Here is a 57671-nt window from a genome sequence, read left to right as displayed (position 1 = left end):
AGATTCAACTCAGTAATGGCGTGCCGCTTGGTACTATGGGCAGTCCGCACCTCAATCAGATTAGTCAACGCGCTGATGCCTGGCAGTGCCATGTGTGGGGCGCGGGTGGCAGGCTACGGCTGATGTTATCGGCTGAAGAATAAGCGATTGGATTTATATTTTTTGCGGGCTGGAGACAGGGCCAGGGGTAAGCTTTACACTTGGGTAATAGTCTTAAATTCCGCGGATTAGCTCCATCCAGGATAAATCCGTCTGATAGTAACTGATATACTCATTTCGTTTTTAAACCGACATATCAAGTATTAACTTGAACGGCCTATTAAGAGAGGTATTTAGATGTCTGCCTATAAGTCTAAAGTAAAAAAAGCGGTAATCCCGGTTGCAGGTCTGGGTACGCGTATGCTGCCTGCTACTAAAGCTATTCCAAAAGAGATGTTACCGCTGGTCGATAAGCCGCTGATCCAATATGTCGTGAATGAGTGTATTGCTGCGGGCATTAACGAAATCGTGTTGGTTACGCACTCTTCTAAAAACGCCATCGAAAACCATTTTGATACCAGTTTTGAGCTGGAATCCATGCTGGAAAAACGCGTTAAGCGTCAGTTGTTGGATGAAATCCAATCTATCTGTCCTCCACACGTGACCATCATGCAGGTGCGTCAGGGTATTGCGAAAGGCCTTGGCCACGCAGTGATGTGTGCACATCCGCTGGTCGGTGATGAGCCGGTTGCCGTGATTCTGCCAGATGTGATCATCGATGAGTACGAATCTGACCCAACCAAAGACAACCTGGCAGAAATGCTGGCGCGTTACGAAGAAAGCGGCCGCAGCCAGATCATGGTAGAGCCGGTTGCTGATGTGACCGCTTACGGTGTCGTTGACTGCAAAGGTGCTGACCTGGCGCCAGGCCAGAGCGCGCCAATGGTGGGTGTGGTTGAAAAGCCTAAAGCTTCTGAAGCGCCTTCTAACCTCGCAGTTGTGGGTCGTTACGTGCTGTCTGCTGATATCTGGCCACTGCTGGCGAAAACCCCTCCAGGTGCTGGCGGCGAAGTTCAGCTGACTGACTCCATCGCCATGCTGATGGAAAAAGAGACCGTTGAAGCCTATCACCTGACCGGTGTAAGCCATGACTGCGGTAACAAACTGGGTTATATGCAGGCTTTCGTTGAGTATGGCGTTCGTCATCCAGTACTGGGTAAAGACTTTACTCAATGGCTGGAAGGCGCTGTAGGCAACAAAAAGTAATTCATTAAACACAGGATAATTCAATGAAAGTCACTGTATTTGGTATCGGCTATGTCGGTCTGGTTCAGGCTGCGGTGTTAGCCGAAGTCGGACATGACGTTCTCTGTATTGATGTCGATGAAAAGAAAGTCGAAAACCTGAAAAAAGGCCATATTCCGATTTTCGAACCGGGTTTGACGCCGCTGGTGATGTCTAACTATGAAGCGGGTCGCCTGAAGTTCAGCACCAATGCAGAAGAGGGTGTTAACCACGGTGTCATGCAATTTATTGCTGTGGGTACGCCGCCGGATGAAGACGGTTCTGCCGATCTGAAATATGTGACTGCGGTTGCGCGGACAATTGCAGCGCACATGAACGATCATAAAGTGGTGATCGATAAATCTACCGTCCCTGTCGGAACGGCTGATCGTGTGCGTGCAGTAATGGCCGAGACGCTGCAAAAACGTGATGTGAACATCCCGTTTGATGTGGTTTCTAACCCTGAATTCCTCAAGGAAGGGGCTGCAGTAAACGACTGCATGCGTCCTGAGCGCATCGTGGTGGGCACTGATAACGACGACGTGGTTGAGTTGTTGCGTGAGCTTTATGAGCCATTCAACCGCAATCACGATCGCATGATTCTGATGGATATCCGCAGTGCAGAGCTGACCAAGTACGCAGCGAACTGCATGCTGGCGACCAAAATCAGCTTCATGAACGAAATCTCTAACCTGGCAGAACGTCTGGGAGCCGACGTTGAGAAAGTCCGTCAGGGGATTGGTTCAGATTCTCGCATTGGTTATCACTTCATCTACCCTGGCTGTGGCTACGGTGGTTCGTGCTTCCCGAAAGACGTGCAGGCGCTGATTCGTACTGCTGAATCGATTGGTTACACACCGCGTCTGTTGCAGGCGGTAGAAGATGTGAATGATTCACAGAAGAACAAATTGCCGAGCTTCATCAAGCGTCATTTTGGCGACGATCTGCGTGGCAAAACCTTTGCTCTCTGGGGCCTTGCGTTCAAACCTAACACCGACGATATGCGTGAAGCCTCCAGCCGTGTGCTGATGGAAACGCTATGGGAAGCGGGTGCGACCATTCAGGCATTTGACCCGGAAGCAATGGAAGAAGCGCAGCGTATTTATGGCCACCGCGACGACCTGAAGCTGACCGGTACCAAAGAAGCGGCGTTGCAAGGTGCTGATGGCCTGGTGATTTGTACTGAATGGCAGAACTTCCGTGCGCCAGATTTCGACGTTATCAAAACCGCGTTAAAACAACCCGTGATTTTTGATGGTCGTAACCTGTATGATCCGGAGCGTATCAGCAAACGCGGCTTTACGTATTACGCTATCGGCCGCGGAGCATCAATTCAAATTGTGTAATAAATGAGGGATGTATGAAGTTTTTGGTTACCGGTGCGGCAGGTTTTATTGGATTTCACGTGAGTCAGCGTTTGCTGGCCGCCGGTCACCAGGTCGTCGGTATCGATAACCTGAATGACTATTACGATGTCAGCCTGAAACAAGCGCGCTTAGACCAGATCCTCCAGCATCCCGAGTTTATTTTCCTGAAAATGGACCTGGCAGATCGCCAGGCCATTTCTTCATTATTCGAAGATCATGCATTTGATCGCGTGATCCATCTGGGTGCGCAAGCGGGCGTTCGTTATTCAATTGATAACCCACACGCTTACGCCGATGCCAATCTCATTGGCCACCTCAATATTCTCGAAGGGTGCCGCCATCATAAAGTTGGCCACCTGCTGTATGCGTCATCCAGCTCAGTATATGGGCTTAACCGCAAAATGCCTTTCTCAACGGATGACTCTGTTGATCATCCTATTTCTCTGTATGCGGCCACCAAAAAAGCCAACGAATTGATGTCGCATACTTATTCCCATTTGTACCAGTTGCCCACCACCGGTCTGCGCTTCTTTACTGTTTACGGTCCGTGGGGACGTCCGGATATGGCGTTATTCAAATTCACCCGCGCAATGCTGGCCGGTGAGCAAATCGACGTCTATAACCGTGGGCAAATGACCCGAGATTTTACTTACATTGATGATATTGCTGAAGCTATCGTGCGTATGCAGGATGTGATTCCGCAGGCTGATGAAAACTGGACCGTGGAAGCGGGATCGCCGGCCACCAGTTCTGCGCCATACCGGGTTTACAATATCGGCAACAGCCAGCCGACCAGCCTGATGACCTATATCGAGTCACTGGAAAAAGCGTTGGGCATTGAAGCGAAGAAAAATATGCTGCCGATGCAGCCGGGAGATGTGCTCAATACCAGTGCGGATACTCAGCCATTATATGATGCGATTCAGTTCCGTCCGCAAACCAGGGTTGAGCAGGGCGTGCAGAACTTTGTTGATTGGTATCGTCGCTTTTATCAGCAATAAAGACGCATTAAAAAAGGAAGCCAGCGGCTTCCTTTTTCTTACCCGGTGTAAAGTGAACTCACGTTAGCGCTATTCACAATTCGAAGCACTGGAAAATTACAGCAGGAAATCGTCCAGTTGTTTACCTTGTTCTTCAATCGCTTTTTTAATCACGGCTGGTGTACGACCCTGACCTGTCCAGGTACGGTTTTCACCATTTTCATCAACGTAAGAATACTTGGCAGGACGTGCAGCACGCTTGGTTTTTCCCGGTGCTTTAGTCTCAGAAAGTGCCTGTAACAATTCGTTTGGATCGATACCATCTGCAATCAGCATCTCACGGTATTGTTCAAGTTTGCGGTTACGTTCAGCATTTTCAGCCTGCGCGTGAGTTTCTTCTTCACGACGCTCATTGACGACAACCTCGAGTTTTTCCAGCATCTCTTCCAGTGTTTCCAGAGTGCATTCCCGAGCTTGCGCGCGCAATGTACGGATATTATTAAGAATTTTAAGTGCTTCGCTCATTGTCCTAATCTCAAAATATAATAAATGGGAGTTGTTCTGCCGACTCATAATAGTGGGGCTAAAAAATAACTGCAATAGTCAGATTAAAAAGTAAAACGTTAAGTAAAAACCAGAAATCACATTGTATTACGGTTTACAAATATATTTACCGTTAGCGCTTAGATCTGAAGCCTTGATTATCCGCGTTTGCCACAGTGACGTTGTGCTAATCCTTACACTTTGGCAGTAATAATGCTGAATAAATTCTCAGCATAGATTGTTCTTTGCCAAAAAGTGCTGTTTTAACGTCGATGATGAATCACGTACCTGCCATTGTCGTTAATTTGAGCAAATGATAAAAATAATGCATCGCTACAGGTTTACTTGTTTATGGTAGACTGCGCGCCATCAGATTTGTGCTGCGATGAGATTCTGCATATGGCCCAACTTTATTTTTATTACTCCGCGATGAACGCGGGTAAATCCACTGCTTTGCTTCAGTCCTCCTATAACTATCAGGAGCGCGGCATGCGCACTCTGGTGTATACCGCCGAGATTGATGACCGCTTTGGTGCGGGCAAGGTAAGCTCGCGGATTGGTCTTTCGTCTCCTGCTTTTTTATATAACGCTGCGACACAATTAAATCAGGAAATAGCCAGGGAGCATGCGAAGCAACCGGTTCATTGTGTGCTGGTGGATGAGAGTCAGTTCCTGACACGTGAGCAAGTCAGGGCGTTATCGGATGTGGTCGACAATATGGATATTCCCGTATTGTGTTATGGATTACGCACTGATTTTCGCGGCGAGCTCTTTACCGGTAGTCAATATTTACTGGCATGGGCAGATAAACTGGTTGAGCTTAAAACTATCTGCCATTGCGGTCGTAAAGCCAGCATGGTATTGCGCCTTGATGTCAACGGTAAACCGTTCAGCGAAGGAGAGCAGGTGGTGATTGGCGGCAATGAGCGATATATTTCTGTCTGCCGTAAACACTATAAACAGGCGATTGATGAAGGATCGTTAAAAGCTATCTATGGTGCGCAATCTCCGCACGCTTGATTATTTAGCGATAAAAAAAACCCGCCGCAGCGGGTTTTTTGTTTTTAGCCGGTTAGGCTTTTTTGGTTTTTTTCTCGATTTTCACCGTTTTATCATCGGCGGCTTCAGCCACTGGGCCTTCAGCTTCAGAGAATTCGCGGCCATAGAAGGTATCCAGCATGATTTGCTTCAATTCGGCAATCAGCGGATAACGCGGATTCGCACCGGTACACTGGTCATCAAACGCGTCGTCTGCCAGCTTATCGACTTTCGCCAGGAAATCGGCTTCCTGCACGCCAGCTTCTCGGATTGAGGTTGGGATACCGAGTTGAGTTTTCATCTCTTCCAGCCATGCCAGCAGTTTTTCAATTTTCTGGGCAGTGCGGTCACCCTGTGCACTCAATCCAAGATGGTCGGCAATTTCAGCGTAGCGACGACGTGCCTGTGGGCGATCGTACTGACTGAAAGCTGTCTGCTTGGTTGGGTTGTCATTCGCGTTGTAACGGATGACGTTGCAAATCAGCAGGGCGTTGGCCAAACCGTGCGGAATGTGGAACTCCGAGCCCAGCTTATGCGCCATGGAGTGACACACACCGAGGAAGGCGTTGGCGAACGCGATACCGGCGATTGTGGCCGCATTATGCACACGTTCACGCGCTACTGGATTCTTCGCCCCCTCACGATAGCTGGCCGGCAGGTTCTCTTTCAGCAGTTTCAGCGCCTGCAGCGCCTGGCCATCAGAGTACTCATTTGCAAGTACAGAGACATAGGCTTCCAGCGAGTGAGTTACCGCATCCAGACCACCAAACGCACAGAGTGAGCGAGGCATATCCATCACCAGGTTGGCATCCACAATCGCCATATCAGGCGTCAACGCATAGTCCGCTAACGGATATTTCTGGCCTGTCGCATCGTCAGTGACCACAGCAAACGGTGTAACTTCAGAACCGGTACCGGAAGTGGTGGTGATGGCCACCATGCGCGCTTTCACGCCCATTTTCGGGAACTTGTAGATACGTTTACGGATATCCATGAAACGCAGCGCCAGTTCTTCGAAGTGGGTTTCAGGATGTTCGTACATCACCCACATGATTTTCGCGGCATCCATCGGGGAACCGCCGCCCAGGGCGATAATCACATCGGGTTTGAAGCTGTTCATCTGCTCAGCACCTTTACGTACGATGCTGAGTGTTGGGTCCGCTTCTACCTCAAAGAACACTTCAGTTTCGATGCCGTGCGCTTTTAACACGCGAGTGACTTGATCGGCATAGCCATTGTTAAACAGGAAGCGGTCAGTGACGATAAAGGCGCGCTTAGCACCGTCGGTCGCGACTTCTTCCAGGGCAATCGGCAGTGAACCACGACGGAAGTAGATAGACTTCGGAAGTTTATGCCACAACATATTTTCAGCTCGCTTGGCCACGGTTTTCTTGTTGATCAGGTGTTTAGGTCCGACGTTCTCAGAAATTGAGTTACCGCCCCAGGAACCACAGCCCAGCGTCAACGATGGCGCAAGTTTGAAGTTATAGAGGTCGCCAATACCACCTTGCGAAGCTGGTGTGTTAATCAGAATACGGGCGGTCTTCATTTTGTCGCCAAAGAAGTGCACGCGCTCGTGTTGGTTATCCTGGTCAGTGTACAGGCAAGAGGTATGGCCGATACCGCCCATAGCCACCAGTTTTTCTGCTTTATCTACCGCGTCGTAATAATCTTTTGCGCGATACATCGCCAGGGTTGGCGACAATTTTTCGTGGGCAAACGGTTCAGACTCATCCACCAGCTTCACTTCACCAATGAGGATTTTAGTAGTCGCAGGGACGCTGATGCCGGCCAGTTCAGCAATTTTTGCCGCAGGTTGGCCGACGATAGCGGCATTCAGTGCACCATTTTTCAGAATGATATCCTGAATGGCTTTCAACTCTTTGCCCTGCAGCAGATAGCCGCCATGGCTGGCGAAACGCTCGCGAACCGCATCGTAGACCGAGTCCACCACGATGACAGACTGCTCTGACGCACAAATGACGCCGTTATCGAAGGTTTTCGACATCAGGATAGAAGCGACTGCGCGTTTGATATCGGCGGTTTCATCAATAACGACAGGCGTATTACCGGCACCGACACCAATCGCCGGTTTACCGGAACTGTATGCGGCTTTTACCATGCCTGGGCCACCGGTGGCCAGAATCAGGTTGATATCAGGGTGATGCATTAACTGGTTAGACAGTTCTACTGACGGGACATCGATCCAGCCAATAATGTCTTTCGGTGCACCGGCCGCAATGGCGGCTTGCAACACAATGTCGGCTGCTTTGTTGGTGGCATCTTTGGCGCGTGGATGTGGTGAGAAGATGATACCGTTACGGGTTTTAAGGCTGATCAAGGCTTTAAAGATGGCGGTTGAGGTCGGGTTAGTGGTCGGTACGATACCGCAAATCAGGCCAATTGGCTCAGCGATGGTGATAGTACCGAAGGTGTCATCTGTATCCAGCACACCACAGGTTTTCTCATCTTTATAGGCGTTGTAGATATATTCAGAAGCGAAGTGGTTTTTGATCACTTTATCTTCAACGATACCCATGCCCGATTCGGCGACGGCCATTTTGGCGAGGGGGATACGGGCATCAGCAGCGGCGAGTGCAGCAGCGCGGAAAATGGTATCAACTTGTTCCTGACTAAAGTTGGCGTATTCACGCTGTGCCTTTTTAACACGCTCTACCAGTGCATTAAGTTCGGCAACATTTGTAACGGCCATAGTGCTCTCCTGAAGGAAGTTAAACTCTTTTAGTAAGCAAGCCTGAGTCGGAAAGTATAGTCGCGCTATGCTTATACGTTGTTCAGAGTGGCGAGTAGATTGCCGTTGCTTACTAAAAGGGTTTCCAGGATAAAATGCTGACGCCTGTATCAATAGTTTCGATGGGTTAAGATTACCCCTGATGAGGTAGGCAAATTTTGATGTGGATCAATCTGGCGCCAAGCTGACACCTTTCAGCATCGACTTTAGCAACTAAAGTAACTCATTAAGCGGTTTTAGTTGATGGAGATGACATGAGGTGGGCGACGAGCCATTGTTCGCAGAGGAATAAACTGGAAGTAAGGGGAAATAGCAGCATATATTTCCGCTTAACCCACTGGTTTTCCCTCCGGCTTATGCACTACATTAAGCGCGATTTGAAACACTACCTTCGTGGAGCTCACCGTGAACCCCGTGCTACTTGATTTTTCCGGCTACGTTAAGTTTTTTGTCGGCTTATTTGCCCTGGTCAATCCCGTGGGGATCATCCCCGTGTTTATCAGCATGACCAGCTATCAGGCGGTCGCTGAGCGGAATAAAACCAACTTTACGGCAAATCTTGCTGTGGCGATCATACTCTGGACCTCATTGTTCCTGGGGGATGCCATTCTCCATTTGTTTGGTATCTCAATTGATTCATTCCGTATCGCCGGGGGGATTCTGGTGGTAACCATCGCGATGTCGATGATCAGCGGCAAGTTGGGCGAGGATAAGCAAAACAAGCAGGAAAAGTCAGAGACCGCGATTCGTGAAAGTATTGGTGTGGTGCCTCTGGCCTTGCCCTTGATGGCCGGCCCGGGTGCGATCAGTTCGACTATCGTCTGGAGCACGCGTTACCACAGCTGGATAAACCTGCTCGGTTTCACTATCGCCATTGCGATTTTCGCGCTCTGCTGTTGGTTATTGTTTAGAGCTGCCCCTTTAATGGTGCGCGTTTTAGGACAAACAGGCATTAACGTGATTACCCGAATCATGGGATTGCTTTTAATGGCACTGGGGATTGAGTTTGTTGTCACCGGGATGAAGGCGATATTTCCGGGTTTGCTGAATTAATTTGTCGGGGTTTTTTAGTTAAAAAATAACTTTCGTGATCCATATTGGTGCAATGGGCCATTATTTTGCACCAATAGGGTGAGGTTATTCGCCTGGCTTAATATGATCTGGCTATCATCACTTTTGCTACTACTTTTCCTTCCTGCGCCAGTTCATCAACAAATATATGTGATAATTATCACAGTATATTTCACTGCCATATTCATTTTAATCAGTAACTATTCGGAGGTTTTATCACCTCAAATAACGTTTCATATTGTTAGCTGAGAGTTTGGCAGCGTTAACAGTAAAATAGCGGATTGCAAGGGTTTATTGGCGATAAAATCAGCGGAATATTGACTTATTGCTTATAAAACATCTGGTTGAATAATATTTCAGGATGAAAATTAACACTTCTCCTGTCGCGGTCTACATGATAAAAGAGAATTAGCTAACATTTTTGCTGTTTAGCTTTGGCGTGCGGGCATCGGTTCTGATAATTTTCGGCTCATCACAAATTTTTTCCCTGTTCGCGACAAATGTGTACGCTTCTTGCTTACTCGCTATCAGGTTTTTATTTAAGGTTGATATTTGTTGATGAAGAGCATGGTAGCGAAAAAAGTTGCGCGCACGTCTCTGGTACTTTGTCTGGCAGGTTTTATCTCTCATAGTCAGGCGGCTGACATCCCGGCAGGGACGCAATTATCTGCAACACAGCGCATTGTCATCAATAACGGTAGTGAAGTGTCCTCGCTCGATCCGCAAAAAACGGAAGGGGTTCCCGAATCTAATGTCATCCGCAATTTGTTAGAGGGGCTGGTAGAGACCGATAACAATGGTCAGATTGTGCATGGCGTTGCAAAGCAGTGGAGCAACCAGCAGGGGCGTATCTGGACCTTCACCCTGCGAGAAGATGCGCGCTGGAGCAACGGTGAACCCGTCACCGCGCAAGATTTCGTTTACAGCTGGCAGCGTCTGGCCGATCCGAAAACAGCTTCACCCTATGCCAGTTATCTGCAAGCTGCCCATATCGCCAACATCGACGCCATTTTGGCGGGCAAAGCCTCGCCGGATTCACTGGGCGTGAAAGCGATTGATGCGCATCACCTCGAAGTGACACTCACTGAGCCTGTTCCCTATTTTGTCGACATGCTGGCCCATACCGCGATGAAGCCGGTGTATCGCGCGGCGATTGAAAAATTCGGCGAGCAGTGGACCCAACCGCAGAACTATGTGGGAAATGGTGCCTACACGCTGGCTGACTGGGTGGTGAATGAAAAGATTGTCCTGAAGCGTAACCCGCAATATTGGGATAACGCGCACAGTGTGATTGATGAGGGCGTTTTTCTGCCGCTCTCTTCCGAGAACAGTGACATCAATCGCTATCGCAGTGGTGGTACGGATATGACCAACAGCGTGGTGCCACCCGATTTGTTCAAAAAGTTGCAGCAGGATTTGGGCGATCAAGTCAAAGTCAGTCCTGTGCTCTGCACTTTCTACTATGAAATGAATAACAAGAAAGCACCGTTTGATGATGCAAGAGTTCGGACAGCGCTGAAGCTGACGCTCGATCGTGACATCATCGCCGACAAGATCATGGGGCAAGGTCAGATCCCCGCCTATGCGCTGACGCCGCCATTTACGCATGGCATCTCGCCTGAAGCCCCTGCCTGGTCGAAGCAAACTCAGGCCGAACGTAACGCCAGTGCCAAACAACTGCTGGCCGATGCCGGTTTTAATGCTCAGCATCCGCTGCGTTTCACGTTGTTGTATAACACCTCTGAGCAGAATAAACGGCAGGCTATCGCCGCCGCCTCGATGTGGCAAAAGAACCTCGGTGCCGAGGTGACGCTACAAAATCAGGAGTGGAAAACGCTGCTTGAGACGCGTCATCAGGCACAATACGATGTGGTGCGCGCTACCTGGTGCTCGGACTATAACGAGCCCTCAACTTTCCTCAATATGCTGCTGAGTGGTGCCTCGATCAACACCGCGTTCTATCACAGCGATGCCTTCGATAAATTGATGGCGCAAACCCTGACGGTTGCCGATAACACTCAGCGTGCCGCATTGTATCAGCAGGCCGAAGCGCAGCTGGATACGGACTCGCCCATCGTGCCGGTTTACTATCGCGTCAGCGTGCGTCTGGTGAAACCCTGGGTAGGCGGTTTTACCGGCAAGGATCCGCAAGATATGCTGGCATTGAAATACTATTACATAAAGAAACATTGAGTAATGTGTGGAACCGGCGCTACAGTCGGACGGCACATTAACGTGGTAAACCCTGAAGGGTGGTAGTGGTCTCTGTTCAGACAGGCAGAGATCTCCCGGAAACGGGGTACGCCGGGCAGTTCACTGACCCGGTGACGATAATAAAACTGGAGCTAAGTAATGAACAACATCACGAAAAAAAGCCTGATTGCCGCAGGCGTTCTTGCAGCAATCGGCGCACTGGCAGGGAATGCTGCTTTGGCCGCAGTGCCAGCAGGCGTTGAATTGGCAGCAAAACAGGAGCTGGTACGTGGTAATGGCGATGAAGTGCAATCGCTTGACCCGCATAAAATTGAAGGCGTGCCGGAAGATAACATCGCACGCGATCTGTACGAAGGTCTGATCATCAGCGACAGCGATGGCAAACCGATTCCGGGCGTGGCAGAAAGCTGGGAAAACAAAGATTTTAAAGTCTGGACTTTCCATCTGCGTAAAAACGCTAAATGGTCCAATGGCGAGCCAGTCACGGCACAAGATTTCGTCTATAGCTGGGAGCGTTTAGTCGATCCTAAAACCGCTTCTCCTTACGCCAGCTATCCGCAATACGGCCACATCCTGAATGTCGATGACATCATCGCCGGTAAAAAACCGATCACCGATCTGGGTGTGAAAGCCATTGATGACCATACGCTGGAAGTGACCCTCAGCGAGCCGGTTCCTTACTTCTACAAGCTGCTGATCAACTCCGTGATGTCACCGGTGTATAAGCCAGCTATCGATAAGTTTGGCGATCAGTGGACGCAGCCACAAAACTGGGTCGGCAACGGTGCGTTTAAACTGGAATCACACGTCATCAACGAACGTGTCACCATCGTACGTAACCCGGAATATTGGGATAACGCGCACACCGTACTGAACAAAGTGACCTTCCTGCCGATCAACTCAGAAGTCAGTGACGTGAACCGTTACTTCTCTGAGAACGGCAGTGACATCACTTATAACAACATGCCGATCGAGCTGTTCAAAAAACTGCAGCGTGATAACGGCAAAGAGTTGATGGTGAAGCCGTATCTCTGCACCTACTACTATGAAATCAACAACCAGAAAGCGCCATTCACCGATCCGCGCGTGCGTACTGCGCTGAAACTGGGTCTGGATCGCGACATCATGGTGAATAAGGTGCTGGCGCAGGGGCAGTTACCGGCGTACAGCTTTACCCCGCCAGCCACCGACGGCATGGAATTGCTGCCGCCAGACTGGTTCAAATGGGATCAGAACAAGCGTAACGAAGAAGCGAAAAAACTGCTGGCTGAAGCGGGTTACACGGCTGACAAGCCACTGACCTTCAACCTGCTGTACAACACCTCGGATCTGCATAAGAAACTGGCTATCGCCGCGTCTTCGATCTGGAAAAAGAACATTGGCGTGAACATCAAACTGGAGAACCAGGAGTGGAAAACCTTCCTGGATACCCGTCATCAGGGCAACTTTGATGTTTCTCGTGCGGCCTGGTGTGCAGACTATAACGAGCCAACCTCATTCCTGAACATCATGCTGTCTGACAGCAGCAGTAACACCTCGCACTATAAGAGCGCAGACTTCGATAAAGTGATCCACGATGCGGTGAAAGCGGTAGACGATAAAGCCCGTGTCGCGGATTACCAGAAAGCTGAGCAGATTCTGGATAAAGACAGCACCATTGTCCCGGTTTACTACTACGTCAACGCGCGTCTGGTGAAACCGTACGTGGGTGGTTACACCGGTAATGATCCGCTGGATAAAACTCTCGATAAAAACCTGTATATCATTAAACATTAATAGCACTCAGGCTATCGACAGTGGCGGCGCTGTAGCGCCGCCTTTTTGACTTTGTGAAGCAACAGCCTGGTAGGTACGGCAATGTTAAAATTCATCCTGCGTCGGCTTCTGGAAGCGATCCCGACGCTCTTCATCCTGATCACCATCTCCTTCTTTATGATGCGACTGGCACCCGGCAGTCCGTTTACCGGCGAGCGCACGCTCTCGCCTGAGGTGATGGCGAACATCGAAGCCAAATATCATTTGAACGATCCGATCGGCAAACAGTACGTCAGTTACTTAGTGCAGCTGGCGCACGGCGATTTTGGTCCATCGTTCAAGTACAAAGATTATTCCGTTAACTATCTGGTCGGCCATGCCTTCCCGGTTTCGGCCAAACTCGGCCTCGCCGCCTTCTTCCTTGCAGTGATCCTTGGCGTGACGGCAGGAGTCATTGCCGCGCTCAAACAGAACAGTTTGTGGGATTACGCGGTAATGGGGGTCGCCATGACGGGCGTCGTGATACCCAGCTTTGTCGTCGCACCGTTGCTGGTGCTGATTTTTGCGATTACCTTGCGCTGGCTGCCGGGCGGTGGCTGGAACGGTGGGCAGTGGAATTACATGCTGCTGCCGATGGTGGCGCTGTCTCTGGCGTATATCGCCAGCATCGCGCGTATTACGCGTGGTTCGATGATTGAAGTGATGCACTCCAACTTTATTCGCACCGCGCGCGCCAAAGGGTTGCCGCTGCGCCGTATCGTACTGCGTCATGCATTGAAACCTGCCATGTTACCCGTGCTCTCGTATATGGGGCCGGCATTCGTCGGCATCATCACCGGTTCAATGGTGATCGAATCGATTTACGGTCTGCCGGGTATTGGCCAGCTGTTTGTTAACGGTGCCCTGAACCGTGACTATTCTTTGGTGATGAGTCTGACCATTTTGGTCGGCGTGCTGACCATTCTGTTCAATGCGATCGTGGATGTGCTGTATGCCGTCATCGATCCGAAAATCCGTTACTGATGGTGGAGTTCGCCCATGATGTTAAGTAAGAAAAACAGCGAAGCTCTGGATGCCTTCAGTGAAAAACTGGAAGTCGAAGGGCGCAGCCTGTGGCAGGATGCGCGTCGCCGCTTCATCCATAACCGCGCTGCGCTGATCAGTTTGCTGGTGCTGTTAGCGATTACCCTGTTCGTGATATTAGCGCCGGTGTTGTCGCAGTTTAAATATGATGATACCGACTGGGCCATGATGTCAGCCGCTCCGGATACGGTTTCTGGCCACTGGTTTGGTACCGACTCATCCGGACGTGACCTACTGGTGCGTGTGGCGATTGGCGGTCGTATCTCGTTGATGGTCGGCATTGCCTCCGCGTTGATCGCGGTGCTGGTGGGTACGCTGTATGGTTCACTGGCGGGCTATCTCGGCGGTAAAATCGACTCCGTGATGATGCGTATTCTGGAAATCCTCAACTCCTTCCCGTTCATGTTCTTCGTGATCCTGCTGGTGACCTTCTTTGGTCGTAACATCCTGCTGATCTTTGTGGCGATCGGCATGGTGTCGTGGCTGGATATGGCGCGTATTGTGCGCGGTCAGACGCTGGGCCTGAAGCGCAAAGAGTTTATTGAAGCGGCGCAAGTGGGTGGTGTGTCGACCTTCAATATCGTGCTACGTCACATCGTACCGAACGTGCTGGGTGTGGTGGTGGTCTATGCCTCATTGCTGGTGCCCAGCATGATTCTGTTTGAATCCTTCCTCAGTTTCCTCGGGTTGGGTACGCAAGAGCCACTGAGCAGTTGGGGCGCACTCCTGAGTGACGGCGCCAACTCCATGGAAGTCTCGCCCTGGTTGTTGATGTTCCCGGCGGGTTTCCTCGTGGTCACGCTGTTCTGTTTCAACTTTATCGGCGATGGCCTGCGTGATGCCCTCGACCCGAAAGATCGTTAAGGAGTTTCCCGATGACCATACATGAATTTCAGCCAGCAATGGCTGCACGTGCGGGAAACAGTAGCCTGCTGCTGGACGTTAAAGACCTGCGCGTCACCTTTGGCACCCACGATGGTGATGTCACCGCAGTCAACGATCTTAACTTTTCACTTCGTGCCGGCGAAACCCTGGGTATCGTCGGCGAATCGGGATCGGGCAAGTCGCAAACCGCTTTCGCCCTGATGGGCCTGCTGGCAAAAAACGGTCGCATTGGCGGTTCGGCAAAATTCAACGGTGAAGAGATCCTTAACCTGCCGGAGAACAAACTGAACAAGCTGCGCGCAGAGCAGATTGCGATGATTTTCCAGGACCCGATGACCTCGCTCAATCCGTACATGCGCGTCGGCGAGCAGCTGATGGAAGTGCTGAAGCTGCACAAAGGGATGAGCAGCGCGCAGGCGTTTGAAGAATCCGTGCGTATGCTGGATGCGGTGAAAATGCCGGAAGCGCGCAAGCGCATGAAGATGTTCCCGCATGAATTCTCTGGCGGCATGCGTCAGCGTGTGATGATCGCCATGGCGCTGCTATGTCGTCCTAAATTGCTGATTGCTGATGAACCGACCACGGCACTGGATGTGACGGTGCAGGCGCAGATCATGACGCTGCTGAACGAGCTGAAACGCGAGTTCAATACCGCGATCATCATGATCACCCACGATCTCGGCGTGGTTGCCGGTATCTGCGACAAGGTGCTGGTGATGTACGCCGGTCGTACCATGGAATATGGCCGTGCACGCGATGTGTTTTATCAGCCTGCGCATCCTTACTCCATTGGCCTGCTGAGTGCGGTGCCGCGTCTGGATGCGGAAGAGGGTGAGTCACTCACCACCATTCCTGGCAACCCGCCTAACCTGTTGCGCTTGCCACAGGGCTGTCCGTTCCAGCCACGTTGCGCCTTTGCGATGGACGTTTGTGCCAAGTCACCGCCGCTGGAGCCTTTCGCGGAAGGGCGTCTGCGTGCCTGCTTCAAACCGGTGGAGGAATTAGCATGAGCACCGTCATCGAAGAGAAGAAAGTCTTACTGGAAATCGCCGATCTTAAGGTGCATTTCGATATTAAAGACGGCAAACAGTGGTTCTGGCAGCCGCCAAAAACACTGAAAGCAGTGGATGGCGTCAGCCTGCGCTTGTATGAGGGGGAAACCCTCGGCGTAGTGGGCGAATCGGGCTGTGGTAAATCAACCCTGGCACGCGCCATCATCGGCCTGGTGAAAGCCACCGACGGTCGTGTGGCCTGGCTGGGACGTGATTTATTGGGGCAGAGTCAGGATGAGTGGCGCCAGGCGCGCAGCGATATCCAGATGATTTTCCAGGATCCGCTGGCCTCGCTGAACCCGCGCATGACCATTGGCGACATCATTGCCGAGCCGCTGCGCACCTATTACCCGAAGATGCCAAAGCAGGAAGTTAAGGATAAGGTAAAAAACATGATGATGAAGGTTGGGTTGCTGCCAAACCTCATCAACCGTTATCCACACGAGTTTTCCGGTGGTCAGTGTCAGCGTATTGGCATTGCGCGTGCGCTTATCCTTGAACCCAAGCTGATTATCTGCGATGAGCCCGTTTCGGCGCTGGATGTGTCGATTCAGGCGCAGGTAGTGAATTTGCTACAGCAGCTGCAACGTGAAATGGGATTATCGCTCATTTTCATTGCGCATGACCTTGCGGTGGTGAAGCACATCTCTGATCGTGTACTGGTGATGTATCTCGGTCATGCGGTTGAGTTGGGCACTTATGACTCGGTGTACAACAATCCACAGCATCCTTACACCCGTGCACTGATGTCTGCAGTACCCATTCCGGATCCGGATCTGGAAAAAAACAAACAGATCCAGCTACTGGAGGGTGAACTGCCTTCACCGATCAATCCGCCTTCGGGCTGCGTATTCCGCACTCGCTGTCCGATTGCCGGACCTGAGTGTGCAAAAACGCGTCCGTTGCTGGAGGGCAGTTTCCGCCACGCAGTATCCTGTCTGAAGGTCGACCCCTTATAAGGTCGAAAAGAAAACGCCGGGCAATTGCCCGGCGTTGTTTTATGCGTCAGCGATTATTCACGCCAGAGAATGTGGCACAGCTTGTGGTCTTTCTCGCGGCACAGCAGCACGCGGGCAAACACATCGGTAATCGGCTCGCCGTCCGCTTCACCCAAACCAATCACCACTTCCGCAAAGAAGTCCGGGTTGAGATCGAAATCGACGTGCTCCTGCCAGTCTTCCGACGGGTCAAACAACTCCGCACCGCCGCGCTCTTCAAACTGCAGATTGAACAGAATGATGTCAGCCGGATCGAGGTTATCACCGGCCAGTTCTAGAAAAATGTCGTAGGCCTGTTCCAGCGTTTCATCTTCGGTAAGGCGATTATTTAAATCCATGGTCATTCCTGCTTACTCTGAGGCGGTAATCTTGTCGCTCGTTTTACAGTAAAGGGCTAAAGAAGTAAAACAGTCGTTCAACGATGCGTTGCCACCACGCACGTTTAGCCCAGCGCGCACCATCCAGTAAGCGTGAGCGGGCGATATAGTCATCCTGCACCGTGGCCAAATCGCTGCCAAATCCATCATCATCCACCACCAGCGTGATTTCAAAATTAAGCCACAAGCTGCGCATATCAAGGTTTACGGTACCGACCAGACTCAGCTGTCCATCGACCAGCACGCTTTTGGTATGCAGCAAACCGTCTTCAAATTGATAAATTTTTACGCCTGCTTCCAGCAACTCGGTAAAGAACGCGCGGCTGGCCCAGCCCACCAACAGCGAATCATTGTGGCGTGGCACCACAATGCTGACTTCCACACCGCGTTGCGCAGCGGTGCAGATGGCGTGCAGCAGGTCATCACTGGGGACGAAGTAGGGTGTGGTCATGATCAGTTGTTCGCGTGCGGAATAGACCGCCGTCAACAACGCCTGATGAATCATATCTTCCGGGAAGCCCGGCCCCGAAGCGATCACCTGGATGATATGACCGCTTTCCTGCTCAAAGGGCATGATGTTGGCATCCGGCGCGGGCGGCAGAATGCGTTTACCGGTTTCGATCTCCCAGTCGCAGGCATAAACGATGCCCATGGTGGTCGCGACCGGTCCTTCCATACGCGCCATCAGATCGATCCATTGGCCCACGCCAGCATCCTGCTTGAAGTAGCGGGGATCGACCAGATTCATGCTGCCAGTGTAGGCAATATAGTTATCGATGAGCACCACTTTGCGATGCTGTCGCAAATCCATACGGCGCAGGAACACACGCAGCAGGCTAACCTGTAGCGCCTCGACCACGTCGATGCCGGCATTGCGCATCATATTCGCCCATGGGCTGCGGAAAAATGCCACGCTGCCCGCAGAGTCCAGCATCAGGCGGCAATGTACACCCCGGCGTGAAGCCGCCATCAGTGACTCCGCGACCTCATCCGCCAGGCCGCCCGGATGCCAGATGTAAAACACCATCTCGATGTTGTGACGAGCCAGTTGGATATCACGAATCAACGCGTGCATCACATCATCAGAGTTAGTGAGCAGCTGTAGCTGATTACCTTTGACACCCGCAATGCCCTGACGATGGTGACAGAGTTCAAATAATGGACGTGCCACGTCACTGTGTTCGGTGGCAAAGATATGGCGGCACTGTTTGAGGTCGTTAAGCCACTTGGCGGTGGAGGGCCACATGGTGCGTGCGCGCTCAGCCCGGTGTTTGCCCAGATGAAGTTCACCAAACGACAGATACGCGATAATACCCACCAGTGGCAGAATATAGATGATCAGCAACCAGGCCATGGCGGACGTCACTGCGCGGCGTTTCATCAGGATACGCAGCGTGACACCCGCAATCAGCAACCAGTAGCCAAACAGCAGCAACCAACTGATTAGGGTATAAAATGTAGTCATTAAGTGGACATCCTGTTCGCGCTTTGATGAGGAAAGTTTACGTGCTGAATAGCACTAGTGAAACCTTTAATCGTGAATGACAGTTCAATGAAGCTTTCGATTTGGCATTTTCAATCAGATCTTTATAATGCCTGGCGAGTTTAGCCTGTCTGATGAGGATGTGATGAGACGAAGCAGAAATGAAGTGGCACGCTGGAGAATGTTACGTCAGGTACACCGCCGTCGTGCACGTTGGCTGGAAGGGCAGTCACGTCGCTATAAACGTATCCATGCCATTCGTCATCAGGTCGCGCAGCAGCATCGCCGATCTATCCTGTTCATCACGCAAAATATGTAAGTGGCTTACGCGGCCGTTAAGCGCCGCGTAACACCAGAGAGATATTAACGATCTGTAATGCGGCCGCCAGCACAACGAACATCACGATGTGCTGCCGGGCCTGGCGCCAGCCTTGCTGACGCCAAATCCAGAGTGCTCTGCCAATCAGCGTTAACACCGCTACCAGCAGTAAAACAGACTGCCACATCGATTAAAATACGCGCTTGAACGGTTTGACCGCCACTTTCTCATACACGCCAGCGGCAATGTACGGGTCGTCATTAGCCCAGGATTGTGCGGTTTCCAGCGAGGAAAACTCGGCAATGATCACTGAACCGGTATAGCCTGCCGGACCCGGATCGTTGCTATCGACAGCAGGCATTGGGCCAGCGGCGATCAGTCGACCTTCATCCTGCAGTAACTGCAAGCGCGCGAGATGCGCAGGGCGTACGGAATTGCGTTTTTCCAGTGAATCTGCGGTATCTTCCGCATAAATGACGTAAAGCACGATGGGGTACTCCCGTTAGACTTGCCGAAATTGCGAGACACGTTAAGTGATCGTTAATCAGAGTGCAAATGAAAGATAAATCCACCGTCATATAGCGCAATCTCCGCTAAAAAACGCCTTTCTGCGAGTGGCTTACACATCGCTTATTGAAACTGATTGCTATTTGCATTTAAAATCTGCGCTTCACTCAATGAATATGACTGATATGACGACGTTGACTACGCCTCTTCCTACACGTACCCCCGTAGCTATGATCTTGTCCGTGGTACTCCACGGCTCGCTGATTGCGGGCATTCTCTATGCATCGTTTCATCAGACCATTGAGGTTCCGAAAGCATCCCAGCCAATCAGTGTGACCATGGTGGCACCTGAAGTGCAGCCAGAACCGGCCCCCGCGGTGGTGACGCCGCCGCCAGAGCCCGAACCTGAGCCGGAAGTTGCACCCGAGCCGCCTAAAGTCGAGCCGGTGCCGATTCCGAAACCTGAACCGAAGCCCAAGCCAAAACCTAAGCCAAAGGTAGAGAAAAAGGTCGAGCCGAAGCCGCGTAAGGAAGTGAAGCCGCAGGAGAATCCGGTCAAGCAGGATATCCCGACCACTCAGACGCGTCCGACCACGGCACCGAAGAGTAACCCAGCGCCAACGCAAAACGTCTCTGACGGGCCTAAGGCGATGAACGTGAGCAAACCTGCCTATCCGGCGCGTGCATTTGCGTTACGCGTGGAAGGGCGTGTACGCGTGCAGTTCGATGTGGATAGCGACGGTCGTGTCGATAATGTGGAAGTTCTGTCAGCCGAACCGCGCAACATGTTCGAGCGTGAAGTGAAGCAGGCGATGAAAAAGTGGCGTTATCAGCCGGGTCGTCCTGGCAAAGGCTTGACCATGAACATTGTGTTCCGCATTAACGGCGGTGCTAACATCGAGTAAGCCTGGGTTGAAGGCAAAGAAAAAGCGGTCATTGACCGCTTTTTTTATCGCTGTTAATCGGCAAGATTGGCTTTGCCAGGCGGCAGCGGGCGGGATTTCCCGCTGTTATCCACGGCAACGTAAACAAATACCGCTTCAGTGGCGCAATACGTTTGACCGATTGGCTCAGACGAAACCTTCTTGATCCACACTTCTACATTGATGGTCATCGAGCTGTTGCCGGTACGTATGCAACGCGCATAGCAGCTCACTACATCGCCTACTGCCACCGGTTTTAGGAACGACATACCATCAACGCGTACGGTGACCACACGACCTTCGGCGATCTCCTTGGCCATGATAGCGCCGCCCATATCCATCTGTGACATCAACCAGCCGCCAAAAATATCACCATTGGCATTGGTATCCGCTGGCATCGCCAGGGTGCGCGACACCATCTCGCCTTGCGGCAATTTATGTTTTTCGTCCATTGCTCAGTTCTTCTGCAGGTGAAGAGAAGCCCGACTGTGCCGGGCGGCGTTGCTTATTTTTGTTCTTGTTGCGGCATCTGTCGCCAGATATACACGCCGCTTAACAGAGTAAACAGTAGGGTCAGGCCGGTCAGACCAAACACTTTAAAGTTAACCCAAAACTCTTGTGATAACCAAAACGCAACATAGATATTTACCAGGCCGCAGACGAAGAAGAAGATGGCCCAGGCAATATTCAATCGACGCCACACAACACCGGGCAACTGCAGCTCTTTACCGAGCATGCGTTGAATCAGCGGCTGTTCCATAAAGAACTGGCTGTAGAGCAGAGCCAACGCGAACAGAGAATAGATCACGGTGACTTTCCATTTGATGAATTCATCGTTATGGAACACCAGCGTCAACGTGCCGAATACCGTCACCAGTGCGAAGGTGAAAAGCGTCATCTTTTCCAGTTTGCGATACAGCACCCAGCTGACCACCAGCGCCAGACCCGTGGCGACAATCAGGGCACCAGAAGCGACAAAGATGTCGTACAGCTTGTAGAAGATGAAGAAAACTACCAGGGGAAGAAAATCGAGTAACTGCTTCATAGCGTTTCCAGTTAGGGCAGGAGCGTTCAATAAAGGCGCTCCGCAGAGCGCCATCGCTGTTAACGTAACAGCATATACAGTCGGTACAAATAGATAATCAGAATCGCTGAGACCAGATTACCCAGCGCGTTCATCACCACCGACGCGATGTTCACCGGTAGCACTGTGAGTGATGAGATGAGGAACATCAGCACAATCTTCGCCAGCAACCACAGCACAATGGCAGGGGCGATAACTTTCATGTTCTTCCATGCCAGTTTCATACTGGCGCGCATCGCGCCAATCACACCCATTTTCTCGCTGACCAGTATCACCGGTGCCAGTGACAGCAGAATCGCCAGAATCACGCCAGGCACCATCAATACCATAAAGCCAATTTGCACCAGCAAGGTAATCAGGAAGGTCTGCAGCAGCAGTTTCGGCAGCAGTGGCGCGGAGGCACCGATTGCTCGCAGGGCACTCACGCGTTGGCCATTAGAGACCAGCGGGATCAGGCACAGCATACCGCCCAGCAGCAGCGTGTTGCCGATCAGCGCGGCAAAGGTGCCGGCTGCGGAAGCGCGCAGCAGGATGCGCTGCTGATCCGGTGACATATTCTGTACCAGCTCAAACAGTGAGGTTGCGCTGTCGTCAGCCTGGCTAAGCAGGGATAACTGGTCTTCGCCTGGGGTTAATGCATGACCGACAATCACCGTAATGAACGACGTCAACAACGCCATCAGCACAATAGTAACCAGCTGATGACGCAGAAAATTTCCTGTGTCACGGTATAACGAGCTTGCCGTGATAGACATGTACTCTCCTTGATGGAACCGGGTTAATTAACCCGGCGATTGTACATGTTCTGTGGGCTGGCGGGCACCCGCAAGACCATAACTTTGTGTCATCTCTGGTAAAGAATGGGGAATTAAAGTTCGTACCCGGTTCATAAAAGCAGCAAAGCCTCTTCATCTGCCCTCAAAACCCCCTCAGCGTTTTTTCTTTCAGGCGCGCAATGCCGAAAATTGATCTGAATCAATTCATTGTTTTTTAAGTGATTAATTTGAATTGATGCAGATGATCTTTTACCAAAAAAGGGTTAGATCTTGTGCCGCAATCCCGATTAAGACCCTACTTTTCTGCAAAGGAGTGATTATGAAACTGGCAAAATGCGCATTGCTACTGGCTCTGGCTATCCCGCAACTGGCACTGGCTCATCAGGCGGGGGATTTTTTCATGCGTGCCGGTAGCGCGACTGTTCGTCCAACCGAAGGCTCTGACAATGTGCTGGGTATGGGCGGCTTTAACGTGAGTAACGACACCCAACTAGGCTTGACCTTCACCTACATGGCGACAGACAACATCGGTGTGGAGCTGCTGGCGGCGACACCGTTCCGTCACAAGGTTGGCCTTGGTGCCACCGGAAATCTGGCTACCGTGCGCCAGCTGCCGCCGACGCTGATGGCACAGTATTATTTCTTCGATAGCCGCAGCCCGGTGCGCCCATATGTTGGCGTAGGTATCAACTACACCACGTTCTACGATGCCAAATTTAATCAAACCGGCCAGGACGCGGGCTTAAGTGATTTAAGCGTCAAAGATTCCTGGGGTGTGGCGGGTCAGGTGGGGATGGATTATCAAATCAACCGCGACTGGATGCTGAACGCATCGCTGTGGTACATGGACATCGATACTGAAGTGAAATTTAAAGCCAACGGTGAACAACAGAATATCAACACGCGCATCGATCCGTGGGTGTTCTTCTTTGGTGTGGGTTACCGTTTCTGAGGCACCCGCTGAAACACAACGGGCGACCCAAAGGCCGCCCGCTGCAGTATCGATACGCTATTACTTAATCTGCATATTGTTAACTACAGATTTGACCCCTGCCACGCTGCGGGTCACCGTCACTGCACGGTTCGCCATCTGCGGTGAGCTGACAAAGCCGCTTAACTGCACTTTTCCTTTAAAGGTTTCGACGTTGATTTCGGTGGATTTCAGCGAGTCGTCATTCAACAACTGTGCCTTAACCTTGGTGGTGATCACCGTATCATCGATATAGCCCCCGGTTCCTTCCTTTGTTGCTGTTGGTGCACAGGCGCTAAGTGTGATCGCCATGACCGCAGCCATTAATAATCCTGCAACGACTTTGAAAAAATTCATTGGTTATCTCCCTGTCTTAGATGGTGTTTCACCGCGACGAGACGGTGCGATTAATTGTGGTATGCGCTTTGCAAATCGGCAAATCGCCTGGGGTGAAAAAGATGGAAATACGCGATTTTTACCACTTATTGATCCAATGACGGCAGCAAGGCAAACGGTAAGCTAAAAAAGCAGGGCAAAACGAATAATAAAACAACAAGACGATAAGCCGACAGGTGCAAATTTAAGCATCAGGCAGGGAAAACAATAATGAAAAAGCGTGCCATTCTGGCGATAGCGACGATTAGCTATCTGTCCTACCTCCAGCTATTTGCTTCACAAATTTTGCCAGTGCCCAGCGCGCAGGCAGAACCGTTGATCAATCCACACCTGGGGACCCTGTGCAAAGCGGCTACCGCGCTGAGCTTTGGTCGCAGCTTCAAAATCATGCAGCTGGATAAGGTGGATGAGCAGGGCGTGGCGTGGGTGCACTATATCCGGCCCTCCGATCAATCACGCTGGGCCGTGCGCTGCCGGGTCCAGGGCGAGAGCGTTATCTTGATGTCAGATAATCCAGATAGCAGTGGACGTTGGCGTGAGGGGCCAGAAGACGAGAAGCTGACGTGGCAAATCAGAAACGACAAGCTGACGATGAAGCTGAGATATCCGGATGGTTCGGGAGATGAGCAAACGTTCAGGCTGGAATAATCAAGAGAAGACCTTATTCGCAACCGCGAATAAGGTCTTAACGGTTTAGCGCGTGCCAGCTTTCAGATCGCTGACAAACGCTTTCAGTTCCGCTAACAGCGTGTCGGGATCGTTCTGCTTACGTTCGATGATCTTCACAATAGCTGATCCCGAAATCGCACCCGCTGCGCCTGCCGCGATGGCTTCTCTCACCTGGCTTGCTTCTGAGATACCAAATCCCTGCAACGGTGGTGCAGCGTGATATTCGCTCAGCTTCTCAATCAAATGATTCAGCGGCTGGCTGGCGCGATTTTCTGCACCCGTAACCCCCGCGCGCGACAGCAGATAGGTATAACCGCGACCGTGTGAGGCAATCTCCCGCAGCAAATTATCATCCGCATTCGGCGGGCAGATGAAGATGGGTGCAACGTTATGACGCATCGCAGCCTGACGGAACGGTGCAGACTCTTCAACCGGTACATCCGCTACCAGCACGGAATCAACGCCGACGGCTTCACATTGCGCGTAGAAGTTGTCGATACCTTTGCTGAACACCAGATTAGCGTACATCAACAGCCCAATTGGCAGTTCAGGATACTTCTGGCGCACGGCGGCAAGGATCTCGAAACACTGCGCGACAGTGGTACCCGCCGCGAAGGCACGTAGGGTTGCCCCCTGAATCGTTGGGCCATCCGCCAGCGGATCGGAGAACGGAATGCCCAGCTCTAACGCATCGGCTCCGCCTGCTACCAATGTATCGATGATCTTCAGTGACAGTTCAGGGGTCGGGTCGCCAAGGGTGACGAAAGGAACAAATGCGCCTTCTTTTTTCGCCGACAGACGTTGAAACAGCTGATTATAACGTTCCATCAGATCTCTCCCTTAGCTTTCAAAATATCGTGAACGGTGAAGATGTCTTTGTCGCCGCGACCGGACAGGTTAACCACCAGCAATTGCTCTTTCTCTGGGTTCTCACGGATCATTTTCAGCGCGTGCGCCAGAGCATGCGAAGATTCCAGAGCCGGAATAATGCCTTCTGCACGACACAACTCTTTGAACGCTGACAGCGCTTCATCATCGGTAATCGACACATACTCGGCGCGACCAATGCTGTTGAGATGGGCGTGCTGTGGGCCAACAGAAGGGAAATCGAGGCCGGCTGAGATCGAATAGGATTCTTCGATCTGGCCTTCCTCAGTCTGCATCATTGGCGCTTTCATGCCGAAGTAGATACCGACGCGACCGTGCTTGAGTGGCGCGCCGTGTTCGCCGGTTTCGATGCCGTGACCCGCGGGTTCAACGCCAATCAGACCGACGCTGGTGTCATCAATAAAGTCAGCGAACATGCCGATGGCATTTGAACCGCCACCCACACAGGCCAGCACTGCATCCGGCAGACGACCTTCACGCTCCAGAATCTGCGCTTTGGTTTCTTCACCAATCATGCGCTGGAACTCACGCACAATAGTCGGGAAGGGATGCGGACCCGCGGCCGTACCGAGCATATAGTGCGCGGTTTCGTAGCTGCCAGACCAGTCACGCAGCGCCTCGTTACAGGCATCTTTCAGCGTGGCCGAGCCGCTGTGCACCGGAATCACTTCAGCGCCCATCAAACGCATACGGAACACGTTAGGTGACTGACGTTCGACGTCTTTTGCACCCATATAAATACGGCATTTCATGCCCAGCAGCGCGCACGCCAGTGCTGAAGCTACACCATGCTGGCCTGCGCCGGTCTCAGCGATAATTTCATTTTTACCCATGCGCTTAGCAAGCAGTGCCTGACCTAACACCTGGTTGGTTTTGTGCGCTCCGCCGTGCAATAAATCTTCACGCTTCAGATACAGGCGGGTTTTTGTGCCATTGGTCAGATTGCTGCAAAGTGTTAATGCGGTGGGACGGCCAGCATAGTTTTTCAGCAGGTCGGTGAATTCAGCCTGAAATTCAGGATCGCGCTGCGCTTCGACAAAGGCGCTTTCCAACTGGCGCAGAGCGGGCATTAAAATCTGTGGGACATATTGACCGCCAAACTCGCCAAAGTAGGGATTCAATAACGTAGTCATCTTTCATCTTCCTTATGCGGCCCGCACATCGGCGGGCGAGCGAAATTAATAGGCGCGCAGCGTGCGGAATACCGCCGCGACTTTACTGGCATCTTTGATGCCGGGCGCGGATTCAACGCCAGAGTTAAAGTCCAGTCCGGCGCAGCCCAGTTGTGCAGCCTCCACGCAGTTGTCGGCGCTTAATCCGCCGGCCAGCAGCACGTTGCTCAGGTCTTCACCCTGTAGCAGTGACCAGTCAAATCGCTGTCCGCTGCCGCCCTGGCCGTTATCGAACACGTAACGATCTACATGCGGCCAATCGCGGGCTGGAAGGCTGCCGCTGATACTCAGCGCCTTCCAAATTTTCACCTCTTCTGGCAGGGCGCTGCGCAATTCTGCGACGAACGCCTGATCTTCATCGCCATGCAATTGCACAGCAGAAAGTTTGAGTGACGAAGCAATCGTGACAACGTCACTTATGCTGTTATTGCGGAATACGCCCACATACTTCAGTGGTGCAGCCGCTATCACACTTTGAGCTTGTTCAGCGCTGACTTTACGCGGTGAACCTTCGGCGAAAATCACACCGCCATAAATCGCGCCTGCTTCGTGCGCAATGCGCGCATCTTCAGGGCGGGTCAGGCCGCAGACTTTGTTGTCGCCAAGTAAGACGCGACGCACGCCGGCATTGAGATCGGCTTCTTCCATCAGTGCGGAGCCAATCAGGAAACCGTTGGCGAAGTGGCTCAATTCACGCACCTGAGCATAGTTATGAATGCCCGATTCGCTGATGACCGACACACCGTGGCTTAAACGTGGCGCCAACTGGCGGGTACGATTCAGATCAATCGACAGGTCACGCAGGTCGCGGTTATTGATGCCGACCACTTTTGCTTCCAGCGCAATCGCACGCTCCAGCTCTTCTTCATTACTGACTTCGGTCAGTACGCCCATTTTCAGGCTGTGTGCCACCACGGCGAGTTGACGATATTGCTCATCATCCAGCACCGACAGCATCAGCAGAATGGCATCGGCCTGATAGTGGCGCGCCAGGTAGATTTGGTAGGGATCGATAATAAAGTCTTTGCACAGTACCGGTTGAGTAATCGCGGCACTGACGATCGGCAGAAACTCAAAATCACCCTGGAAATACTTCTCGTCAGTTAAGACGGAAACGGCCGAGGCGTGATGACGAAAAACGCCAGCGATGGTCGCAGGATCGAAATCTTCGCGGATCAAACCCTTCGACGGTGACGCTTTTTTGCATTCCAGGATGAACACGGTGCGCGTGCCGCGCAGCGCATCGTAAAAGTGGCGTCCTGCAGGCTGCAAGCTGTTCTGGAAGGTCGCCAGCGGCTGCTGTACCTTGCGCGCTTCAACCCAGACGGCTTTATCCTGAACAATTTTCTCTAAAACGGTGCCCTTGATACTCATCTCATCCTCTCGCTGCCAGAGCAACAACGCGCTCGTAAGCCTGACCACTGCGAATTGCGGTGATGGCGCGCTGAGCGTTGTCGCGCAAATCTTCATTTCCGAATACTTTCAGCAACATTGCGACGTTCACCGCAACTGCCTGCTCATGGGCTGGCTGGCCTTTACCCTGGAGCAAACGCGCCAGAATGTCACGGTTTTCTTCCGGCGTGCCGCCCGCCAGGGCTTCTTTATTATGGAAGCCGAAACCGAAGTCTTCAGGCGTCAGCTGATAACTGGTGATTTCACCGTCACGCAACTCAGCGACCTGAGTCGCACTATGAAGCGCCACTTCATCCATACCGCCGCCATGCACCACTGCCGCACGCTGATAGCCAAGCACCTTCAGGGTTTGGGCAATCGGCAGCACCAGTTCCGGACTGTACACGCCGATAACCGCCAGTGGGGGCCGCGCCGGATTGATTAAAGGGCCCAGCACGTTAAACAAGGTGCGGGTTTTTAACTGTTGACGCACTGGCATCGCGTGACGGAATCCGCTGTGATATTGCGGCGCAAACAGGAAGCAGACGTTAAGATCGTCCAGTGCCTTACGCGCTTTTTCAGCGGGCATATCCAGATCGATACCAAAAGCCGCCAGCAGATCGGACGAGCCGGATTTACTCGAGACGCTACGATTGCCGTGCTTGGCCACTTTCAACCCGCAGGTTGCGGCGACAAAGGCGCTGGCGGTGGAGATATTAATGCTGTTGCTGCCGTCACCGCCGGTGCCAACGATATCGGCGAAAGTGTAATCCGGACGCGGGAACGGTTTCGCATCTTCCAGCAGTGCCGTAGCGGCACCCGCGATCTCTTCCGGGCGCTCGCCACGGACTTTCATCGCAATCAGCGCGGCGGCTAGTTGGGTCGGCTCGAGCTGACCTTTAATAATGGCGCTAAACAGCTGATGGCTTTCCGCCTGGCTCAGGGTTTGTGCCTGGTAAAGTTTTTCCAGAATAGTTTGCATCATAATCTCCCTATTATTTCGCCAGCGCCCAGGCCAGCGTTTGCTCTAACAAACGTGCGCCCTGGGTGGTGAGAATGGATTCGGGGTGGAACTGGAAGCCACACACTCGGTCAGCATCGTGTCGGACAGCCATCACCATGCCGTTGTAGCTGGCGTTAACGGTCAATTCGGCAGGCGTATTGCTGCCCACCAGCGAGTGATAACGGGCCACCGGCAGCGGATTGCTCAGGCCGCTAAACATCGCTTGACCGTCGTGATTAATCGAAGAGGCTTTGCCGTGCAGAATCTCACCGGCCTGGCCTACATGACCACCATAAGCCTCAACAATCGCCTGATGACCGAGGCAGATGCCGATAATCGGCAGATGACCACGCAGTGCTTGCAGTAACGCAGGCATGCAGCCGGCATCTTTCGGTGCGCCGGGACCGGGGGACAGCATCAGCACCGGATTTTCCATTTGCTGCAGTCGTTCAATGAGTACGTCAGCCGGCACGTTATTGCGGTAAATCACCACGTTATGGCCAAAGGTACGCAGCTGATCAACGAGGTTGTAGGTAAAGGAGTCGATATTATCGAGCAACAGGATATCGGCCATCAGAAAATCTCCTTGCAATGATGGGCTGTGGCGATGGCACGTAATACCGCGCGCGCTTTATTGCGGCTTTCATCCGCTTCAGCCTGAGGCTGGGAATCCAGTACCACACCGGCACCGGCTTGCACTGTGGCAACGCCATCTTCCACCCAAGCGGAGCGAATCACGATGCAGGTATCCAAATCGCCGTGTGCGGTGAAATAACCTACCGCACCGCCATAGCTGCCGCGACGCGTACCTTCTTTTTCAGCGATTAACTGCATAGCACGCACTTTTGGTGCGCCGCTTAAGGTGCCCATGTTCATGCAGGCGCGATAGGCGTGCAGGACATCAAGATCGTTACGCAGCGTGCCAACCACGCGAGAGACCAGATGCATCACGAAAGAGTAACGGTCGACTTTGGTCAGGTCTGCCACATAGCGGCTACCAGGCACGCAGATGCGAGCCAGATCGTTACGCGCCAGATCCACCAGCATCAGGTGTTCCGCCAGCTCTTTGTGGTCGGTGCGCATTTCCAGTTCGATACGGCTGTCGAGATCGCGGTCCAGTGAACCATCGGCATGTCGGCCACGTGGACGCGTACCGGCAATCGGGTAGATCTCAATCTGACGTGAAGTGGCGTCATACTTGAGTGAGCTTTCTGGTGAAGCGCCAAACAGCGCAAAGTCCTGATCCTGCATAAAGAACATATATGGGCTGGGATTGCTGTGCTTCAGCGTGTCATAAGCGGCCAGCGGAGAAGGGCACGGCAGCGAGAAGCGGCGTGATGGCACCACCTGGAAGATTTCGCCGATGCGAATCGCTTCCTGCATTTCACGCACCACATTGCAATACTCTTCATCGCTCTGGTTGGTGCTCAACGCCATTTGCTCAACGCGCTGAACCGGCAAAGCCGGGGCAGGCTGCGTCATTTGACCACGCAGCTGCTCAACACGGCCCTGCAAGCGCTGGAATTCGCTGGTGGAGGGGCTGAACAGACTGGCCTGCAGGCGAGCGCTGCGCGTCTGGTGATCAATCACCAGCAGGGTTTCTGCCAGGTAGAAGCAGTAATCCGGGCAGCTTTGCTCATTACGCAGCTCGGGTAAATCTTCAAATCCGGCCACCAGGTCATAAGCAAACAGGCCGCCGAGGAACATCGCTTCACGCTCTTCCTCTGGGCTGTTCACCAACTGCGGAATCAGGCGCAGCGCGTCGAAAACAGACAATGCTTTCAGACGTGAATCTTCATCGTGCAACCCCTGAGGCAGCGGGAAATGCAGCACGCGGCCATCCGGGCGCGCTTCAATACTCACATCCTGCGGCAACGCTTCATCCAGCAGCGGCAGAATGGTGCGACCGTTTTCTGACAGCGCCTGTAATGTCACCACGTTGCCCAGTGCGCTGATGCGCAGGGCGCTATCCACAATCAGTAAGCTTTTCAGATTCTTTTTGCTGTCGATGTCGGCAGATTCAAGCAGCAGCGTTGCCGGACGTGCGCCGCAAATTTGATGGAACACTGCGGCCGGATCTTCGCGGTAGGGCGCGGTACCGGTAATCAACTTCAATGTAGGTTTCGCATTAGCCATTATTGTCATCTCTGAATTTCGCTCAAAAAAAAGCCCGCTCGGTGGCGGGCTCAGGTATCTGCACAATGGTTACGCATGTTGTGCACGACGACGTCGCCCGTTTAAAGGATTATCGCGCCACCAACCTTTTGCATGCGTACCAAAATTAGCCATGATGAGATACCCGTTACGTGTGAACTTGTGTACTAGTTAACTGGTTCAGATGAAAAAAGTCAATACCCTTTTTCAGTCAGGGTCAAAATCGTTATGATGCCAGCCGAGTTAAGTTGCTGCTGGAGTTACCTTGTCGGATATTGCCCGTTTTCCCCTTTACGATTTACACAGCCATACCCAGGCGTCTGACGGTTTGCTGACCCCTACCGAGTTGGTGCAACGTGCCGTCGAAATGAAAGTAGGGGTACTGGCGATTACCGATCACGACACCGTTGCTGGCGTGGCAGAAGCGCAATCCGCTGTGCAGCAACAGAATCTACCGATTCGTATTCTGGCCGGATTAGAGGCCTCTACATTGTGGGAAAACCACGAAATTCATATCGTAGGTTTAAATGTGGATTGCCAGCATCCGGCACTGACCTCGTTTCTTGAGCAACAGCATCAATGCCGCGTTGAACGGGCTCAGCTGATTGCAGAGCGTCTCGAACGTGCCCGCATTCCTGATGCGTTGGCTGGGGCGCAACGCCTGGCGCAGGGCGGTGTCATCACCCGCGGTCATTTCGCCCGTTATCTGGTCGAGATGGGTAAAGCCGATAACATGGCGCAAGTGTTCAAGAACTATCTTGCCCGTGGGAAAACCGGCTATGTGCCGCCGCAATGGTGTACAATTAAACAAGCTATTGATGCCATTCATCATTCTGGCGGCGTGGCGGTACTCGCACATCCGGGTCGCTATGGATTGTCTGCAAAGTGGCTTAAGCGATTGATTGCCCATTTCGCCGAGGTCGGTGGTGATGCAATGGAAGTGGCGCAGTGTCAGCAGGCACCCAACGAGCGCACGCAGCTCGCGACTTATGCGCGCGACAATAAGCTGGCGGGATCGCAGGGATCAGATTTTCACCAACCCTGTCCATGGATAGAACTGGGGCGCAAATTATGGTTGCCAGGCGGCGTTGAACCCATCTGGGAGCGTTTTCCTGAGCTAGCGCCCGCCGTAACTCTTGCAGACAGGTGACATGAGGTTTTTATGAGTCAATTTTTTCACATTCATCCAGATAATCCGCAACCGCGTCTGGTCAATCAGGCAGTCGATTATCTCAATAAAGGTGGCGTAATCGTCTATCCCACCGATTCGGGTTACGCGCTGGGCTGCAGGTTGGAAGAGAAGAACGCGATGGAGCGTATCTGCCGTATCCGGCAGTTAGATGGCAACCACAATTTTACGTTGATGTGTCGCGATCTGTCTGAGCTTTCGACGTATTCGCAGGTGGACAATACTGCATTTCGTATTCTAAAAAATAATACGCCGGGCAGTTATACCTTCATTCTCAAAGCGACCAAAGAGGTGCCGCGTCGTTTGATGAATGACAAGCGTAAAACTATTGGTTTGCGCGTACCTTCCAATCCGGTGGCGCTGGCGTTACTGGAAAGATTGAATGAGCCGATGATGTCTACTTCGCTGATGTTGCCCGGTAATGACTTCACGGAATCGGATCCGGAAGAGATTCAGCACAGCATCGGTAAGCTGGTGGATCTGATCATTGATGGCGGCACGTTAGGGCAGCAGCCGACGACGGTGATCGATCTCACCAGCGATGTACCGGTTGTGGTTCGTGAAGGGGTCGGCGACACGCGCCCGTTCCTCTAATCACGCGTGGTCAGGCGGCGTTAACGTCGTCTGGCCAATATTCTTTTCCAGCCAATGTTTAAAATCACCGTACGGAATATACAGCGAAACATCTTTCAGAATGACTTGTTTGCTGCGCACATTGGAAATTTCATGGCTGTAGCCCACAATCACTCCGCCAATTGTCTGGTCAGCATTATATACCGCGCCCCCCGACATTCCCTGTACAACGCCAGCATTTGATGCCATTGCCATGCACGGTTTTTTATTCCATTTATTGGTAATAGCGGTGCGCGCTAAATTAACACCACTTGATTCCACGGGCATGGCTGAAATAAAGCTGTAGCCGTACATCTTAATGGGTTCACCGACTTTGCTGGTGCGGAATTTTGCCAGCGTTTCCGGGCTATTCTTATGATAGATAATGGCGACGTCGCAATAAGGATGATAAGCCTTCACACGCTGTACGGCAGTGGTGGCGACGTGCGCAGCTGTCAGGCTGTACTCTGGTGTTAAAGGGATGGTTGTACCGAGGATACCCAGACCCAATACCGTCGGGATGCCTGTCACGCTCATATCCACGTGTTCAAGCGCCGCTCGACTATACTCAGTATGGCCCACGGAACAGCCGCTCAGTGCCAGCGCCGCGAGGGCAGGCCAAAGCAGAGAGGTTTTCATGATAGTCATCTTCTTTTAAGCATGTCAGGAAAATCCCTGGTGAAGACTTTCGACATGCAAATTAAATTCATTCCGTGAATGAATAAACGCGTCAATTCCTGCGTGCGCCGGTTTATATTATCAACAATGCCACAGTGATTTTGTTAGTGGCTTGTTAGAGAAACGAGTGTAAATAGTAAAGGTTACGCTTTTATAAATACGGCACACTCTGTTTCAGGCTTAAATTTTACACAATTTTTTTATCAGAACAATTCATCAAATTTAATCTGAATCAAATAATGCGAAAATACAGACTTAATCCAACCTGCAGTTCCAATTAACTGGTAATTTAAAATTACTGGACTAATGAGCCTTATTTATCCCGGTTAATTAGTTTTTTATCCTGTTTTGCAGTTTGGGTTTAGATTTTATGTTTGGGATTATCCTTAAGCGTGGTGCGCAATCCTAGCAGACCAGTCTTGAAAAGCGCTAATGTATCACGGGTCTAAAGTGGGGGTAATAACCAGGCATATAGAGCCAAGAGTAAATGATAAAAATTCAGTCACTTGGCGCATAAAGAAGAGAAGTGTGGTTGGTGTATCTATAAGCAGCGTAAATGTTTAGGCATATGGCACTAAACGGGTGACGCAGCCTTTGGCCTTTATTATCGGCAGCAAAGGAAAAGGTGTTAACGAAACTTGTGTTAGTGTAAAATCGCGGGCCGCCTGAGATGGCATGCGCTATGCTCAGCGGTAACAGATTCTGATATGGGAACTGGTAATCCCCGTATCGTACCTCTTCTTACCACGACGCCTGGGAAGGCGACAACGAGGCATCTCCATGAGTGAGAAACTACAAAAAGTATTAGCGCGTGCTGGTCACGGTTCACGCCGCGAAATCGAAACGATGATTTCAGCCGGACGCGTCAGCGTCGATGGCAAACTGGCGACGCTGGGCGATCGCATTGAAAATGATAAATCCCTGAAAATTCGTATTGATGGCCATCTGGTTTCGATTGCTGAATCCGCCACTGAAGTCTGCCGCGTGCTGGCGTATTACAAACCAGAAGGCGAACTCTGTACCCGTAACGATCCTGAAGGGCGTCCAACGGTATTCGACCGTCTGCCGCGTCTGCGCGGTTCACGCTGGATCGCTGTGGGTCGTCTGGACGTTAACACCTGTGGTCTGATGTTGTTCACCACCGATGGTGAACTGGCGAACCGTCTGATGCACCCAAGCCGTGAAGTTGAGCGTGAATATGCGGTGCGTGTATTCGGCGAAGTGGATGACGATAAAATTCGTCAGCTCAGTAAAGGTGTGCAGTTAGAAGATGGCCCGGCATCGTTCAAAACCATTAAGTTTGCTGGCGGTGAAGGCATCAACCAGTGGTATAACGTCACCCTGACCGAAGGACGTAACCGTGAAGTCCGCCGTTTGTGGGAAGCCGTAGGTGTGCAGGTTAGCCGCCTGATGCGCGTCCGTTATGGCGATATTCAGTTGCCAAAAGGGTTACCTCGCGGTGGCTGGATGGAGATGGAATTACCGGCGGTTAACTACCTGCGTACGCTGGTGGATATGCCGGAAGAGACGGTGACGAAAGTCGCGGTTGAAAAAGACCGTCGTCGTACTAAAGCCAATCAGATTCGTCGCGCGGTAAAACGTCATAGTAATGTAAGCGGCAGCCCACGTCGCGGCGGCAGCAGTAGCAGCCGCAACAGCAGCACGCGGACCAGTGGAACTAACAAGCGCGGTTCCTGATATGCCCGTGACGCCGCATGCAGCGGCGTCACTGTTTTACCAATCTATTCCCTGCTGAGCCTGAATGCCTGCATCAAATGCATGCTTAACCGGGCGCATCTCGGTCACGGTATCCGCCATCTCGAGCAAGGTTCGATGGCAGCCTCGACCGGTGATAATCACACTTTGTTGAACCGGACGTTGTCCCAGCACGCGCACCAGCTCATCCAGATCCAGATAATCCATACTGACCATGTAGGTGATTTCATCGAGGATCACTAAATCCACATGCTCATCGGCAAGCATACGCTTTGCCGCCTGCCAAACCTGTTGGCAGGCGGCAGTATCGGTCTCCCGATTTTGAGTATCCCAGGTAAAGCCGGTGGCCATCACCTGAAATTCCACGCCATGCTGTTCCAGCAAATTGCGCTCACCATTTGGCCATTCACCTTTAATAAACTGCACGGCGGCAACGTTTTTACCGTGCCCGCAAGCGCGTAAAGCCGTACCAAAGGCGGCGGTGGTTTTGCCTTTGCCGTTGCCGGTGAACACCATCAAAATGCCGCGCGCTTCTGTCGCGGCAGCAATCCGCGCATCAACCTGTTCTTTTAAACGCTGCTGTCGTTGCTGATGACGATCACTCATGCGCTGGCTGGCCCCGGTTTACGTCCCGGCTGGGCATCAAAACTGATCCCGGTTTTGCGACGGCTGTCATCACCCATCAAATAAAGGTAAAGCGGCATCAAATCAGCAGGCGTTTTCAGTAAACTGGCATTTTCTTCCGGGAAAGCACTGGCGCGCATTTTAGTGCGAGTGCCACCAGGATTGATGCAATTTACCCGCAGATGACGATTTTTATACTCATCCGCCAGTACCTGCATCATGCCTTCGGTGGCGAATTTCGACACCGCATAGGCCCCCCAGCCTGCACGGCCGGTACGGCCGACGCTCGACGTGGTAAACACCAGTGAACCGGCGTCTGATTTCAGCAGCAGCGGCAGCAAGGCCTGAGTTAAATAAAAGGTGGCGTCAAGATTGATCTGCATCACCTTGCGCCAGACGGCAGGATCGAGTTCCGCCAGTGGGACGATCTCACCCAGAATCCCGGCATTGTGCAGTACACCATCGAGCCGTGGCACCAGGGAGGCGATCTGATCGGCCACCTCAGCGCAGCTTTCTGGCGTGGCATGCGACAAGTCCAGCAGCAAATGGGATGCGGGCTTCTTATTCAGCTGATTGATGGCGTGTTCAGTCTGCTGCAGCGTTTCGGCGTTGCGGCCCATCAAAATGACGCGTGCGCCATAGCGCGCATAGGTCAGCGCCGCTTCGCGGCCAATGCCGTCAGAAGCGCCGGTGACGAGGATAATGCGATTTTCCAGCAGATCGCTTTTCGGTTGATAATGCACAGCGATGTCCTTTGGCAAGTCAGAGGGTTTTGGGCTTTATGCCTCAATTTGTCGCCAGGTGCAATCACCGCGCCTCGCATTCTGTGCCGCCTGCGGGCATTTCAGGCGACGAAAGTCGTTAAAGCGGGTAAACTCAGCCATTGTTTGTAATTCACTGTTTAATAAGGCGGCAGAATGGATTTACTCTCCAGTTATGGATTATTTCTGGCCAAGGCCGTCACCGTGGTGGTGGCGTTCGCAGCTATTGTTCTGATTGTGCTCAATGCCGCGATGCGTAAACGCCACAGCGGTGGTCAACTGCGCTTGACTCATCTCGACGATGATTATCGTGAAATGAAGGAAGACCTGCAGTTGGCGAAGATGAAGCCACAGGCGCAAAAAGTGTGGCTGAAGCAGCATAAAAAAGAAGAGAAGCAAAAAGCCAAAACCGAGAAGCGCAATGCCAAAGCTGGTGTGAGCGAAGCCGCTAAACCGACACTCTATGTGATGGAGTTTAAAGGCAGTATGGATGCGGGCGAAGTCAGTTCTTTGCGTGAGGAGATCTCCGCGGTGCTGGCGGTGGCTGTGCCGGGTGATGAAGTCTTGCTGCGTCTGGAAAGCCCGGGTGGCGTGGTGCACGGTTATGGCCTGGCCGCTTCTCAGCTGCAGCGTCTGCGTGATGCGGGCCTGCAGTTAACTGCCGTCGTCGATAAAGTGGCGGCGAGCGGGGGTTATATGATGGCTTGTGTCGCGGATCGCATCGTCGCGGCGCCATTCTCTATCATTGGATCAATTGGTGTGGTCGCGCAGATCCCCAACTTCAACCGTCTGCTGAAACGCAATGATATCGACGTTGAACTGCACACCGCGGGTCAATATAAGCGCACGCTGACCTTGTTTGGTGAGAACACCGATGAGGGACGTGAAAAATTCCAGGAAGATCTCAACGAAACCCATCTGCTGTTCAAAGAGTTTGTCCAGCAGATGCGTCCGACACTGGATTTGGAAAAAGTGGCCACCGGTGAACACTGGTATGGACGCCAGGCGCTGGATTTGGGGCTGATTGATGAGATCGGCACCAGCGATGCGCTGATTATCAAGCAGATGGATCGGTTCAATGTGCTGGGCGTGCACTATGCGCGGAAAAAGAAAATGATGGATCGCTTCACCAACAGCGCCAGTCTGGCGGCCGAGCGGTTAATTCTGAAAATATGGCAGCGTGGTGATAAGCCACTGTTGTGAGCAAGCCCGGCAAATGCCGGGCTTTTTTATGCCAGGTGATAGCGTGAGGAGAGCTCAACGGCAAGGGATTTAAACACGTTAAACACAGCGGTGGTTTTCGCGCTCGGCAGGCCTTCTTCATCTAAGAAGTAAGGCCCACGAAACACCAATACCTCGCCCTGCTGAATCACGTCATTCGCTTCCATCCCGGCTAAATAATCGTCGTGCTGTTTGATCATTTGATTGGCTATTTCCAGTAACGCCTGGCGTGAAATGGATTCCGTTTCTACTGACATTGTTGACCTCTTTTTTGACAGCAATCGTTCTCCTTCTATATTACTAGCGAGTTGAGCTGTTCATCAAATCAACGTCCTTCAGCAAAACTGGCGCAAAATTAATCAGAATGCTAATTAAGTTGCGTAACGGATTTTATCAGGTAGAGTGTGGGCGATTCAGCTTTCAGGGAGATCACACCCGGATGTGTGATGCTGTCAGATGGAAAACCCGCTTCTAATCATAAAGTTGCATAAGTCGATGCAATCTGACCTGAGATTATCCCCGCTGCCTTGAAAAGTGAAAAGCTGGCAGCAATATTGAACCCGTTGGGTTTTGGGGCATCGAATCCTCTCCCGTTTATCAGGACGTTTCAATTAGGTAAAGGTACATATGGGTAAAGCACTCGTAATCGTTGAGTCCCCGGCAAAGGCCAAAACAATCAATAAATACCTCGGTAATGACTACGTGGTGAAATCCAGCGTCGGTCATATCCGTGATTTGCCGACCAGCGGTTCAACTGCCCGTAAAAGTGCCGACGGGGAAAAGGCGAAAACAGGAAAAAAGGTTAAGAAAGATGAGAAGGCCGCTCTGGTCAGCCGCATGGGTGTCGACCCGTGGCATGGCTGGGAAGCGGACTATCAGATTCTGCCGGGCAAAGAGAAAGTCGTTGCCGAACTGAAGAGCCTTGCTGCAGAAGCCGACCACATCTATCTCGCAACGGACCTTGACCGCGAAGGGGAAGCCATTGCCTGGCACCTGCGGGAAGTGATCGGTGGCGATGACAAGCGGTTTAGCCGCGTGGTGTTCAACGAAATCACCAAAAATGCGATTCGTCAGGCGTTTGAAAAACCGGGCGAACTGAATATTGAGCGTGTTAATGCACAGCAGGCGCGTCGCTTTATGGACCGCGTGGTGGGTTACATGGTTTCCCCGCTGCTGTGGAAGAAGATTGCCCGTGGCTTGTCGGCGGGTCGTGTTCAGTCTGTAGCTGTACGTCTGGTGGTCGAACGCGAGCACGAAATCAAAGCGTTCGTGCCGGAAGAGTACTGGGAAATCGACGCAGATTTCTCTACGCCGAAAGGCGACGCGCTGGCGATGCAGGTCACGCATCAGGGCGACAAAGCCTTCCGTCCGGTTAATCGCGAGCAAACTCATGCTGCGGTATCCGTGCTGGAGAAAGCGCGTTACGAAGTGCTGGATCGTGAAGACAAACCGACCAGCAGCAAACCTTCTGCACCTTTTATTACCTCGACGCTGCAGCAAGCGGCGAGTACTCGTCTCGGTTTTGGCGTGAAGAAAACCATGATGATGGCGCAGCGTCTCTACGAAGCGGGTCACATCACCTACATGCGTACTGACTCCACCAACCTGAGTCAGGATGCGGTGGCGATGGCACGCGGCTTTGTGGAGAAGAGTTTTGGTAAGAAGTATCTGCCAGAATCGCCAATCACTTACGCCAGTAAAGAGAACTCGCAGGAAGCTCACGAAGCGATTCGACCTTCGGATGTCAACATCCAGGCAGAACAGCTGAAAGACATGGAAGCTGATGCGCAGAAACTGTACCAGCTGATCTGGCGTCAGTTTGTGGCCTGCCAGATGGTGCCGGCGCAGTATGACTCCACCACCCTGACGGTGGGTGCAGCAGACTTTAAACTGAAAGCGAAAGGCCGCACTTTGCGTTTCGATGGCTGGACAAAAGTGATGCCAGCCCTGCGTAAAAACGATGAAGATTTGACGCTGCCACCGGTCAATGTCGGCGACATGCTTGACCTGAAGGAGCTGATGCCAAGCCAGCACTTCACCAAGCCGCCAGCCCGCTTCAGCGAAGCTTCCTTAGTCCGTGAGTTGGAAAAACGGGGTATTGGCCGTCCATCGACCTATGCCTCAATTATTTCCACCATTCAGGATCGCGGTTACGTGCGGGTAGAAAACCGCCGCTTCTATGCTGAGAAGATGGGTGAAATTGTCACCGATCGCCTGGAACAGAATTTCCGTGAACTGATGAACTATGACTTCACCGCGCGCATGGAAGACAGCCTTGACCAGGTTGCTAATAATGAAGCGCAGTGGAAAGCGGTGCTGGATTCCTTCTTCAGCGATTTCAGTCAGCAGTTAGGTCAGGCCGAGAAAGAGCCAGAAGAGGGCGGCATGCAGCCGAACCAGATGGTGCTGACCTCGATCGACTGCCCGACCTGTAGCCGCCAAATGGGTATCCGTACCGCGAGTACCGGCGTATTCCTCGGCTGCTCGGGTTATGCATTGCCGCCGAAAGAACGCTGCAAACAGACCATCAATCTGATTCCGGAAAATGAAGTGCTCAACATTTTGGAAGGCGATGATGCTGAAACCAATGCGTTGCGCGCCCGTCGTCGTTGTCAGAAGTGTGGCACTGCGATGGACAGCTACCTGATCGACAATCAGCGCAAATTACATGTCTGCGGTAATAACCCGGAATGTGACGGCTACGAAATCGAACAGGGCGAATTCCGCATCAAAGGTTATGACGGCCCGATCGTAGAGTGTGAAAAGTGTGGTTCCGAAATGCACCTGAAAATGGGGCGCTTCGGCAAATACATGGCCTGCACCAACGACGAGTGTAAAAATACGCGTAAGATTCTGCGCAATGGTGAAGTTGCACCACCGAAGGAAGACCCGGTACCGTTGCCTGAGCTGGCGTGTGAAAAATCAGATGCCTACTTTGTATTGCGTGACGGTGCGGCAGGGGTATTCCTGGCGGCCAACACCTTCCCGAAATCGCGTGAAACGCGTGCGCCGCTGGTGGAAGAGCTGCAACGTTTTGCTGACCGTCTGCCGGAGAAGCTGAAATACCTGGCGGAAGCGCCAGCGGCGGATCCGGAAGGCAATAAAACGTTAGTGCGTTTTAGCCGTAAAACTAAGCAGCAGTATGTTTCCTCCGAGAAGGAGGGTAAAGCGACTGGCTGGTCGATGTTCTATATCGACGGTAACTGGCAGGAAGCGAAGAAGTAATTCCCTCAAGGCCAGCATCTGCTGGCCTTTTCATCATCCTTATAGCTAATCGTTCTACATTCTTTCTTTAACTGATATAGTGGTTATAGCTTTTTTCGTTTCGCTGACACGCTTTCCCTCCTCAACCCTTAATCAAGGCGGAAACACGCCTGCAGGGAATGCCCCTCTGTCGCTACCGGGAAGATATAACTATGAAATTGCAGCAGTTGCGTTACATCGTTGAAGTGGTTAATCACAACCTCAACGTCTCCTCTACCGCCGAAGGTCTTTATACCTCGCAACCGGGTATTAGTAAGCAAGTGCGTATGCTGGAAGATGAACTCGGCGTGCAGATTTTTGCGCGTAGCGGGAAACATCTCACTCAGGTCACGCCAGCAGGTGAAGAGATCATCCGGATAGCACGTGAAGTGTTATCGAAGGTCGATGCGATTAAATCTGTCGCGGGTGAGCATACCTGGCCCGACAAAGGCTCGCTGTATGTGGCGACCACGCATACTCAGGCGCGTTATGCCTTGCCTGGCGTGATTAAAGGCTTCATCGAGCGTTACCCACGCGTATCGCTGCATATGCATCAGGGATCGCCAACGCAAATTGCTGAGGCCGTGTCGAAGGGCAATGCTGACTTTGCGATCGCGACCGAAGCGCTGCATCTGTACGACGACCTGATTATGTTGCCGTGCTATCACTGGAACCGCGCCATTGTCGTGACGCCAGACCATCCGTTAGCAGGCAAATCGAATGTGACGATTGAAGAGCTGGCTGATTTCCCGCTCGTGACCTACACCTTTGGCTTCACCGGCCGCTCAGAGTTGGATACCGCCTTCAACCGTGCAGGATTAACGCCACGTATTGTCTTTACGGCCACCGACGCTGATGTCATCAAAACATATGTGCGTTTGGGCTTAGGGGTGGGTGTGATTGCCAGTATGGCGGTGGACCCGGTTTCCGATCCGGACTTAGTGCGTATTGAAGCATCAGAAATTTTTACCAATAGTACAACCAAAATTGGCTTTAGACGCAGCACGTTCCTGCGAAGCTATATGTATGACTTTATTCAACGTTTCGCACCGCATTTGACGCGTGATGTAGTGGATGCTGCGGTCGCATTACGTTCAAATGAAGATATCGAAGCGATGTTCCGCGATATCAAGTTACCTTTCAAATAATCCCCTAACTCATTATTTTCACAAGGTGTCCAGTGGGCATCTTGTGAAACCCTCTCTGGTTAGCGCCACAAGAATCTCAAAAAATTTCATTATTTTTTTGTAAATGAAACATCGATCACATGTTTTTTCATTGTTATATCTTAAATGAGAAACAGTACACAAAATTTACGCTGCTGCTTTGCGGACCGCCAGGAATATTCCCATACTCCAGTTATCAACTGATGACAAAGGCCTTTTAGTCAGGCTCTTTAAATTAAACTCAAATTTAGAATGGTACTAAATTTGTTTTAACCCAAATTTACAATGTTTGTATTAGATAAATAGTTTGATCAGTAATTAAATTTATCTCATCAATTGTTTGGGTTTTGATAAACAGCGTTAATCGTTGTACTCAATAAAAATAACTGGATTTTCGGACTTAACAAGTTTAGGATTCGTCCTAAATCTTAATCGTTATCAACAATCGTTTTATTGAGAGTGATTATCAAAAACTATGAACACTAGACTGACTGTACAACAAGATTTTCGTACTAAAACCGCCAAGGTTGAGCGCTCTGGTAATGTGCGTCGTAAGGCTTGGTTGACCGTCTTCGCTGCTTCAGCACTGTTCTGGGTAGTGGTGGCATTGATGATTTGGCGTATGTGGGGTTAAGCCATGTGGGCAAATACACTCAGCCGTAAGTCTCCGGTTTCTGCGCGTCAGCCGAACACGTCAGCGTGCAAAGCGAAAGAAGTAAAGAGCGTTGAACAGCCTGTGGCGATTCCTGCGTCGTGGGAACTGAGTGAAAACCAGCGTAACTTTATCGAATCGTTCATGGATCCGAAGTCGAAATAACGCAGTCTGCGTTTTGTTCTATATATAGACATCTATACCTCTCTTTACCGGATTATCCGGTGGGCATTTTAAAAGCCCGTCCTTTAACACTCAGCACTAAAAAAACGGTGTCATCAGTACAACGCTGAAGACGGTGGACTTTTTTTGCCCGGAATCCGGGAGGGTGTGACTCGATGAATACAACGACTTTTTCATGGTTCGGCGTTTATGCCTTTTCCTTTGCATTTTGGGCCGCGGCCGTGTGGGCAATGATCTAATCCAATAACTCAAATTGTACTGATTTCTATTAATGCCCTGACAAACGTCGGGGCATTTTTCTTTGTGCCTTTATGTGTCATTTCGTGTTGTTATCAAATCGTTAACGAAATTGTGGTCTATCTTTAAGCTAAACCTTGTGGTTATTGAGGTTTAAAAGAGAGGCCCATATAAGGAGGAGCTATGTCGTTAACGTTACGGGAGCACAGTCAGGATACGCTGGACGTTCGGGCAAAAAAATATCATTACTACAGCCTGCCAAAAGCTGCCCAGCAATTGGGTAATATCGATCGCTTACCTAAATCAATGAAGGTGTTGCTGGAAAACCTCCTGCGCTGGCAGGATGAGGATTCCGTGACAGCTGAAGATATACAGGCGCTGGTTGGCTGGCAGAAAGATGCGCATGCTGACCGGGAAATTGCCTATCGCCCAGCGCGCGTGTTGATGCAGGACTTCACCGGCGTGCCAGCGGTGGTGGATTTAGCGGCGATGCGTGAAGCGGTAAAACGCCTCGGCGGCGATGTGGCCAAAGTTAATCCTTTATCGCCGGTCGATTTGGTTATTGACCACTCGGTGACCGTTGATCATTTTGGGGATGAAGACGCCTTCGAAGAAAACGTGCGTCTGGAGATGGAGCGCAATCACGAACGCTACGTTTTCCTGCGCTGGGGGCAAAAAGCGTTTAATCGTTTCCGCGTAGTGCCGCCCGGCACCGGTATCTGCCATCAGGTTAACCTGGAATATCTGGGGAAATCCGTCTGGCATGAAACGCTAGAAGGCAAAGAGGTCGCTTATCCTGATACCTTAGTCGGCACAGATTCCCATACCACGATGATCAACGCGCTGGGCGTATTGGGCTGGGGTGTTGGCGGTATTGAAGCCGAAGCCGCCATGTTAGGGCAACCCGTGTCTATGTTAATCCCCGACGTTGTCGGTTTCAAACTCACCGGCAAACTGCGTCCTGGCATCACCGCGACCGACTTAGTTTTAACCGTGACGCAAATGCTGCGCAAGCATGGTGTGGTGGGTAAATTCGTTGAATTCTACGGTGATGGCCTTGCCGATTTGCCGCTTGCCGATCGCGCAACTATCGCTAATATGGCACCGGAATATGGTGCCACCTGCGGTTTCTTTCCCATTGATGAAATCACCCTGAGCTACATGACCCTGACCGGGCGTGATGCCGAACAAGTCGATTTAGTCGAAGCTTATGCTAAGCAGCAAGGGATGTGGCGAAATCCGGGCGACGAACCACGGTTTACCAGCTCACTGGCGCTGGATATGGCAGATGTTGAATCCAGTCTTGCCGGTCCGAAACGACCGCAGGATCGCGTCTCTTTAGGTGATGTACCCGCCGCCTTTGATGCCAGCAACGAACTTGAAGTTAATCATGCGCAGAAAGCGCACAAGACCGTCACGTATCGCGACAGCGAGACCGGCGATAGCTATCAGCTGGAAGATGGCGCGGTGGTCATTTCTGCTATTACCTCCTGTACTAATACTTCCAACCCTAGCGTCTTGATGGCCGCGGGCCTGCTGGCGAAAAATGCGGTTGAGCGTGGGTTGATGCGCAAACCCTGGGTGAAAGCCTCGCTGGCACCGGGATCAAAAGTGGTGTCGGATTATCTCGCGGTGGCTCAACTGACACCTTATCTGGATGAATTAGGTTTCAATTTGGTGGGATATGGTTGTACCACCTGCATCGGTAACTCGGGCCCATTGCCAGATGAAATTGAAAGCGCGATTAAAGAGGGCGATCTGACCGTCGGTGCTGTGCTGTCGGGTAACCGAAACTTCGAAGGGCGCATCCATCCGCTGGTGAAAACTAACTGGCTGGCGTCGCCACCGCTGGTGGTGGCTTATGCACTTGCCGGTAACATGAAACTCAACCTGCAGAACGATCCCATCGGGCAGGACCGGCAGGGCAAGGATGTCTTTCTGCAGGATATCTGGCCATCACCAGAAGAGATCGCCGCCGCAGTGCAGAAAGTGACCAGTGATATGTTCCATAAGGAATACGCCGAGGTCTTCGACGGTACGCCTGAGTGGCAGCAAATCAAAGTCAGTGAAGCCGCGACTTATGACTGGGATGAGGGATCGACATACATCCGCCTGTCGCCGTTCTTTGACGATATGGGCAAAACACCGGAGCCTGTCCAGGATATTAAAGGCGCGCGCATTCTGGCAATGCTGGGTGACTCTGTCACCACCGACCATATTTCGCCAGCGGGCAGCATCAAAGCGGAAAGTCCTGCTGGACGCTATTTGCTGTCGCATGGTGTTGAGCGGACCGATTTCAACTCCTACGGTTCGCGTCGTGGTAACCACGAAGTGATGATGCGCGGGACTTTTGCCAACATTCGTATTCGTAATGAAATGGTGCCGGGCGTGGAAGGGGGATACACCAAACACTTCCCCAGCAATGAACAGCTGGCGATCTACGATGCTGCCATGAAGTATCAGTCCGAAGGTGTGCCACTGGCAGTGGTCGCCGGGAAGGAGTATGGCTCAGGTTCCAGCCGCGACTGGGCTGCGAAAGGCCCACGTTTACAAGGTGTGCGCGTGGTTATTTCTGAGTCGTTCGAGCGTATCCATCGCTCTAACCTGATCGGCATGGGGATCCTGCCGCTGGAATTCCCTGCTGGCGTCACGCGCAAAACACTGGGATTAACCGGGGAGGAGTTTATTGATGTCGAAAACCTTTCCCAGTTGAAACCGGGTTGTACTGTGAATGTCACCCTGACGCGCGTCGATGGTAAAAAAGAGACGCTGGAAACCCGGTGTCGTATCGATACCGGCAATGAGCTGACCTATTACCAGAACGACGGCATATTGCATTATGTGATACGTAATATGCTGAACTAAAGAAAAAGCCGGGAGATTTCCCGGCTTTTTGCTTTCTGCGTTACGCTTTTGGCAGCAGATGACCCATTTTTTCTGCCTTGGTATCAAGGTAGTGAGCATTTTTGGGGTTGCGCCCAACCACTAACGGCACGCGCTCGACAATATTAATTCCCGCTTCGCTCAGGATCTCGACTTTGCGTGGATTGTTCGTCAGCAGGCGGACTTCATTGACGCCCAACAGTTTGAACATATCTGCACACAGGGTGAAATCGCGCTCGTCGGCGGCAAAGCCCAACTGATGATTCGCTTCCACGGTGTCGTAACCTTTGTCTTGCAAAGCGTAGGCGCGGATCTTGTTCAACAGACCGATATTACGGCCTTCCTGGCGGTGATATAACAGCACGCCGCGTCCTTCTTCAGCGATAGCGGTGAGCGCCGCTTCCAGCTGAAAACCACAGTCGCAGCGCAGGCTGAACAGCGCATCACCGGTTAGACACTCAGAGTGAACGCGCGCCAGCACTGGATTGTGGTCGCTAACATCACCGTAAACCAGCGCGACATGATCCTGGCCAGTTGCCAGTTCTTCAAAACCAACCATCAGGAAATCTCCCCATGGCGTGGGCAGTTTGGCTTCTGCTACCCGTTTAAGCTGCATGTGACTCTCCAGAACCTTCAGAGGATGCGCTATCATCATGATAACGCACGGGCCCGATTGGCCCGACAAAACTGACAATATTGTGCCACAACCTGTATCCGGGCCGTTAATCAGTCAGAGTTATTGTAGTGATAAAGCACAATTATCTAAGCTGCAACGGGTATGTTATTCTTTTTTCAGCTAAAGTTATGCCAGCCACGCGAATATCAGCGGATCTAAAAGGAAACGGATGTTAAAAATTGCGCAGCGCACCACCCTGGGAATGCTTTTGTTATTAATCATGCCTGTTGCTGTCTGGCTCTCTGGCTGGCAATGGCAGCCAGGTGAGAGTAGCGCGTTTTTACGGGTACTCTTTTGGATGACCGAAACCGTCACTAGCCCATGGGGCATTTTGACAAGCCTTCTCCTCAGTGCCTGGGTTTTATGGTGTTTACGCTTCCGACTTAAGCCCGCCATTTTACTGATCCTCTTCATGAACGGCGCAATTCTTGCTGGCCAGTACACCAAATCTTTCATTAAAGAGCAGGTGCAGGAACCCCGTCCCTATGTGGTTTGGCTGGAGAAGAGTTACGGTATTGATGAAGGGGCGTTTTATCAGCAAAACCGTCAGGGGCGCAGTCAGTTGGTGTCGACTTTAGTGGCGAACGACACTCAGCTGCCGCAATGGCTGAAAAACCACTGGGCGTTTGAAACCGGCTTTGCCTTTCCTTCCGGACATACCATGTTTGCCGCCAGTTGGGCGCTGCTGGTGATTGGCCTACTCTGGCCACGGCGCCACATCGTGACCGTGGTCGTGCTGTTTGCCTGGGCTACCATGGTGATGGGCAGCCGTTTGCTGCTGGGCATGCATTGGCCGCGCGATTTAGTGGTGGCCACCCTGATTTCCTGGCTGTTGGTTACGGTTGCCACCTGGCTGGCGCAGCGTTTTTGTGGCCCGCTTACGGTGCCGCGCGAAGAGCAACAGGAGATTGAGCAGCGTGATGATGGATTGTAATTTCTGCGCGCGCCCCCATATGATTGATTGCGCTTGCGGAAAATGCGCTAAGTGATGTGCTGATAAGCAGCATCGACGGCACTTTTTTGGCATACTTCTACTGGATAACCTCACGACAGGACGCATTGTGAAATATTTGCTGATTTTTCTCGTGGTTTTGGTCATTTTTATCATCTCCGTCACGCTTGGAGCGCATAACGACCAAATCGTCACTTTTAACTATCTGCTGGCGCAGGGTGAATTCCGCATCTCCACATTGCTGGCGAGCCTGTTTGGTGCCGGATTCCTGCTTGGATGGGCAATTTGCGGTCTTTTCTGGTTGCGGATACGTGTTTCTCTCGCTCACGCGCAGCGCAAGCTGAAACGCATGCAGGCGCAGAACGAACAATCAACGGCTGTGACAAATTCTTCTACTGCTGGTCGTCGGGATTAAGTTTCGATGCTTGAATTGCTGTTTTTGCTTCTCCCTGTTGCTGCGGCGTATGGCTGGTATATGGGCCGTCGCAGTGCACATCAGGATAAGCAACAGGAAGCCAATCGCCTGTCACGTGAATATGTTGCCGGCGTAAACTTCCTGCTTTCCAATCAACAGGACAAAGCTGTTGATCTCTTTCTGGATATGCTGAAGGAGGACAGCGGCACAGTTGAAGCTCACCTGACGCTCGGCAATCTGTTCCGTTCACGCGGCGAAGTTGATCGCGCCATTCGCATCCACCAATCCCTGATGGAAAGCGCTTCTCTGAGCTATGAACAGCGCCTGTTGGCTATCCAGCAACTGGGTCGCGATTACATGGCCGCCGGGTTTTACGACCGCGCCGAGGACATGTTTAGTCAGCTTATTGATGAAACCGACTTCCGTATCGGTGCGCTGCAACAGCTGATACAGATTCATCAGGCAACCAGTGACTGGCAGAAAGCCATTGAAGTGGCGGAAAGATTGGTCAAGCTCGGCAAAGAGAAGCACAAGGGCGAAATTGCCCATTTCTACTGCGAGCTTGCGCTTCAGGCGCTGAGCAGTGACGATCTTGATCGCGCCATGAGCTTGTTGAAGAAGGGTGAATCGGCCGATCACCAGAGCGCGCGCGTTTCCATTATGATGGGCCGCATCTTTATGGAGCAGGGCGAATACGCTAAAGCAACAGCTCGCCTGCAGCGCGTGCTGGATCAAGATAAAGAGCTGGTGAGCGAAACCTTATCGATGCTCGAAACCTGCTATCAGCGACTGAATCAGCCCGAAGATTGGGCGCAGTTTTTACAGCGCTGCGTTGAAGAGAATACCGGCGCGGCCGCTGAACTTTACCTCTCTGATATCCTCGAACAGCAGCAGGGGCCTGAAGCGGCGCAGTTATACATTAATCGCCAGTTACAGCGCCATCCGACCATGCGCGTGTTCCATCGCTTGATGGATTTCCACCTGCATGAAGCAGAAGACGGTCGTGCCAAAGAGAGCCTGATGGTGCTGCGCGATATGGTGGGCGAACAGATTCGCACCAAACCACGCTATCGCTGCCAAAAGTGCGGATTTACCGCGCATGCGCTTTATTGGCATTGCCCATCCTGCCGCGCATGGTCTTCTGTGAAACCAATCCGCGGACTTGACGGCCAGTAACGGCCGTTTTTTTATTATAACCGCACTATAGTTACAACATACTATAATCTTGAATTCTCAAAGAGAGTTGTGGCACTGTGCAGCCTTCGGTCGATCATCGGTTTAAAGCGCGCTGTGAGATTGTCGGGAAGGGCATGCGCGGGTAGAATGCTTGCCGTTTGTCCATTGCGCCCGCGGGTGCCTGCCTTTGAGGAAACGTTATGCCTGTAACCACTTCACCGATTCTGGTGGCGCTCGACTATCATAATCTCGACAGCGCACTGCAGTTTGTGGACCGCATTGACCCGAGCCAGTGTCGCCTGAAAGTCGGCAAAGAGATGTTTACGCTATTTGGCCCGTCACTGGTGAAAACACTGCAGTCGCGTGGTTTTGACGTTTTTCTCGATCTGAAGTTTCATGATATTCCGAATACCACCGCGCACGCGGTAGCCGCGGCTGCCGATCTCGGTGTGTGGATGGTTAATGTTCACGCCAGTGGCGGGGCGCGGATGATGAATGCGGCTCGTGAAGCGCTGCTGCCTTTTGGCAAAGATGCGCCATTGTTGATTGCGGTAACCGTATTAACCAGCATGGATGAAGACGATCTCAAAGGCCTCGGCATTACGCTTTCACCCGCTCAGCAGGCGGAACGTCTGGCTCGCCTGACGCGCGATTGTGGTCTGGACGGTGTGGTGTGTTCAGCGCAGGAAGCTGCTCACTTTAAGCAGGTAATCGGTCAGGATTTCGCCCTGGTGACACCGGGTATTCGTCCGGCTGGCAGTGATGCCGGCGATCAGCGCCGCATCATGACACCACAACAAGCAAAATTGGCTGGCGTGGATTACATGGTGATTGGGCGTCCGATCACCCAATCCAATGATCCGGCTGAAACACTACGCACCATCCTGCAAAGCTTACAGGAGGTCTAATGGCTCAGGACAACCGACTGGTTTACTCCACTGAAACGGGTCGCATCGCTCAGGAAGAAGAAAAAGCGCCGCGCCCGAAAGGGGACGGTATTGTGCGCATCCAGCGCCAAACCAGCGGCCGAAAAGGCAAGGGCGTATGCCTGATTATCGGTATCGATTTGGATGACGATGCGCTCAACAAGCTGGCAGCAGAACTGAAGAAAAAATGTGGTTGTGGTGGGTCACTCAAAGATGGCGTGATCGAGATTCAGGGCGATAAACGCGATTTATTAAAGACGCTGCTTGAAGCCAAAGGCATGAAGGTGAAATTAGCCGGCGGTTAATAAAAACGGGCCGCACACTGTGCGGCCCGTGATGCTGTAGATGCGCTGCGTAGCCTGAATCTTTATCGTTATTTAGAAACCTGATGGCCGATAATACCGCCAACGGCTGCACCACCCACTGTACCCAGTGCACTTCCGTTAGTCAGGACAGAACCACCGATTGCACCCGCACCCGCCCCGATGGCGGTATTACGGTCGCGTTTTGACCAGTTCGAACAACCACTCAAGGCAACAACCAGGGTGGCAGCTAATACCGCAACGGTCATACGTTTCATTGTTGTCGTCATCTCTTTCTCCTTGATTGTATGTACAGAGGCAACCTTGTAAGTATAGATGTTGCGCAACGAAGTACGTCATCCCTGCGTGTCATTCAATGCTCTCCATTGTGACCATTTGCGGCGGTTAATCCTGTGCAAACCGTACCGTTCCTGACTTTAGCCCGATGAACCTCAACTAAATTAGATGAAGATAGAATATTCTTAATTCACGCCACACTTCTTCGGTCTCAGCGACTTTCCGCTGCTTTTACAGCGATTCGCTCCATAACGTTTTCTCCGCCCGTTCAGCACAATTCAGCTATCACAGTTCGCAGGAGGAATAATCATGCTGGAATCGCTCAAGCAGCAGGTGCTGGAAGCCAATCTGGATTTACCGCGCTATAACCTGGTCACCTTTACCTGGGGTAACGTCAGCGCCATCGATCGCGATCGTGGCCTGCTGGTGATCAAGCCATCGGGCGTGAAATACGAGAAAATGCAGCGTGACGATATGGTGGTGGTGGAGTTAGCGAGTGGCAAGGTGGTGGAGGGGACGCTTCGCCCATCATCCGATACGGCCACCCATCGCGCGCTGTATCTCGCCTGGCCGGAGATTGGTGGCATCGTACATACCCATTCACGCCACGCCACAATCTGGGCGCAGGCCGGACGAGACATTTTGGCTCTGGGTACAACACATGCGGATGATTTCTACGGCACCATTCCCTGTACGCGTGCGATGAAGCGTGAAGAGATACAGCAAGAGTATGAATGGAACACCGGACAGGTGATTATCGAAAGCTTTGCGCAACGCCGCATTAAACCCGCCGACATTCCTGCTGCGCTGGTCAACTCGCACGGCCCCTTTGCCTGGGGTAAAGACGCGGATGCAGCTGTGCACAGTGCGGTGGTGCTGGAAGAAGTGGCTTACATGGCACTTCACACGGAACAACTGCGCAGCGAATTGCCTCCGATTTCGCAGAATTTACTCGATCTGCATTATCTGCGTAAGCATGGCAAGAATGCATGGTACGGGCAGAATTGAACATTGAAACTTCATTGAGGCGCCTGAGGGCGCCTTAATTTTTTGCTATTTAGCGCTGGTATGGCGATGCATATCATAAAAAAGAAATGCCAAATCTACAAAAATAAAACACCGTTTCATTAATATCGATTCGATCACTTTTTTCCTGACTGCCAGTGGTTATCTTGCCTGCCATGCCATCCGGCGAACGATAACGCACCTCCTTCTGGCTCAGTAAAGGTGACACAACTATGCATATCAAACGTGCAATCGATAAGATTCCAGGCGGTATGATGTTAATCCCGCTGTTTTTGGGCGCGCTTTGCCACACGTTTTCACCCGGCGCAGGAAAATACTTTGGCTCTTTTACTAACGGCCTGATGACGGGCACTGTGCCGATTCTGGCGGTATGGTTCTTCTGTATGGGGGCATCGATCAAACTCAGCGCAACCGGAACCGTGCTGCGTAAATCCGGCACCCTGGTATTAACCAAAATCGCCGTTGCCTGGGTCGTGGCTGCCGTGGCATCCCGCATGATGCCGGAAAATGGCGTAGAAGTCGGTATGTTTGCCGGTTTATCCACGCTAGCATTGGTTGCTGCGATGGACATGACCAATGGCGGCCTTTATGCCTCCATCATGCAGCAATACGGTTCAAAAGAAGAAGCAGGCGCGTTTGTGCTGATGTCGCTGGAATCGGGTCCGCTGATGACCATGGTGATCCTGGGGACCGCAGGCATTGCTTCGTTTGAGCCACACGTGTTTGTTGGCGCGGTGTTGCCCTTTATTGTCGGCTTCGCGCTTGGCAATCTTGACCCGGAATTGCGCGAGTTCTTCGGCAAAGCCGTACATACTTTGATTCCGTTCTTTGCCTTCGCTTTGGGTAACACCATCGATTTGGCCGTGATCGCACAAACCGGTTTATTGGGCGTATTGCTCGGTGTTGCCGTCATCATCATCACCGGTATCCCACTCATTATTGCCGACCGATTAATTGGTGGTGGTGATGGCACGGCTGGGATCGCAGCATCCAGCACCGCAGGCGCGGCAGTGGCGACGCCGGTGCTGATTGCCGAGATGCTGCCACAGTTTAAACCGGTCGCTCCCGCAGCCACCGCACTGGTGGCAACATCCGTTATTGTGACTTCTGTATTAGTACCCATTATCACCGCCCTCTATTCAAAACGCGTTAAGCGTTCTCATGTGGCGGTAGGACAGCGCGCTGCCATCAAGTAAGCCTGCTTATCTTTCCCCGACCCCATGGTCGGGGATATCTCTGGATTTTACTTTATAAATCAATCTCTCATTTGGTCTGGCCTCACTCTGGATTACGCTGATGTTGCGTTTAACGCATCACATAACTAGAGGATGAGACTATGACAGTAATTAACCAACCAACTTGCAGATTGTTTACCGAAGTCGGACAAACCACCCAGCTGGCGGCCTACTATGAAGAGGGTCGACACACCATGTGGATGCTGCTGCGTGCCCAGCCGCGTCCTAGTTTCAACCACGAATTAATTGAGGAGATCATGAATCTGAGCTATGCCGCTCAGCGTTCGGGTTTGCCGATTGATTTTTGGGTGACGGGTTCGCTGGTACCACAGATGTTCAACGCCGGAGGCGATTTGCGTTTCTTTGTGGAGTGCATTCGTAACAACCGTCGTGAAGCGCTGCGGGCCTATGCGCGTGCCTGCGTGGATTGCATCCATTCGGCAGCGCGGGGTTTTGATACCGGAGCGGTGACGCTGGCGATGATTGAAGGGAGTGCATTGGGTGGTGGCTTTGAAGCCGCGCTGGCCCATCACTTCATTCTGGCGCAGAACTCTGCACGGATGGGGTTCCCGGAGATCGCGTTCAATCTGTTCCCTGGCATGGGCGGCTATTCACTGGTGGCACGGCGTTCCGGCATGAAGCTGGCCGAAGAGCTGATCTGTGAAGGGGAATCGCATAGCGCAGAGTGGTATGAGACGCGCGGTCTGGTAGATAAAGTCTTCCAGCCAGGCGATGCTTATCGTACCACGCGTACCTTTATCGATACTCTACGTCCGAAGCTGAATGGTGTGCGTGCCATGTTGAAAGCGCGCCAGCGCGTACTGCAACTCTCGCGAGCCGAGCTGATGGATATTACGGAAGATTGGGTGGATTACGCCTTTACACTGGAGCCTAAAGACATTGCTTACATGGAACGACTGGTGCAACTACAGAACCGTCATAGCGCATCCCTGCGCAAAGCCGGATAATCGAGAGCAGCGTTAAACGCGGGCAGGATGCTTAGCCAGCCAATGCCCGAGCTGTTCTGCGGGCATTGGTTTTGCATAAAGATAACCCTGACGCCCATCGACACCGTTGGTCATCACAAACTTCTCCTCAGCTTTGGTTTCAATCCCTTCCGCAATGACTTGCAGATCGAGGGTTTTGGCCACGGCGACAATGGCACGGACCAAAGATTGCGCCACCGGTTGTTTGTTGATGTTACGTACGAAACTTTGATCCAGTTTGATTGCATCAATGGGCACGCGAGCCAACTGGGAAAGCGAGGAATAACCTGTACCAAAGTCATCAAGATGAACCTGAGCGCCCAGTTCCTGGAACTGCTTCATCAGCGTGAGTGCACCGGCTTCGTTCTCAATCAGGCAGCTTTCGGTGAGCTCGATATCAATGGGACAATCCGTGAGGCCGGCTTCGCTCAGCGCCTGCTTTAAATCGGTATAAATACTTTGGTCAATCAATTGTTTAGCTGAAACATTAACGGCAACGCGCAGGTAAATTCCCTCGCTGCGCCACTGAATAATTTGTTGCAGAACGTTCAGCATCACCCAGCGGCCGAGCGGCACGATGAGGCCCGATTCTTCAGCATACGAGATAAAGTCGCCAGGCGGCACCAGACCGCGCTCGACGGAATTCCAGCGCACCAATGCTTCTGCGCTGCGCACTTCGCCGTCACGATCTAATTTGGGCTGGTAGTACACCACCAGATGCTCCAGTTCCAGTGCTTTACGCAGGTTAGTATCAAGCCAGAGATATTCGAAAACACGCTGATTCATCTCGTTAGCGAACACGCAGAATTTACCGCGCCCATTCTCTTTGGCGTGATACATCGCGGTATCGGCGTTGCGGATCAGACTTTCCCGATCCTCGCCGTGCAGCGGGGCCAGGGCGATACCAATCGAGCAGCCGCTGTAGACTTCGATCAAACCGACGCGGAACGGTTGACGCAGGCGCTCAAGAATACGTGATGCCATGGCTTCCAGCGCAGCCTGGCTGGTATGTTCTGCCAGTACCACGAACTCATCACCACCAAGACGGGCCAGCGTCTGATCTTTGCCCAGACAGCTGAGAATGGCGAGGGAGACCGCTTGCAGCAGTTGGTCGCCAAACATATGGCCGTAGGCGTCGTTCACCTTCTTAAAATTGTCCAGATCGAGATAAACCACGCCAGTTTGACTGCCATTGGCTAATTCCAGTGCCAGACTAATCTGTTGATGGATGGCATTGCGGTTGGGTAAACCGGTCACCGTATCGGTGTTAGCGAGAACACGTAAGCGTTCCTGAGCGCGTCGCTCTTCTGTGATGTCGGTTCCAGAACAGATGAGGAAAATTTCATTTTTCCCACTACCGCTGTGCACAAACTTATTACGAAACAGAAACAGTCGCTGGCCTTTTTTGGTTTTGATCCAGCGCTCTACTTCATAAGAGTTGCCATCGCGAAAGAAGCCCGAAATGTTGCGTCGCGAAGCCTGCGCTTCCTGCTTAGTCATGAACAGTTGAAACACGTTGCGGCCGATCACTTCCTGCTCTTTGAGCCCGGTGTACTCTTCGCTTAAGCGATTGAATCGCTGAATATTCCCGCGTTGGTCGAGGATCACAATCACCGAGTTTGCTTCGGAAACCACTTGTTCAGCAAAAGACAATCCGAGTGTTAAATCACGCGCCACGGAGGAGGTATCACCCCAGGCGGAAGAGGTACCAGCCCATGTCGATTGGTTGACCTTGCGGCCGACAAAGTGCATAGGCACCGGCGCACCGCGCAGGGAGAGGGTCAGGTTGATACTGGAGGTGATCACCGTCATCGCACGCAGCAAACTGGCCTGCGCGGGGGTTAATGGAACCGCCAAATTGGTATTGGCATTCTCATCTTCGGCAAAATGCAAAGCATCGCTATCTGAAGTTAAACGCCAATGAGGGCTGGTTGTGCCAAACAGGGTGTATAGCAACGTTTGCCCTTGTTCATCGGTCATGGAAACTTCCTCCGGGGAAATGCTGAGCAGGCGGTATCTCATTATTTTAGCAACAGTATTCAACCTCCTGCGTTAGCACAAGATGCAAACCAAATATATTTTTGTTTTCACTAAAGAATGGCACGAAAAAGCCCCGAAAATCGGGGCTTAAAAATGTCAGCAAGGACACTTGCCGAGCTTGCCTGCCTGGCTGGGAAAACGGGCCTCTAGGCAGTAGCGATGAAAGGCTCGCTCATCCATCGGCGTTTGCCCGGGATGGTGCTCACGCATATGCTTCAGATAAGTTTGATAGTCGTGAACGCCAACCATTAAGCGAAAACTTTGCTTCAATCCCTGCCATATTTGTTGCCAGCGATTAAGAGTTTGCCCGGTGGCCTGGGGTGCGATCGGTAAGCAATGCTGAATGTGCCAGACACCAATCGGTTTTTTCCAGCGATGAATGGACTCAGACATTCCGCACCTCCTTACGCAGGGAGACTTCGGATTCATGGGTGGTAGGTACCTGACTGCCCAGGGCACGGCGAATAACAAAGAACGCTGCAATCAACATGGTGACGGCCACCAGCATAAAGAAGCCACACAGGGCCGCGTTAATTTGATTGCTAAATACGATAGTTTGCATGTCCGCCACGGTTTTCGCCGGAGCGATAATCACCCCCTCATCAATTCCTTTACGGAACTTGTTGGCTTGCGCAAGGAAGCCAATGGAGGGCTTCTCGTGGAAAATCTTCTGCCAACCGGCGGTCATGGAGGTCACAAACAGCCAGGCGGTCGGTAAAATCGTCACCCACGCGTAACGCTGTTTCTTCATTTTGAACAGCACCACGGTGCCGAGAATCAACGCCATTGAGGCCAGCATCTGGTTGCCAATGCCAAACAGCGGCCAAAGGGTATTGATACCGCCCAGCGGATCGACGACACCCTGGTAGACAAAGAAGCCCCATCCGGCTACGGCCACCGTGGTGCCCGCCATATTGCCCAGCCAGGAACGGTTGTTGGCCATCGAAGGCACAACTGTACCCACCAAATCCTGCACCATAAAGCGACAGGCGCGGGTACCGGCATCGACCGCCGTCAGGATGAACAGCGCTTCAAACAGGATGGCGAAGTGATACCAGAACGCCATCATCACCCGGCTGTTAAATACCTCGGTGATGATGTGCGCCATCCCCACGGCGAAGGTTGGTGCGCCACCGGCCCGCGAGAGGACAGTACTTTCACCCACATCGCGCGCGATACCGCTCAGCATCTCCGGCGTCACGACAAAGCCCCAGCCGTTAATCACCTGTGAGGCACTTTCCACCGTCGTACCAATCAGCGCGGCAGGGGCGTTCATGGCAAAATAGACGCCCGGATCGAGCACCGAGGCACAGATCAGCGCCATGATCGCCACAAAGGATTCCATCAGCATCGCACCATAG

57 protein-coding genes, 1 pseudogene and 1 other annotated feature (2 of these 59 only partly in view) are annotated in these 57671 nt (G+C 52.1%); of the genes and pseudogenes, 34 read left to right on the top strand and 24 right to left on the bottom strand.

Going from position 1 to position 57671, the window contains the following annotated elements; genetic code table 11:
- From rssB to AC6I8L_RS10525, 4 genes are all read left to right on the top strand, one after another.
- Positions 1-143 carry the end of a two-component system response regulator RssB gene (gene rssB, locus AC6I8L_RS10540; protein ID WP_058959824.1) on the top strand. It extends 874 nt beyond the left edge of the window, so 143 of the gene's 1017 nt are visible here — the last part of the coding sequence; the start codon falls outside the window, past its left edge; it ends in the stop codon at positions 141-143.
- A gap of 193 nt (positions 144-336) precedes the next feature.
- Entirely contained in the window at positions 337-1245 is a 909-nt protein-coding gene (gene galU, locus AC6I8L_RS10535) for a UTP--glucose-1-phosphate uridylyltransferase GalU (RefSeq protein ID WP_034828817.1), read from the top strand.
- A 23-nt stretch (positions 1246-1268) separates the two neighbouring features.
- Complete coding sequence (locus AC6I8L_RS10530) at positions 1269-2609, top strand: UDP-glucose dehydrogenase family protein (RefSeq protein WP_034828819.1); 1341 nt, start codon at positions 1269-1271, stop codon at positions 2607-2609.
- Between the two features lie 14 nt (positions 2610-2623).
- Positions 2624-3631 (top strand): NAD-dependent epimerase, encoded by a 1008-nt coding sequence (locus AC6I8L_RS10525; protein WP_058959823.1) that lies wholly within the window; start codon positions 2624-2626, stop codon positions 3629-3631.
- Between the two features lie 96 nt (positions 3632-3727).
- On the opposite strand, the gene hns is transcribed toward AC6I8L_RS10525, so the two are convergent.
- Positions 3728-4135, bottom strand: a complete 408-nt coding sequence (gene hns / locus AC6I8L_RS10520) for a histone-like nucleoid-structuring protein H-NS (protein ID WP_034828823.1) — start codon at positions 4133-4135, stop codon at positions 3728-3730.
- Between the two features lie 417 nt (positions 4136-4552).
- Here hns and tdk point away from each other — a divergent pair, with 417 nt between their 5' ends.
- Positions 4553-5173 (top strand): thymidine kinase, encoded by a 621-nt coding sequence (tdk, locus tag AC6I8L_RS10515; RefSeq protein ID WP_058959850.1) that lies wholly within the window; start codon positions 4553-4555, stop codon positions 5171-5173.
- 52 nt (positions 5174-5225) lie between these two features.
- Here the strand turns inward: tdk and adhE are convergent, their stop codons facing one another.
- Positions 5226-7904, bottom strand: a complete 2679-nt coding sequence (gene adhE, locus AC6I8L_RS10510; RefSeq protein WP_034828825.1) for a bifunctional acetaldehyde-CoA/alcohol dehydrogenase — start codon at positions 7902-7904, stop codon at positions 5226-5228.
- A 444-nt stretch (positions 7905-8348) separates the two neighbouring features.
- Between adhE and AC6I8L_RS10505 the strand changes: the two genes are divergently transcribed.
- The 7 genes from AC6I8L_RS10505 to oppF all read left to right on the top strand — a co-directional run bounded on the left by AC6I8L_RS10505 (position 8349) and on the right by oppF (position 16962).
- A complete protein-coding gene (locus tag AC6I8L_RS10505) occupies positions 8349-8996 on the top strand; it encodes a YchE family NAAT transporter (RefSeq protein WP_058959822.1) in 648 nt (215 codons plus the stop codon).
- A gap of 576 nt (positions 8997-9572) precedes the next feature.
- Positions 9573-11207, top strand: a complete 1635-nt coding sequence (locus AC6I8L_RS10500) for an ABC transporter substrate-binding protein (RefSeq protein ID WP_058959821.1) — start codon at positions 9573-9575, stop codon at positions 11205-11207.
- 159 nt (positions 11208-11366) lie between these two features.
- Positions 11367-13004, top strand: a complete 1638-nt coding sequence (oppA, locus tag AC6I8L_RS10495) for an oligopeptide ABC transporter substrate-binding protein OppA (RefSeq protein ID WP_034828830.1) — start codon at positions 11367-11369, stop codon at positions 13002-13004.
- Between the two features lie 81 nt (positions 13005-13085).
- Complete coding sequence (oppB, locus tag AC6I8L_RS10490) at positions 13086-14006, top strand: oligopeptide ABC transporter permease OppB (RefSeq protein WP_034828832.1); 921 nt, start codon at positions 13086-13088, stop codon at positions 14004-14006.
- A 15-nt stretch (positions 14007-14021) separates the two neighbouring features.
- Entirely contained in the window at positions 14022-14930 is a 909-nt protein-coding gene (gene oppC / locus AC6I8L_RS10485) for an oligopeptide ABC transporter permease OppC (RefSeq protein WP_034828835.1), read from the top strand.
- Positions 14931-14941: 11 nt separating this feature from the next.
- Positions 14942-15961 (top strand): ABC transporter ATP-binding protein, encoded by a 1020-nt coding sequence (locus tag AC6I8L_RS10480; protein ID WP_058959820.1) that lies wholly within the window; start codon positions 14942-14944, stop codon positions 15959-15961.
- Positions 15958-16962, top strand: coding sequence for a murein tripeptide/oligopeptide ABC transporter ATP binding protein OppF (oppF, locus tag AC6I8L_RS10475; RefSeq protein WP_034828839.1), 1005 nt, complete (start codon positions 15958-15960; stop codon positions 16960-16962). Before AC6I8L_RS10480 ends, oppF begins: the two co-directional genes overlap by 4 nt.
- Before the next feature lie 53 nt (positions 16963-17015).
- Here oppF and AC6I8L_RS10470 read toward each other — a convergent pair whose 3' ends face one another.
- Positions 17016-17345 carry an HI1450 family dsDNA-mimic protein gene (locus AC6I8L_RS10470; protein ID WP_196250121.1) on the bottom strand — a complete coding sequence of 110 codons (330 nt, stop codon included), beginning with the start codon at positions 17343-17345 and terminating at the stop codon, positions 17016-17018.
- Between the two features lie 37 nt (positions 17346-17382).
- Complete coding sequence (gene cls, locus AC6I8L_RS10465; RefSeq protein ID WP_058959819.1) at positions 17383-18843, bottom strand: cardiolipin synthase; 1461 nt, start codon at positions 18841-18843, stop codon at positions 17383-17385.
- A 163-nt stretch (positions 18844-19006) separates the two neighbouring features.
- On the opposite strand from cls, the gene AC6I8L_RS10460 reads away from it, so the two are divergent.
- Positions 19007-19180, top strand: a complete 174-nt coding sequence (locus AC6I8L_RS10460; RefSeq protein ID WP_097117257.1) for a YciY family protein — start codon at positions 19007-19009, stop codon at positions 19178-19180.
- A 16-nt stretch (positions 19181-19196) separates the two neighbouring features.
- On the opposite strand, the gene AC6I8L_RS10455 is transcribed toward AC6I8L_RS10460, so the two are convergent.
- The gene (locus tag AC6I8L_RS10455; protein ID WP_167347099.1) at positions 19197-19367 is read right to left on the bottom strand and encodes a hypothetical protein; all 171 of its coding nucleotides are present in this window, start codon (positions 19365-19367) and stop codon (positions 19197-19199) included.
- Between the two features lie 3 nt (positions 19368-19370).
- Positions 19371-19667 (bottom strand): YciI family protein, encoded by a 297-nt coding sequence (locus AC6I8L_RS10450; protein WP_058959818.1) that lies wholly within the window; start codon positions 19665-19667, stop codon positions 19371-19373.
- A 205-nt stretch (positions 19668-19872) separates the two neighbouring features.
- Here AC6I8L_RS10450 and tonB point away from each other — a divergent pair, with 205 nt between their 5' ends.
- On the top strand, positions 19873-20592 hold the full coding sequence (tonB, locus tag AC6I8L_RS10445; protein WP_201785666.1) for a TonB system transport protein TonB: 720 nt from the start codon (positions 19873-19875) through the stop codon (positions 20590-20592).
- A 53-nt stretch (positions 20593-20645) separates the two neighbouring features.
- Here tonB and yciA read toward each other — a convergent pair whose 3' ends face one another.
- From yciA to AC6I8L_RS10430, 3 genes are read right to left on the bottom strand one after another with little or no spacing between them, the layout of a single operon-like run.
- The gene (gene yciA / locus AC6I8L_RS10440) at positions 20646-21062 is read right to left on the bottom strand and encodes an acyl-CoA thioester hydrolase YciA (RefSeq protein ID WP_034828848.1); all 417 of its coding nucleotides are present in this window, start codon (positions 21060-21062) and stop codon (positions 20646-20648) included.
- Positions 21063-21115: 53 nt separating this feature from the next.
- Positions 21116-21655: a septation protein A gene (locus AC6I8L_RS10435; RefSeq protein WP_034828850.1), complete on the bottom strand. Its 540-nt coding sequence runs from the start codon at positions 21653-21655 to the stop codon at positions 21116-21118.
- Between the two features lie 59 nt (positions 21656-21714).
- Positions 21715-22449 (bottom strand): YciC family protein, encoded by a 735-nt coding sequence (locus AC6I8L_RS10430; protein ID WP_058959816.1) that lies wholly within the window; start codon positions 22447-22449, stop codon positions 21715-21717.
- A gap of 340 nt (positions 22450-22789) precedes the next feature.
- On the opposite strand from AC6I8L_RS10430, the gene ompW reads away from it, so the two are divergent.
- Positions 22790-23422, top strand: coding sequence for an outer membrane protein OmpW (ompW, locus tag AC6I8L_RS10425; RefSeq protein WP_034828854.1), 633 nt, complete (start codon positions 22790-22792; stop codon positions 23420-23422).
- Positions 23423-23482: 60 nt separating this feature from the next.
- Here ompW and AC6I8L_RS10420 read toward each other — a convergent pair whose 3' ends face one another.
- The gene (locus tag AC6I8L_RS10420) at positions 23483-23797 is read right to left on the bottom strand and encodes a BON domain-containing protein (protein WP_034828856.1); all 315 of its coding nucleotides are present in this window, start codon (positions 23795-23797) and stop codon (positions 23483-23485) included.
- On the opposite strand from AC6I8L_RS10420, the gene AC6I8L_RS10415 reads away from it, so the two are divergent.
- Complete coding sequence (locus AC6I8L_RS10415) at positions 23751-23963, top strand: hypothetical protein (protein WP_167347097.1); 213 nt, start codon at positions 23751-23753, stop codon at positions 23961-23963. The two genes, AC6I8L_RS10420 and AC6I8L_RS10415, sit on opposite strands and share 47 nt — an antisense overlap.
- Positions 23964-24046: 83 nt before the next feature.
- Positions 24047-24484 carry a hypothetical protein gene (locus AC6I8L_RS10410; RefSeq protein ID WP_058959815.1) on the top strand — a complete coding sequence of 146 codons (438 nt, stop codon included), beginning with the start codon at positions 24047-24049 and terminating at the stop codon, positions 24482-24484.
- Positions 24485-24529: 45 nt separating this feature from the next.
- On the opposite strand, the gene trpA is transcribed toward AC6I8L_RS10410, so the two are convergent.
- The 5 genes and pseudogenes from trpA to AC6I8L_RS10385 all read right to left on the bottom strand — a co-directional run bounded on the left by trpA (position 24530) and on the right by AC6I8L_RS10385 (position 31096).
- Positions 24530-25333, bottom strand: coding sequence for a tryptophan synthase subunit alpha (gene trpA, locus AC6I8L_RS10405; protein WP_058959814.1), 804 nt, complete (start codon positions 25331-25333; stop codon positions 24530-24532).
- Entirely contained in the window at positions 25333-26526 is a 1194-nt protein-coding gene (gene trpB / locus AC6I8L_RS10400; RefSeq protein ID WP_058959813.1) for a tryptophan synthase subunit beta, read from the bottom strand. The genes trpA and trpB overlap by 1 nt, the downstream gene beginning before the upstream one ends.
- 45 nt (positions 26527-26571) lie before the next feature.
- Entirely contained in the window at positions 26572-27939 is a 1368-nt protein-coding gene (gene trpCF, locus AC6I8L_RS10395; protein ID WP_058959812.1) for a bifunctional indole-3-glycerol-phosphate synthase TrpC/phosphoribosylanthranilate isomerase TrpF, read from the bottom strand.
- 1 nt (position 27940) lies between these two features.
- Positions 27941-29534 (bottom strand): annotated as a pseudogene (trpD, locus tag AC6I8L_RS10390) (bifunctional anthranilate synthase glutamate amidotransferase component TrpG/anthranilate phosphoribosyltransferase TrpD).
- Positions 29534-31096 (bottom strand): anthranilate synthase component 1, encoded by a 1563-nt coding sequence (locus tag AC6I8L_RS10385; protein WP_058959809.1) that lies wholly within the window; start codon positions 31094-31096, stop codon positions 29534-29536. The pseudogene trpD and the gene AC6I8L_RS10385 overlap by 1 nt, the downstream one beginning before the upstream one ends.
- A 24-nt stretch (positions 31097-31120) precedes the next feature.
- Positions 31121-31225: a sequence feature (Trp leader region), on the bottom strand.
- A gap of 154 nt (positions 31226-31379) precedes the next feature.
- Here AC6I8L_RS10385 and rnm point away from each other — a divergent pair.
- Positions 31380-32264, top strand: a complete 885-nt coding sequence (rnm, locus tag AC6I8L_RS10380; RefSeq protein ID WP_058959808.1) for an RNase RNM — start codon at positions 31380-31382, stop codon at positions 32262-32264.
- 12 nt (positions 32265-32276) lie between these two features.
- A complete protein-coding gene (locus AC6I8L_RS10375; RefSeq protein ID WP_045814395.1) occupies positions 32277-32897 on the top strand; it encodes an L-threonylcarbamoyladenylate synthase in 621 nt (206 codons plus the stop codon).
- On the opposite strand, the gene AC6I8L_RS10370 is transcribed toward AC6I8L_RS10375, so the two are convergent.
- Positions 32898-33554, bottom strand: a complete 657-nt coding sequence (locus tag AC6I8L_RS10370; protein WP_034821503.1) for a serine protease — start codon at positions 33552-33554, stop codon at positions 32898-32900.
- A gap of 819 nt (positions 33555-34373) precedes the next feature.
- Here AC6I8L_RS10370 and rluB point away from each other — a divergent pair.
- Positions 34374-35291, top strand: coding sequence for a 23S rRNA pseudouridine(2605) synthase RluB (rluB, locus tag AC6I8L_RS10365; RefSeq protein WP_034821500.1), 918 nt, complete (start codon positions 34374-34376; stop codon positions 35289-35291).
- Positions 35292-35327: 36 nt separating this feature from the next.
- Here rluB and cobO read toward each other — a convergent pair whose 3' ends face one another.
- Both cobO and AC6I8L_RS10355 read right to left on the bottom strand, forming a co-directional pair.
- A complete protein-coding gene (gene cobO, locus AC6I8L_RS10360) occupies positions 35328-35915 on the bottom strand; it encodes a cob(I)yrinic acid a,c-diamide adenosyltransferase (RefSeq protein ID WP_058959807.1) in 588 nt (195 codons plus the stop codon).
- Positions 35912-36676 (bottom strand): YciK family oxidoreductase, encoded by a 765-nt coding sequence (locus AC6I8L_RS10355; RefSeq protein ID WP_058959806.1) that lies wholly within the window; start codon positions 36674-36676, stop codon positions 35912-35914. The genes cobO and AC6I8L_RS10355 overlap by 4 nt, the downstream gene beginning before the upstream one ends.
- Before the next feature lie 174 nt (positions 36677-36850).
- On the opposite strand from AC6I8L_RS10355, the gene sohB reads away from it, so the two are divergent.
- Positions 36851-37897 (top strand): protease SohB, encoded by a 1047-nt coding sequence (sohB, locus tag AC6I8L_RS10350; protein ID WP_058959805.1) that lies wholly within the window; start codon positions 36851-36853, stop codon positions 37895-37897.
- A gap of 26 nt (positions 37898-37923) precedes the next feature.
- On the opposite strand, the gene AC6I8L_RS10345 is transcribed toward sohB, so the two are convergent.
- The gene (locus AC6I8L_RS10345) at positions 37924-38172 is read right to left on the bottom strand and encodes a YciN family protein (RefSeq protein ID WP_058959804.1); all 249 of its coding nucleotides are present in this window, start codon (positions 38170-38172) and stop codon (positions 37924-37926) included.
- Positions 38173-38542: 370 nt separating this feature from the next.
- On the opposite strand from AC6I8L_RS10345, the gene topA reads away from it, so the two are divergent.
- The 5 genes from topA (at position 38543) to acnA (ending at position 46261) form a co-directional block, all read left to right on the top strand.
- Entirely contained in the window at positions 38543-41140 is a 2598-nt protein-coding gene (topA, locus tag AC6I8L_RS10340) for a type I DNA topoisomerase (protein WP_058959803.1), read from the top strand.
- A gap of 191 nt (positions 41141-41331) precedes the next feature.
- Positions 41332-42306, top strand: coding sequence for an HTH-type transcriptional regulator CysB (gene cysB / locus AC6I8L_RS10335; RefSeq protein WP_034821485.1), 975 nt, complete (start codon positions 41332-41334; stop codon positions 42304-42306).
- Positions 42307-42799: 493 nt separating this feature from the next.
- Positions 42800-42958, top strand: coding sequence for a YmiA family putative membrane protein (locus AC6I8L_RS10330; RefSeq protein WP_071845610.1), 159 nt, complete (start codon positions 42800-42802; stop codon positions 42956-42958).
- Positions 42959-42961: 3 nt separating this feature from the next.
- On the top strand, positions 42962-43141 hold the full coding sequence (locus AC6I8L_RS10325) for a YciX family protein (protein WP_034821480.1): 180 nt from the start codon (positions 42962-42964) through the stop codon (positions 43139-43141).
- A gap of 438 nt (positions 43142-43579) precedes the next feature.
- Positions 43580-46261, top strand: a complete 2682-nt coding sequence (acnA, locus tag AC6I8L_RS10320) for an aconitate hydratase AcnA (protein WP_058959802.1) — start codon at positions 43580-43582, stop codon at positions 46259-46261.
- A 40-nt stretch (positions 46262-46301) separates the two neighbouring features.
- On the opposite strand, the gene ribA is transcribed toward acnA, so the two are convergent.
- Positions 46302-46895, bottom strand: a complete 594-nt coding sequence (gene ribA / locus AC6I8L_RS10315; protein ID WP_034821474.1) for a GTP cyclohydrolase II — start codon at positions 46893-46895, stop codon at positions 46302-46304.
- A gap of 229 nt (positions 46896-47124) precedes the next feature.
- Between ribA and pgpB the strand changes: the two genes are divergently transcribed.
- From pgpB to yciH, 5 genes are all read left to right on the top strand, one after another.
- Positions 47125-47889 (top strand): phosphatidylglycerophosphatase B, encoded by a 765-nt coding sequence (gene pgpB / locus AC6I8L_RS10310; RefSeq protein ID WP_058959801.1) that lies wholly within the window; start codon positions 47125-47127, stop codon positions 47887-47889.
- Positions 47890-48016: 127 nt separating this feature from the next.
- Complete coding sequence (locus AC6I8L_RS10305) at positions 48017-48322, top strand: LapA family protein (RefSeq protein WP_038646699.1); 306 nt, start codon at positions 48017-48019, stop codon at positions 48320-48322.
- Positions 48323-48328: 6 nt separating this feature from the next.
- A complete protein-coding gene (lapB, locus tag AC6I8L_RS10300) occupies positions 48329-49498 on the top strand; it encodes a lipopolysaccharide assembly protein LapB (protein ID WP_058959800.1) in 1170 nt (389 codons plus the stop codon).
- A 200-nt stretch (positions 49499-49698) separates the two neighbouring features.
- Positions 49699-50406 (top strand): orotidine-5'-phosphate decarboxylase, encoded by a 708-nt coding sequence (pyrF, locus tag AC6I8L_RS10295; protein WP_058959799.1) that lies wholly within the window; start codon positions 49699-49701, stop codon positions 50404-50406.
- A complete protein-coding gene (gene yciH, locus AC6I8L_RS10290) occupies positions 50406-50729 on the top strand; it encodes a stress response translation initiation inhibitor YciH (protein ID WP_058959798.1) in 324 nt (107 codons plus the stop codon). The genes pyrF and yciH overlap by 1 nt, the downstream gene beginning before the upstream one ends.
- 68 nt (positions 50730-50797) lie before the next feature.
- Here yciH and osmB read toward each other — a convergent pair whose 3' ends face one another.
- Positions 50798-51016 (bottom strand): osmotically-inducible lipoprotein OsmB, encoded by a 219-nt coding sequence (gene osmB, locus AC6I8L_RS10285; protein WP_034821457.1) that lies wholly within the window; start codon positions 51014-51016, stop codon positions 50798-50800.
- Between the two features lie 316 nt (positions 51017-51332).
- Here osmB and araD point away from each other — a divergent pair, with 316 nt between their 5' ends.
- The 3 genes from araD (at position 51333) to AC6I8L_RS10270 (ending at position 54252) form a co-directional block, all read left to right on the top strand.
- A complete protein-coding gene (gene araD / locus AC6I8L_RS10280) occupies positions 51333-52031 on the top strand; it encodes an L-ribulose-5-phosphate 4-epimerase (RefSeq protein ID WP_058959797.1) in 699 nt (232 codons plus the stop codon).
- A 230-nt stretch (positions 52032-52261) separates the two neighbouring features.
- Positions 52262-53245: a 2-keto-3-deoxygluconate transporter gene (kdgT, locus tag AC6I8L_RS10275; protein WP_058959796.1), complete on the top strand. Its 984-nt coding sequence runs from the start codon at positions 52262-52264 to the stop codon at positions 53243-53245.
- 140 nt (positions 53246-53385) lie between these two features.
- Positions 53386-54252 carry a crotonase/enoyl-CoA hydratase family protein gene (locus AC6I8L_RS10270; protein WP_058959795.1) on the top strand — a complete coding sequence of 289 codons (867 nt, stop codon included), beginning with the start codon at positions 53386-53388 and terminating at the stop codon, positions 54250-54252.
- A 12-nt stretch (positions 54253-54264) separates the two neighbouring features.
- Here the strand turns inward: AC6I8L_RS10270 and pdeR are convergent, their stop codons facing one another.
- The 3 genes from pdeR to AC6I8L_RS10255 form a co-directional block, all read right to left on the bottom strand.
- Complete coding sequence (gene pdeR / locus AC6I8L_RS10265) at positions 54265-56250, bottom strand: cyclic di-GMP phosphodiesterase (RefSeq protein WP_034821445.1); 1986 nt, start codon at positions 56248-56250, stop codon at positions 54265-54267.
- Between the two features lie 156 nt (positions 56251-56406).
- A complete protein-coding gene (locus tag AC6I8L_RS10260; RefSeq protein WP_058959794.1) occupies positions 56407-56703 on the bottom strand; it encodes a YbdD/YjiX family protein in 297 nt (98 codons plus the stop codon).
- A protein-coding gene (locus AC6I8L_RS10255) for a carbon starvation CstA family protein (protein ID WP_058959793.1) crosses the window boundary here: on the bottom strand, positions 56696-57671 show its final stretch. It continues 1091 nt past the right edge of the window; only the last 976 of its 2067 coding nucleotides appear in the window; the start codon falls outside the window, past its right edge; the stop codon is at positions 56696-56698. The genes AC6I8L_RS10260 and AC6I8L_RS10255 overlap by 8 nt, the downstream gene beginning before the upstream one ends.

The organism is Type-E symbiont of Plautia stali, from assembly GCF_059731115.1.
Note: the sequence above shows the minus strand (reverse complement) of the source record. Positions and strands in the feature narration are given on the sequence as shown.

Bases quoted from the DNA above. Each gene is read 5' to 3' on its own strand.
- ribA (WP_034821474.1), bottom strand. From the start codon at position 46,895: ATGCAGCTTAAACGGGTAGCAGAAGCCAAACTGCCCACGCCATGGGGA.
- pgpB (WP_058959801.1), top strand. From the start codon at position 47,125: ATGTTAAAAATTGCGCAGCGCACCACCCTGGGAATGCTTTTGTTATTA.
- trpB (WP_058959813.1), bottom strand. From the start codon at position 26,526: ATGACTACGTTATTGAATCCCTACTTTGGCGAGTTTGGCGGTCAATAT.
- galU (WP_034828817.1), top strand. From the start codon at position 337: ATGTCTGCCTATAAGTCTAAAGTAAAAAAAGCGGTAATCCCGGTTGCA.
- AC6I8L_RS10375 (WP_045814395.1), top strand. From the start codon at position 32,277: ATGAGTCAATTTTTTCACATTCATCCAGATAATCCGCAACCGCGTCTG.
- acnA (WP_058959802.1), top strand. From the start codon at position 43,580: ATGTCGTTAACGTTACGGGAGCACAGTCAGGATACGCTGGACGTTCGG.
- pyrF (WP_058959799.1), top strand. From the start codon at position 49,699: ATGCCTGTAACCACTTCACCGATTCTGGTGGCGCTCGACTATCATAAT.
- AC6I8L_RS10480 (WP_058959820.1), top strand. From the start codon at position 14,942: ATGACCATACATGAATTTCAGCCAGCAATGGCTGCACGTGCGGGAAAC.
- cls (WP_058959819.1), bottom strand. From the start codon at position 18,843: ATGACTACATTTTATACCCTAATCAGTTGGTTGCTGCTGTTTGGCTAC.
- araD (WP_058959797.1), top strand. From the start codon at position 51,333: ATGCTGGAATCGCTCAAGCAGCAGGTGCTGGAAGCCAATCTGGATTTA.
- AC6I8L_RS10500 (WP_058959821.1), top strand. From the start codon at position 9,573: ATGAAGAGCATGGTAGCGAAAAAAGTTGCGCGCACGTCTCTGGTACTT.
- oppF (WP_034828839.1), top strand. From the start codon at position 15,958: ATGAGCACCGTCATCGAAGAGAAGAAAGTCTTACTGGAAATCGCCGAT.
- AC6I8L_RS10435 (WP_034828850.1), bottom strand. From the start codon at position 21,655: ATGAAGCAGTTACTCGATTTTCTTCCCCTGGTAGTTTTCTTCATCTTC.
- AC6I8L_RS10460 (WP_097117257.1), top strand. From the start codon at position 19,007: ATGAGACGAAGCAGAAATGAAGTGGCACGCTGGAGAATGTTACGTCAG.
- AC6I8L_RS10410 (WP_058959815.1), top strand. From the start codon at position 24,047: ATGAAAAAGCGTGCCATTCTGGCGATAGCGACGATTAGCTATCTGTCC.
- oppC (WP_034828835.1), top strand. From the start codon at position 14,022: ATGATGTTAAGTAAGAAAAACAGCGAAGCTCTGGATGCCTTCAGTGAA.
- ompW (WP_034828854.1), top strand. From the start codon at position 22,790: ATGAAACTGGCAAAATGCGCATTGCTACTGGCTCTGGCTATCCCGCAA.
- AC6I8L_RS10370 (WP_034821503.1), bottom strand. From the start codon at position 33,554: ATGAAAACCTCTCTGCTTTGGCCTGCCCTCGCGGCGCTGGCACTGAGC.
- rluB (WP_034821500.1), top strand. From the start codon at position 34,374: ATGAGTGAGAAACTACAAAAAGTATTAGCGCGTGCTGGTCACGGTTCA.
- AC6I8L_RS10330 (WP_071845610.1), top strand. From the start codon at position 42,800: ATGAACACTAGACTGACTGTACAACAAGATTTTCGTACTAAAACCGCC.
- kdgT (WP_058959796.1), top strand. From the start codon at position 52,262: ATGCATATCAAACGTGCAATCGATAAGATTCCAGGCGGTATGATGTTA.
- adhE (WP_034828825.1), bottom strand. From the start codon at position 7,904: ATGGCCGTTACAAATGTTGCCGAACTTAATGCACTGGTAGAGCGTGTT.
- sohB (WP_058959805.1), top strand. From the start codon at position 36,851: ATGGATTTACTCTCCAGTTATGGATTATTTCTGGCCAAGGCCGTCACC.
- topA (WP_058959803.1), top strand. From the start codon at position 38,543: ATGGGTAAAGCACTCGTAATCGTTGAGTCCCCGGCAAAGGCCAAAACA.
- yciH (WP_058959798.1), top strand. From the start codon at position 50,406: ATGGCTCAGGACAACCGACTGGTTTACTCCACTGAAACGGGTCGCATC.
- AC6I8L_RS10525 (WP_058959823.1), top strand. From the start codon at position 2,624: ATGAAGTTTTTGGTTACCGGTGCGGCAGGTTTTATTGGATTTCACGTG.
- trpCF (WP_058959812.1), bottom strand. From the start codon at position 27,939: ATGAGTATCAAGGGCACCGTTTTAGAGAAAATTGTTCAGGATAAAGCC.
- AC6I8L_RS10455 (WP_167347099.1), bottom strand. From the start codon at position 19,367: ATGTGGCAGTCTGTTTTACTGCTGGTAGCGGTGTTAACGCTGATTGGC.
- oppB (WP_034828832.1), top strand. From the start codon at position 13,086: ATGTTAAAATTCATCCTGCGTCGGCTTCTGGAAGCGATCCCGACGCTC.
- AC6I8L_RS10385 (WP_058959809.1), bottom strand. From the start codon at position 31,096: ATGGCTAATGCGAAACCTACATTGAAGTTGATTACCGGTACCGCGCCC.
- AC6I8L_RS10415 (WP_167347097.1), top strand. From the start codon at position 23,751: ATGACCGCAGCCATTAATAATCCTGCAACGACTTTGAAAAAATTCATT.
- AC6I8L_RS10325 (WP_034821480.1), top strand. From the start codon at position 42,962: ATGTGGGCAAATACACTCAGCCGTAAGTCTCCGGTTTCTGCGCGTCAG.
- AC6I8L_RS10420 (WP_034828856.1), bottom strand. From the start codon at position 23,797: ATGAATTTTTTCAAAGTCGTTGCAGGATTATTAATGGCTGCGGTCATG.
- AC6I8L_RS10430 (WP_058959816.1), bottom strand. From the start codon at position 22,449: ATGTCTATCACGGCAAGCTCGTTATACCGTGACACAGGAAATTTTCTG.
- yciA (WP_034828848.1), bottom strand. From the start codon at position 21,062: ATGGACGAAAAACATAAATTGCCGCAAGGCGAGATGGTGTCGCGCACC.
- hns (WP_034828823.1), bottom strand. From the start codon at position 4,135: ATGAGCGAAGCACTTAAAATTCTTAATAATATCCGTACATTGCGCGCG.
- trpA (WP_058959814.1), bottom strand. From the start codon at position 25,333: ATGGAACGTTATAATCAGCTGTTTCAACGTCTGTCGGCGAAAAAAGAA.
- AC6I8L_RS10530 (WP_034828819.1), top strand. From the start codon at position 1,269: ATGAAAGTCACTGTATTTGGTATCGGCTATGTCGGTCTGGTTCAGGCT.
- cobO (WP_058959807.1), bottom strand. From the start codon at position 35,915: ATGAGTGATCGTCATCAGCAACGACAGCAGCGTTTAAAAGAACAGGTT.
- AC6I8L_RS10470 (WP_196250121.1), bottom strand. From the start codon at position 17,345: ATGACCATGGATTTAAATAATCGCCTTACCGAAGATGAAACGCTGGAA.
- tonB (WP_201785666.1), top strand. From the start codon at position 19,873: ATGACGACGTTGACTACGCCTCTTCCTACACGTACCCCCGTAGCTATG.
- cysB (WP_034821485.1), top strand. From the start codon at position 41,332: ATGAAATTGCAGCAGTTGCGTTACATCGTTGAAGTGGTTAATCACAAC.
- AC6I8L_RS10345 (WP_058959804.1), bottom strand. From the start codon at position 38,172: ATGTCAGTAGAAACGGAATCCATTTCACGCCAGGCGTTACTGGAAATA.
- osmB (WP_034821457.1), bottom strand. From the start codon at position 51,016: ATGACGACAACAATGAAACGTATGACCGTTGCGGTATTAGCTGCCACC.
- pdeR (WP_034821445.1), bottom strand. From the start codon at position 56,250: ATGACCGATGAACAAGGGCAAACGTTGCTATACACCCTGTTTGGCACA.
- AC6I8L_RS10260 (WP_058959794.1), bottom strand. From the start codon at position 56,703: ATGTCTGAGTCCATTCATCGCTGGAAAAAACCGATTGGTGTCTGGCAC.
- oppA (WP_034828830.1), top strand. From the start codon at position 11,367: ATGAACAACATCACGAAAAAAAGCCTGATTGCCGCAGGCGTTCTTGCA.
- lapB (WP_058959800.1), top strand. From the start codon at position 48,329: ATGCTTGAATTGCTGTTTTTGCTTCTCCCTGTTGCTGCGGCGTATGGC.
- AC6I8L_RS10270 (WP_058959795.1), top strand. From the start codon at position 53,386: ATGACAGTAATTAACCAACCAACTTGCAGATTGTTTACCGAAGTCGGA.
- tdk (WP_058959850.1), top strand. From the start codon at position 4,553: ATGGCCCAACTTTATTTTTATTACTCCGCGATGAACGCGGGTAAATCC.